The organism is Onishia taeanensis (assembly GCF_900100755.1).
GTDB classification, from domain to species: Bacteria; Pseudomonadota; Gammaproteobacteria; order Pseudomonadales; family Halomonadaceae; genus Onishia; species Onishia taeanensis.
Map to the genome: position 1 here is coordinate 425498 of NZ_FNCI01000002.1, position 57671 is coordinate 483168.

Genomic DNA, 57671 nt, shown 5'->3' on the forward strand with positions numbered 1-57671 from the left:
TCGACGAGGCGGGCCGTGGCGATTCGGCGGCCGCCGATAGCCAGGTCGATTCGGTCTGTCCCTACTGCGGGGTTGGCTGTCAGTTGACCTATCACATCAAGGACGACGAGATCCTTCACGTCTCCGGCCGCGATGGCCCGTCCAACCATAACCGGCTGTGCGTCAAGGGCCGCTTCGGGTTCGACTATCCGCGTCACGCCTCGCGGCTGACTCGCCCGCTGATCCGCAAGCCCGGCGCGCCCAAGGGCGTTGACCCCAGCTTCGATCCGGCTGACCCGAGCAGCCATTTCCGCGAGGCCAGCTGGGATGAGGCGCTCGAGGTCGCCGCTGAAGGCCTCAAGGGCCTCAAGGCCGCCCATGGCCCCAACGCCCTGGCCGGCTTCGGCAGCGCCAAGTGCTCCAATGAAGAGGCTTGGCTGTTCCAGAAGCTGGTGCGCACCGGCTTTGGTTCCAATCACGTCGATCACTGCACCCGTCTGTGTCATGCAAGCTCTGTCGCGGCGCTGATGGAATGCATCGGCTCAGGCGCCGTGACGGCGTCGTTCATGCAGGCCGCCGAGGCCGATGTGGTGATCCTTACCGGCTGCAACCCGGCCGTGAACCATCCGGTGGCCGCGACCTTCTTCAAGCAGGCGGCCAAGCGCGGCACCAAGATCATCATTCTCGATCCCAAGGGCCAGGCGTTGGGCGCCTATGCGCATCAAACCCTGAGTTTCACGCCGGGCAGCGACGTCTCGCTGTTCAACGCCATGCTCAACGTGATTGTCAGCGAAGAGCTCTATGACGCGGACTACATTCGCGAGCATACCGAGGGCTTCGAAGCGCTCAAGGAACACGTTCGCCACTTGACGCCGGAGGCCATGGCCGAGAGCTGCGGCGTGCCCGCCGAAGACATTCGCGCCGTGGCTCGCGAGTACGCTACCGCCGAGCGAGCGATGATCTTCTGGGGCATGGGGATCTCCCAACATGTGCATGGCACCGACAACGCGCGCTGTCTGATCTCGCTGGCCCTGGCCTGTGGCCACACCGGCCGGCCGGGCACCGGCCTGCATCCGCTACGCGGTCAGAACAACGTCCAGGGCGCCTCGGACGCCGGCCTGATTCCGATGGTGCTGCCCGACTATCAGCCAGTGGGCGATGCCCAGGTGCGGGCCGCCTTCGAGGAGCTGTGGAACACCGACCTCGACGATCAGCCCGGGCTCACCGTCGTCGAGATCATGGACGCCATCGCGGCGGGCACCATCAAGGGCATGTACATCCAGGGCGAGAACCCGGCGATGTCCGACCCGGATCTCGACCACGCGCGCGCGGCGCTGGCCAAGCTCGAGCATCTCGTCGTCCAGGATCTGTTCGTCACCGAGACCGCCCAGTTCGCCGACGTCATCCTGCCGGCTTCCGCCTGGCCGGAGAAGGACGGCAGCGTGACCAACACCAACCGCCAGGTGCAGCTGGGCCGTCAGGCCGTTCCGCTGCCCGGCGATGCCCGCCCCGACTGGTGGATCATTCAAGAGATCGCCAAGCGCTTCGGGCTGCCCTGGGACTACGCGCATCCCCGCGAGGTCTTCGCCGAGATGAAGCAAGGCATGGCATCGCTCGACCACATCTCCTGGGAACGGCTGGAGCGGGAGGCCTCGGTGACCTATCCCTGCCCGGCGGACGATGCCCCGGGGGCGGACGTGGTATTCGGCGATGCCTTCCCGACGGCCTCGGGCCGGGCTCGCTTCTCGCCGACGCTGCCGCTGCCGCCGGACGAGCAGATCGATCGCGACTACCCGACGGTGCTGACCACCGGCCGCCAGCTCGAACACTGGCATACCGGTTCGATGACCCGGCGCTCCCGGGTGCTGGATGCCCTCGAGCCCGAAGCGGCGGCCAGTGTCGCCCCTGGGGAGTTGCGCCGCCTTGGTCTCGAAGCCGGCGACTGGATGCAGATCACCACTCGCCGAGGCAGCATTACCTTGAAGGTGCGGGTCGATCCGCTGATGGCCGAAGGCATGGTCTTCATGCCTTTCTGCTACGCCGAGGCTGCTGCCAATATGTTGACTAACCCGGCGCTGGACCCGTTCGGCAAGATTCCCGAGTTCAAGTACGCCGCCTGTCGGCTGACGGCGGCCGAGGCACCGGCCGGGGCGGCGGCTGTGGAGCCGCTAGCGACGCCTTGAGTCGGCGGCTGACTGATAACAACGACATGACATGAGACTGGAGGAAACCGCCATGATGATCGTCGATCTGATCGATGGGGATGATTTCCGTAACAAGCTGGTGGGGCTTGGCGTGCTGATTCCGGAGGGCGCCTGTCCGGAGACCTGCGCGCGGATGGCCCGTCGCAAGTACCTCGAGACCGATGTACCCGACCTCGAGTCTACGGTCTCGGAACTGATGTCACACACCGATGTGATGCTGCCCTCGGTGCGTCGGGCGATCGAAGCCCATCTGCTGCCGGCATTCGAACTGCCACGCTCGTCCTGAGCGGGCCCTTGTCGTTGAACAGGCTGGCGGGTGCCTACTTTTCAGGCACCCGCTGCCGGCGCTTATAGCGAGGCCGCGCCGCCATCGCTGCGCGGGTCGTGGGCCCCTTCCAGTAGACCGTCGGGGTGACGAACGATGGCGCCAGCGTGCCCCATGGTGTCGCTGAACGCCTCATTCAATACCGTGACGTCGTGGCCGGCGGCCTTGAGCGCCTCTACCAGTGGTGCCGGGAAGCGGTTCTCGAGCTTGAGCCCGGTGCTGGCTTCGCCCCAGGTGCGGCCCAGCAGCCAGCGCGGTGCGCTGATCGCCTGTTGCAGATCCTCACCGAAGTGGGCATAGCGGCTGTAGATGGCTGCCTGAGTCTGGGGCTGGCCCTCGCCGCCCATGGTACCGAAGCTCATCACCCGGCCGTCGTCGAAGCGAGCGAGCGACGGGTTCAGGGTGTGGAAGGGCTGGCGATAGGGCTCCAGCGTCTGCAGCGCCTGCGGATCCAGCGAAAAGCTGATGCCGCGGTTCTGCCACATCACCCCGCTTTGCGGCAGGACTATGCCGCTGCCGAACTCCCAATAGACGCTTTGGATGAAGCTGACCATTCGCCCCTGATGATCGGCGGTGGCCATCCAGATGGTGTCGCCCTCGGCGGGTTCGTAGGGCCAGGGCAGGGCGCGCTCCGCGTCAACTCGTGCGGCTTCCCGATCCAGGGCCTCGGGGGTGAGCCAGCTCGTCGGATCCTTGGGCAGCCGGCCGGGATCGGTGACCGTAGTGTCGCGGGCCATGAAGGCTCGCTTGGTGGCTTCGACCAGGCCGTGCAGATGGGCAAAGCCTTCGCCCTCGCTGACGCCCAGGCGCTCGAAGACGCCCAGCGTCATCAGCGTGGCCAGGCCCTGGGTGGGCGGCGGCAGATTGAAAACGCGGGCATCCTTGAGCCTGACTTCGAGTGGGGTAACGGCCCGGGCATGATAGCGGTTGAAATCATCGCGGCGCAGCGGGCTGCCCAGCGCCTCGAGATCTGCGGCCATACTGGCGGCGAGTTCGCCACGGTAGGCGTCGTCGAGCCCGGCGCGGGTCAGGTGTTCGAGGGTGTCGGCAAGCCGTGACTGACGCAGCCGCGAGCCGGTGGCGGGTGGCTGGCCGGCGTCGAGATACGTCTCGGCGAAGCCTGGCGTCGCCCCGAGCGCCGCCAGATGCTTGGCGGTGAGCGTGGTCTGGCTGTCGCTCACCGCGACGCCTTCCCGACCATGGCCGATGGCCGCCTCGAGCAGGCGTGACAGCGGCAGGGTGGGGCCCCAGGCGGCGGCCTGATCGAGCGCCACCTGCCAGCCACCCAGGGTGCCGGCCACGGTCAGAGCGGCGAGCGGTCCACGAGTGGGTATGCCTTGCGCCGCGTCGTAGCCCTGCTCGGCGTAGAAGGTGCGGGTGGCAAGGCCTGCCGCCGGGCCACTGGCATCGATGGCCAGCGGCGGTTTGCCGGGTTCATGAATCAACCAGAAGCCGTCGCCACCGATACCGTTCATATGGGGGTAAGCAACGGCGATGGTCGACGCCATGGCGACCATCGCCTCGACGGCGTTGCCGCCCTCGCGGAGGATGTCGCGGCCGGCCTGGGCCGCCAGGTGATGAGGGGCGACGGTCATGCCGCCATAAGCACGGGTGGTGTGTTGCATGGGAGCGCCTCAGGAGAAAAGGTCGATATACATGCGCACCGCAGTGGCGAGCAGGAAGACAGCGAACAGCCGTTTGAGCAGGGCCGGATCAATGGCGTGGGCGAGCCTGGCCCCCAGCGGGGCGCAGAGCATGGTCATCGGCACGATGGCCGCGAAGCCCAGCAGATTGACGTAGCCGATCGAGCCCGGCAACCGGTCGGGCTCGCCCAGGCCGCTGAACATGAAACTCAGGGTGCCGGGAATGCTTATCACCAGGCCCAGGGCGGCACCGGTACCCACCGCGACACGGATCGGCGTGTTGAGCGCGCTCAGGGTCGGCACGCTCAGGGTGCCACCACCGATGCCCATCAGCGTCGAGATGCCGCCGATCACCGCGCCGATCAGACTGCTGCCCAGGGGGCCGGGCATGCCGTCACGAATGATGCGGGTGTTGCGACGGAACATGTTGGCGGCGACCAGCAGAGCGATGGTGGCAAAGAGACCGGTCAACGCCTCGCCGCTCAGGAATTGACTGGCGATACCGCCCAGCAGCACACCGACCACCACGCCGGGAATCAAGCGTTTGATCACGCTGGCATCCAGGCTGCCCTTCCGGTGGTGGGCGCGGGCCGACATGATCGAGGTGGGGATGATGGTGGCAAGCGAGGTGCCTACCGCTAGGTGCATGCGCACCCCTTCGTCGACGCCCAGCAGGCTGAACAGATGGAAGAGCACCGGCACGATGACGATGCCACCGCCGACCCCGAGCAATCCGGCCATTACTCCGGCAACGGCGCCTGTCGCGAGCAGGGCCGCGATCAGCCCGAGGATCCCGGTCAGCGATGACGAATCCAGCAGTTCCATGGCGTGGTTTCCTAATTCAGTGATTATCGATGTGTGATGGCGCGAGTAGACACGGCGCCCCGCGCTGGTGGATCAGGCCTACCAACCGATCGCCTGGGGTAGCCAGGTAGCAATGCCTGGGAACAAGAATACCAGCGCAACGGCAAGGACTTGCAGCCCGACGAAAGGCACAACCCCGACGTAGATATCCCGTGTCGAGACTTCTGGTGGCGCCACCCCCTTGAGGAAGAACAGCGCCCAGCCGAAGGGCGGGGTCAAGAAGGACATCTGCAGGTTCATGGCCACCAGAATCGCCAGCCACACCATATCGGTGCCATAACCGATGAATACCGGCAGGAACATTGGCAGAGCGATGTAGGAAATCTCGATCCATTCCAGGAAGAAGCCCAGCACGAACAGAATCAGCATCAGGAACAGCAGCGCCCCGATTTCGCCGCCGGGGAGCATGTTGAACAGGTCGTGCACCATCTGCTCGCCGCCGAGCCCGCGGAAAGATAGTGAGAATACCTGCGCGAACAGCAGAATGAAGTAGACCATGGCAGTGATGGTCAAGGTGCCGTGCAGGGTCGCCTTGAGGGTGGCGAGGTTCAGCTTGCGGCCCAGCAGCGCGATCAGCAGGCTGCCCAGGGCTCCCATGGCGGCGGCCTCGGTGGGGGCTGCCACGCCGCCGACGATGGAGCCGAGCACGGCCACCACCAGCCCCAGCGGCGGTAGTACCGTGGCCATCAGGTCGCGATAGAGCTGGCGCCGGGAGATGGTGGCGCGTTCGGCAGCGGGAACCGCCGGTACCCAGTCCGGCCGCACCCAGCCGAGGACGGCGAGATACAGCATGTAGGTCAGTGCGATCACCAGCCCGGGGATAAAAGCGGCCGCGAACAGTGCGCCCACCGATTCGCCGACGATCTGCGACAACAGAATCAGCACCAGGCTCGGCGGGATGATCTGGCCTAGGGTGCCCGAGGCGCAGATCGCTCCGCAGGCCACGCTTGGCGCATAGCCCCGGCGCAGCAGGGTCGGCAGGGTCAGCATGCCCACGGTCACGACGGTGGCGCCGACGATGCCGGTGGAGGCGCCCATCAGCACCCCGACCAGCACGATGGCGATTCCCATGCCGCCGTTGAGTCGGCCCATGGCGTAGCCGATGGTGTCGAGCATGGCCTCGGCGACCCGGGACTTTTCGAGCATCACGCCCATGAACACGAACAGTGGGATGGCCATCAGGGTGTAGTTGGACACTACACCATAGAGGCGTTGCGGCAGCAGGCCGAAGAGCATCGGCCCGAAGCCCAAAAGCCCAGCGACGAAGCCGGACACGGCCAGCGAAATGGCCACGGGGATGCCAATCAGCATCATGGCCAGGAAGCCGCCGATCATGCCGATCAGTAGCCATTCATTTGCCATTGCAAACATACTCCACAGAGAAAGGGGCCGAGTGAGCTCGGCGACAAGAAGGGTGGGGCAGCCGCTTGTCTGGCTGCTGCCCGCGTGCAGTGCCTGGGGTATCCCCAAAGCCGGCATTGGCCGTCTTCAGGGTTGGCCTGGCTCAGGCGTTGGGCTGATCCGGGGCGGTCGGCGAGGCCGGCACTGGGGTACCGCTCAGGGCCAGCACTGCTCGCAGCAGGTCAGCAAGCCCCTGCAGTGCCAGGGCCACGAAGCCCAGAGGAATGAAAGCCTTGAGCAGATAGCGGTAGGGCAGTCCGCCCGGGTCCGGCGAGCCCTCCGCTAAATGAAAGGACTGCATGACGTAGGGCCAGGACAGCCAGGTGATCGCCAGGGCGATCACCACGGTCAAGGTGCCGCTGATCAGGTCGATCAGTTGCTTACCACCGTCGGGCAGGCGGTCGTAGATCACGTCCACCCTCACGTCGGCGCGATGCTTGAGCGCGTAGGAAATCCCTAGCAGGGCAATTGGCGATAGCAGGTGCCACTCCAGCTCCTGCAACCCCACCGGGCTGATGGAAAAGAAGTAGCGCAGCAGTACATCGGTGGCGACCAGCCCGACCAGTGCCAATAGGCAGAGACGGGCGAAACCGCCGAGGATGCCGATACCGTATTCGATGCTTTCGATGAGCGATGCCATGGATAGGCCTCCGGTCAGCAATGCCGTCAGATTCAGCTCGGCAGATCGAGGAAAGCCTTCTCGCTGACGGCCTCCCACTCGCGATGCTTGGCGCGAAAGCCCATGAAGGAGTCGTAGACCCGTTGGGTGTCGGCATCCGCCGCCGCCATGGCGGACAAGGTATCGGCAGTGACTTCGCGCAGCCGGCTGATGATGTCGTCGGGCAGTGGCTGGGCGATGACTCCCTCGTTTTCCACCAGGTCGTTCAGGGCTTCGGCATTGACGGACTCACACCAGGCCTGGCTCTCGATGTTGCAGGCCATGGCCGCAGTCTTGACGATTGCCTGCAGGTCGCTGGGCAGTGCCTCCCAGGCCTGCTTGTTGATCATTAGTTCGGTAGCGTTGGTCGGCTCGCTCCAGCCGGTGGTGTAGTAGTACTTGGCGGCTTTGTGCAGGCCCAGGCGACGATCCTGATACGGCCCGACGAATTCGGCGGCGTCGATCACGCCTCGCTCCAGGGCCGGGAAGATCTCGCCGCCGGGCAGCAGCCGTACGGCCACGCCAAGCTCGCTGTAGACCTTGCCGCCTAGGCCCGGGATTCGCATCTTCAGGCCGTTCAGATCCTCGACGCTCTCCAGCGGTTCGCGGAACCAACCGGTCATCTGCACGCCGGTATTGCCCATTGGGAAGGCCACCAGCCCAACCTTGGCGTAGAGCTCGTGCCACAGTTCCAGGCCGCCGCCATGATATAGCCAGGCATTCATGCCCTGAGTGTTCATGCCGAAGGGCACGGTGGTGAAGAACTGGGCGGCGGGCAGGCTACCGGACCAGAAGTAGGCATTGCCGGCATTCATCTCGACCATGCCGGCCGACACGGCGTTGAAGCCCTCCAGTGCCGGTACCAGCTCGCCGGCGGCGAAGTGCTGAATCTTCATGCGGCCACCCGACATCTCCTCGACTTTCTTGCAGAAGTCGGTGGGGCTACCCGGGCCTTCGACATAGAAGGGCGAACCGGGGCCATAGGCGTTGGTCATTCGCCATTGGACGGTCTGGTTGGATTGGGCGCGGACGACGGCAGGGGCACCCATAACCAGGCCGGCGGTGGATGAGACTAGAGCGGTGCTCAGGAACTTGCGGCGATTGAAGCTCATGATGATGACTCCTGGTGAGACGATTAACGAATGTAAATCCTCTATAGGAGTAGTCAGCAAGCCATGTGCCAGTTCGCTTTTTTACTCTATTATTTTTTTAATATCAGTTAGATAAGATTATAAGAAGTTGGCTCGATGATTCGCTTGGTGACGACGGTGGCGGCCGATTTCGGATCACACGGCCCCACCTTGGAGTTAACAAAGGTGAGATTTAGGCGGTTAAGCGATCATTTGTATGCAGCCTTGCCGCGGCGATTCACCAAACGACTGTCTCTAAGCGGCCGAGGGGTAGCAAAAGTAAGATCGGCACCCTTGTGAGGCGCTTGCACTCTTTATGTGCGGTAGTAGTGAGGTGGCGATGTGCTGTGGCCGCAAAACGCCGGTCATGCGGGGAGAGGAGCTAGTGGTGGCGGACCGCATTGCCTCGAAAGGCGCTAGAGTCGCGCGCCGCCGCGGCGGTGTTTGACCCGTGACATCAGGCTCTTGCAGTCCACCGAGAGGATCTCGGGGCGGTTGAAGATACGTTCGCGCACGAAGGCATCGAAGCTGGTGTAGGTGTCGGTCAGGGTATGGATATGCAGGCTTTGCAGGTCGCTCATGATATAGAGGCTGACCACTTCGGGGCAGGCAGATAGCTCGTCGGCCACCTGCTGAAGTGCGGCGGGTGCCACCCTCAGATCCACGAAGGTGGAGATAGCCTTGCCGAGCTTCTCTGGATTGACCACTGCGGTGAACTGCTCGATGACCCCTTCCTCGACCAGGGCGTTGACCCGGGTGCGGGCATGCGCTCGGGAGATGCCCAACTGGCGGGCGATATCGGCATAGGACATGCGGCCATCTTTGATCAGCAGGTTCAGCAGTTCAGTATCGGTCGTGTTCATTGACTAGGGCCTTTGCCGGTGTGGGTCTCGATGATGCTTATCCAAAGAGCATCCTCGCCTATCATGCGATCGACCACCATCTCCGGGCGTTGCTGCAGGCCCTAGCATCCTGTTGGCGACCTCTCGTGATGCGAAGACGACAAGAACCACCGTCAGCGGCATGCCGGTTGGATGCCATGGATATGCCGGAGTCGCCGGCAGACAAGTTGGCAAGCCTGGTGGTGGCGCAAAATTCAGCCAAGGCTTCACGGCCTCATATCCTTATGCATGGGGCACCATCGCGGCGCCTGTCGGCACGTCCAAGCGAGAAACCATTATGATGTCAGACTTTCTCAATCCGGTAACCACGCAGACGTGGGTCAACGGGCGCCATCAGGTGCGCTGCGTGAAGGTCATCCAGGAGACCTGGGACGTGCGCACCTTCTGTTTCATGGCCGAGCAGCCGGTGCTGTACTTCTTCAAGCCGGGGCAGTTCGTGACCCTGGAGCTCGAGATCGCCGGCGAGCAGGTGATGCGTTCCTACACTATCTCGAGCTCCCCCTCGGTGCCCTACAGCTTCTCGATCAGCGTCAAGCGGCTGCCGGGCGGCGTGGTATCCAACTGGTTACACGATAACCTGAAGGCCGGCGATGAACTGGCGGTGCACGGGCCGGTCGGTAACTTCAATATCATCGATCATGCCGCCGACAAGGTGCTGATGCTCTCCGGTGGGGTCGGCATCACGCCGCTGATGTCGATGACACGCTGGCTGTTCGATACCAATGCCTCGGTGGATCTGGCCTTCGTGCACAGTGCCCGCTCGCCGAAGGACATCATCTTCCACCGTGAGCTGGCGCACATCTTCTCGCGGATTCCCGAATTCAAGTTGCATATCGTCTGTGAGCGCAGCGACGAACTCTGCGAGGCCTGGGCGGGATTTCGCGGTTACCTGAGCCAAGAGATGCTCGAGCTGATGGCACCGGATTTCATGGAGCGTGAGATCTTCTGCTGTGGTCCCACGCCTTACATGAATGCGGTCAAGCGTATCCTGCGCGACAACGGCTTCGACATGAGTCGCTATCATGAGGAGTCCTTCGGCGCCACGCCGCTGGACGTTCAGGAAGAGGTGCTGGAGCTGGCCGAGCAGGCCGAGGCGCAGGCCGAAGAACTCGACGTCGCCGACATGTACAGCGTCGAGTTCAGCGCCACCGGCAAGAGCGTGCGGGTGCAGCCCGGCGAAACGGTGCATGCGGCTGCCGCCAAGCTCGGCCTGCATATTCCCAAGGCCTGCGGCATGGGCATCTGCGGTACCTGCCGGGTGCCGCTTAGCTCAGGGCAGGTCGAGATGGACCACAACGGCGGCATTACCGACGAGGATATCGCCGAGGGCTATATTCTTTCCTGTTGCAGCAAGCCCACCGGCAACGTCGTCGTCGATTTCTGAAGTGGACCACCGCTAATCCACGCCTGAACGCCTGGCACCGGAAGACTAAACCGGTGCCTTGCGGACGGCCATTCAGCGTATGTCAGGCAGCAGGCGGAAGAGCCCGCCATTGGGCTGATCATTGAGCAGATAGATCAGTCCGTCCGGTCCCTGGCGCACGTCGCGTATGCGTCCGATCTGGCCGTCGAGCAGTACCTCGGCGCGAGACACCTTGCCGTTGTCGATCGTCAGTCGCGTCAGCGTTTCGCTGCTAAGCCCGCCTGCCAGCAGGTCGCCTTGCCAGCCCGGAAAATGCGGACTATCCACCCAGGCGAGTCCCGATGGGGCATAGCGCCCCTCGAACACGTAAGCGGGGTCGCGCATGCCCGGTGCATGATCGCGACCGATCGGCAGGTTGGTCGCATAGTCTCGCCCTAGCGTCACCTCCGGCCAGCCGTAGTTCACCCCCGCCTCGATGCGGTTGATCTCATCGCCAGTACGTGGCCCATGCTCGCTTGTCCACACGCTGCCGCTGCTCGTCACCGTCATGCCTTGGATATTGCGATTGCCCTGGGTATAGAGTTCGGCGGCCATTCCTGGCTCATCGACGAAAGGGTTGTCGGCAGGCGCCTCGCCGGTAGCCGTTAGGCGCAGCACGCTGCCGGCATGATCGGCGCCGTCCTGTGCCCGTTCGCCCTGGCCCCGGTCGCCGATGCTCAATAGCAGCGTGGTATCGGCAAGCCAGGCCAGGCGCCCACTGTAGTGGTGGTTGGGCATCGAGAAACGGTTTTGCGCAAAGATCGTCTCTACGCCCTCGAGTCGAGGGCCGCTTGGGGCATCCAGGGCCAATCGCGCCCGGGCAACCGCGGTGCCGCTGCCATCGGGGCCGGCCTTGGCGTAGCTGAAGTAGAGCCAGTCGTGCTCGCCGTCGTTGCCTTTGTCACTGCCGCTATCACCGAAGTCCGGGTGCAGGGCCAAGTCCAAGAGTCCACCCTGGCCGCGAGCCACCACGCGAGGTAGCCCCTCGATGTGCGTGATCGCGCCGTCGGGTTCGATCAGTGCCAGCCGCCCCGGTCGCTCACTGACCAGAAAACGGCCATCGGGCAGAAAGGCCAGCGACCAGGGGCGCTCGAGGCCTTCGGCCAGGCGCTCGAGCCGCATCGCATGCGGGGTGCCGGGCAATCCATCGGCGATGGTCGTCGCCCCCTGGGCCGATAGCGATGACAGCAAGGCGGCTGCCAGCAGCGCTGCGGGTAGGCGCATCGGTAGTCGCGAGTAGGCGGCGCGCCATATCGGTCGTTGCATGGGCAGAACTCCCTTTCTCGGTATGAGCTTTTTCACCCTAGCAGGCCTCTCAGCCATTGGCGCGACGACCTATGCTTTATTGGCGCCTAATAGCGGCAATGCCGCCTTGAACCTGGCGCCCATAAGGTAATTTGAATGATCAAATAAAATAGATGATAATCCTCTGCCTTGAATTCGATAATGCTGTGAAATAATAAAGGATCATGCCCATGATGATGCATTCGCGACGCACTTTGCTGGCGGTAGGACTGGCGCTAGGACTTGCCGGTCCCGCCCAGGCCGACGTCACCCTGACCCGGGGCGCCACCTCGATTCCTGACGGGGAGGCCACTGCCGACGAAGACCTGACCATCGCCAACGAACATCTGGCCTTTGCCCTGGCGGTAGAGTCCCGTCCGCCTTGGGGTGTGCCTCGCGGTACCCTCGTGGATCTGGCAGCGGTCAAGGACGGTGAACTGGATCTGGATCGCGTCGCCTTTGCTGACTTCATTCCCAACAACTGGTCGGCCTGGCCGAACAGCGAGAAGGAGGTCACGGTCCTCGAGGACAGCCCCGACAGAGCCGTGGTCCAGGTGCGCCGTAACTGGGGCGATGCCTGGGTGATCACCACCTACACGCTCAAGGCCGGCAGCGACCGCATCGAGCTCGAGACGGAGCTTGAGAACGCCAGCGACGAAGCCCTGACGGCCATCCGTTCCGGCTTCACCCTGTGGCCGGACACCGGCTTCCTGTTTGGCGTGCCGGGCCTTGGCGATGCCAAGGAAACCGTCGCCGACGAGGCGCTGACCGATCGCATGGTCGCCTATGACCGGGATTGGGTGATCGCGCTGCACGCGCCGTATTTCGACCGCGTCAACTATGAAGGCCAGGACATGTACCTCGAGCATAGTCTGGCGCCGGGCGAAAGCCGCACCTTCAAGGGCGCACTGCAGGTGGTGCCCACGGGCGATCTGGCGCCGGTGGTGGCCAACGAGATCGAACGCAAGGATCAGGACGCCGGGCGGATCAGCGGCACCCTGAGCAACGATGACGGTGAAGCTCCGCAGGATGGCCTGGTGATGGTCGAAAAGCAGGGCCACCCCTATGCCTGGACCCTGGCTGAAGACGGCCAGTTCGCGATGGACCTGCCGGTGGGGGACTACCAGGTCTATGCCACTGGGCTTGGCCATGCCAACAGCGCGCCCCGCGATATCAGCGTGACCGCCGACGGCGAACAGACCTTGACCTTCGAGGGGCTAAAGGGCCCGGGCACCCTGACGTTGGATATCGTCGAGACCGGCAGCGGTGTGGCACGAGATGCTCGCCTGACCATCCTCGAGGGCCAGCAGCCGCCGGTGGAGTTCCTCGGCAAGCAGACCTTCTTCACCTCGCTGGACCCGGCCGGCAGTGCCGAGCTGTCGCTGGCGCCGGGCGAGTACCGCCTGGCCGTGAACGCCGGCGCGGGCTTCACGGCCGAGGGCGAGACCCTCGACGTGAGCCTTGACTCCGGTGAGCAGGTGTCGCGTACCGTTGAGATCGATCGCCTGGCCGAGCCCAACGACCGTGGCTGGTACGGCGCCGACTTGCACCACCATGCCAACGTGCTCGAGGGCACCACACCCCCCGAGACGGTAGTCAGCGCCCAGCTCGCGACCGACCTGGATCTGACCTTCGTCAGCGACCATGACTCGACGACCAATCACCAGCGCTTCCAGGCGCTCTCCGATAGCCGCGGCGTGCCCTTCATTCCGTCGATCGAAATCTCGCCGTCCTGGGGTCACATGAATCCCTTTCCCATCGCCCTGGGCGGTGAGTTGATGGTCGATCCGGGCATCGACGAGGTGCAGGACATCATCCAGGATGCCCGCCGTCTGGGCGCCGAGGTGATTCCGATGAACCATCCGTACAACGACTATGGCTATCTGAACAATCTCGCCAACGACAAGGTGCCGGGTGGCTTTACGCCGAACTTCGACCTGCTCGAGCTCAACGCCGAGGTCGATAACGCCAAGACCCTCGAGACCGCTCATGCGCTGTGGGATGACGGTACGGCGATCTACTTTACCGCCGGTACCGATACCCATGACGCCTGGAACGACCTGACCGGCCGCATCCGCATGATGGCGCGGGTTCCCGGCGAGCTGTCGCCGCGTGCTTTTGCTCGCGCCCTCAAGGACGGTCACGGCTATGCCACCCAGGGCCCGCTGCTATATCCGCAGAACGTGCTGTTCGGCGATACCCTGCGCCTGGCAGGTGACAAGTCGGCCACCTGGCATGTCGATGTCGCGGCGGTGGACGGTCTGGCCGAGGCACGCCTGATTGGCCGCGGTGGTGAGGTCATCGCTACCCGTGAGCTCGACGGCAAGGAGGCCAGTCTGGCGTTCCCGCTGGATGGCGAGATCGACGGCTGGGTTGCCCTGGAAGTCGAGGACGCCGATGGCGATCAAGCCTGGAGCAATCCGGTATGGGTCAAGCGTCAGGACAGCACGGCTTATCTGTCGGCTGCCGGCGAATGATCGCCAGCGCCTGATATAAAAGCCGGGATACTCGTCAAGCAAGAGGCCGCGCTCAGGCGCGGCCTCTTGCTGTCTGGCCTTAGCGCTTCAGGGGCTTAGCCTGATGGGACAGAAGGGATACGCAATCTTGCGCTAGTCTACTGATTTGACGATTCCCAGTGCTTCATTCACCGAATCTCGGATTTCACGGTAGCGGTCGGCATCGTGGATCAGCGTTTCCAGGTTGTCTTCCTGGAAGATCTCCTTCTTGCGTTTGTCGCCATCGCCTTTGGTGAAAATCGACGGAATGAGTTGCTCCAGGCACCTCAGCATGACTTCCGGGGAGACCGACGCGCCCGGTGACGCTCCCAACAAGGTGCCGTAGGTCTTGTCCTCAGACACGACAATCTCGGTACCCATCTGCAGATCCCCATCCTTGATGATCTGAACACGCTGGCCAGCATGGATGGGTTCCCAGTCGAATTTTGTGCTCAGGCCGGGCGCAAATGCTTCCAGCTGTGCCAGCATGCTTTTTTTGCCGGTAAAGGTCTCTGAGACCAGATATTTGACCAGGGGAAAGTTCTCAAGCGCGACGTCTAGCAGGTTGGGAATATCATGCAGACGGATCGCCTTGATGTAGTCGAACACGCCCCGGCCTCTCTCGAGCACAGGATTGAACGAGGCGAATGGCCCGAATAATAGATAGTGCTGACCATTGACCACCCGCAAGTCCAGGTGTGGCACGGACATGGGGGGAGCGCCTACTTTGGCTTTACCATAGGTCTTGGCGTGATAGTTCTCTGCCTCTTCCGGGCTGATCGACGCCTTTAGAAAACGGCCGCCAACGGGGAAGCCGGCGTACCGGGTACGGAACGGCAGGTGACTTTTCTTGAGCAATGGGAAAGCACCGCCACCGGCACCGACAAACAGCACATCTGCCCGGTGCTGAGTAGCCCCCTCTTTATTTTCGGTTTCAATTATCCATTGGCCCGATGGGCTTTTATGCACGCGTTTTACATGCGTGCCGTATTCGATGTTCACACCCAGATCATTCTCTGCGTGAGCGGCCATCTGCTCCGTCAAGGCGCCAAAGTTGACGTCGGTTCCGGTTTCAATGACGGTCGCGGCCATTTTTTCATCCCGCGAACGCCCTTCCATGGTGTAGGGAATCCAACGTTTGATTTGGTCGAAATCGTCCGAGAACTGCATGTTTTCGAAGAAGTGGTGGGCGGACATCTCGCGGAATCGAAGCTTCAGTTCTTCGATCGACGGTTCGGCAACGATCGTGCAATGCTTGGTCTGGTTAATGAAGCTTTTCGGGTCTTTGATGACGCCTTTCTTGATCAGGTACGCCCAGAACTGCTTGGCAACATTGAACTGCGCGTGGATTTTCAGTGCTTTCTCAACGGCAATGACCTCTCCATCCACTGGCGTGTAGTTGAGCTCACAGTTCGCCTCATGGCCGGTGCCGGCGTTCCAGAACGCGGAGGAGTTGCCGGCTCCGGCACGTTCCAGCCTTTCTATGATGGTGATTTCCAGCTCGGGAGCGATCTCTTTGGCCAGCGTCGCGAAGGTGGTCCCCATGATGCCCGCCCCGATGATAAACACTTTCATTACGTTTTCCCGTCTGTTTGAGTGGTTTTATGTCGGCAAAAAGAGTGAATGACTCAGAAAATACCATGATTCGCGCCGGCGCTGGAAATGCGTAAAGTCGGCATGAATAGAATAAATTATTGATTAATAAGTATTTGTGGTGTTTTCGGACAGTTTTTGTGCACCGGAAGGGCTGGCGGTCAATGTCATTCTTTACGAGCAGAATTGGGCTCTGACTTATCCATGCAACCACACATGGGTCGGCCTTTCTGCGTTTTTGTGGGAGATAAAAACCACGCTGCGCCACTAAGCCGTTATGACCGGTGGCGCTTGAGCTCGCTGTCGGAGAATGGCGGTTATCAACGAAACGTGACGAGAACCCCTGATGTTGAGGAATACGCATCTCGAAACCGGCTTTTAGCGTCCTAGGTTCATAGAATAACGGCAGCACCTTGGAGCGCAAGGTGGCGGCAGCCGGGGCGGCGCCTGTTCAAAAGCCTTAGCATCGGGACAGTAAGAGGAGAGGCCGCGCTCAGGCGCGGCCTCTTGCTGTCTGGCGGTGCCCCTCTTGGGTCGCCTTGCCAGCGATCAAGCCGGCATCAGTACCTTGGAATAGAGCGCCTCGCCCTGGATATCCTTGAGCGTGACGGTCAGCGCCTCGCTCTGTGGGTCGAGATCCACCTGACCGAAGAACTGGAAGCCTTCCCTGGGCGACATGTTGGCGCGACCTTGCGGCGGCGCTTTCACGAACTCGAGCCTGGGACCGAAGGTGTTGTCCAGCTCGCCCGGCCCATAGGTGCCGGCATGAATCGGGCCGCTGACGAACTCCCAGAACGGCGTGAATTCCTTGAACACGGCGCGCTGCGGCGAGTAGTGATGCGCGGCGGTGTAGTGCACATCGGCGGTTAGCCACACCAGGTTCTCGATCCCTTCGTCACGTACGTACTTGAGTAGTGCGGCGATATCCTGCTCCCGGCCCAGCACAGGGCCGTCGCCGTTCGACGAGTTCTCGAAGTTATCCCCATCGCGCACCATGATGCCCAATGGCATATCAGAGGCGATCACTTTCCAGGTGGCATTGCTGGCCTTGAGGGACTGCTTTAGCCAGGTCAACTGATCCCGGCCGAGAAAGTCGGTCTCTGGGCCTCGCTGTGACTGGCGGTTGGCGGAGTTGGGGCCCCGGAAGCTGCGCATGTCGAGCATGAACATCTCCAGGCTCGGCCCGAAGCTGAACTTGCGATAAACGCGCTCTGGTGCCGCCAGTGAGGTGCGCAGCGGCATGTACTCGAGGAAGGCCTGGCGGGCATTGGCCGACAGCACATCGACGTTTTTCTCGGCATAGCGCGCGTCGTCGAGAATCTCTCCCGGATACCAGTTGTTCAGCGTCTCGTGGTCGTCCCACTGGGCGAACATCGGTACCTCGGCATTGAAGCGGCGCAGCTTGTTGTCCATCAGGTTATAGGCGTACTGGCCGCGGTATTCGTCGAGGGTCTCGGCGACCTTGGACTTGGCCGGGGTGACGATGTTGCGCCAGATGCTGCCGTCATGTTCGGTCACAGTCTCCTGCAGGGGGCCATCGGCATAAATGGTGTCGCCGGAGTGGAGGAAGAAATCCGGCTGCACGCGCCGCATGGTGTCGTACAGGCGCAGGCCGCCGAAATCGGGATTGATCCCCCAGCCTTGCCCCACGGTGTCGCCGGACCAGACGAAACGCAGCGCCCGAGGCTTCTGCGCACTGGGTGGCAGTACCAGGCGCCCATCCAGAGGCTCGCCGATGGCGCGGTGGTCGCTTAGATCGGCAAAGCGGACGCGGTAGAAGACTTCACCCCCTGTGTTGGCATGGCGGCCGATGCCGGCCAAGTCTAGGCGTGCCGTCAGATCATCAGTGGGCAAGGCGGTCGGGCCGCGCACGGCGAAAGCGCCGCGCATCTCAGGGTTATCGGCCAGTTCGATCATCATGCGCGACGGACGATCCGTCTGGCTCCACAGCATGGCTCGGTCGGCGGTGACATCGCCGCTCATCACGCCGGAGGGCATGCTTGGGCGACGGCCTTCGGCCATGACGATCGCCGGTGCGCCGAGCAGGCCGCTAGTCGCAAGTAGTCCGGCCCCTGCGCCTTGCAGGCTTCGCGAGAGCAACTGACGGCGGCTTAGGTTAAAGGGCGAAGCCGACGCTGCTTTTACTGCCGGCTCAGGGTGAGGTTCACCCGTTGAGCGGCCGTTGCCTGCAAGGGGGTGGCGACGGAGTAAATGGAATAGACGCGTGGACATGGACAGGCTCCTGGGTCGTTGCTCGGGGCGAATGCCGGGAACAGCCACTGTCCGCAGTGATGATGACCGAACCATGTCCATTTGTTGAAGAGTGCATATTGCCGGGATGCATGCGCCTCGTTAGGCCTCATCGGCTGCAGCCCTCGGCATGATGCTACTAAAGCAGAAAGGCCAGCAGCATTGGCAGATAGATAAAGGCCAGCAGCGTCGAGCAGAACACCAGGCTCGCCACGTATTCAGGCTCTCGGCCCGAGCGTTGGGCGAACAGATAGTTGAACACCGCGACGGGCATGCTCATCTGCACGACCAGAATGCTCTGTGCGAGCGGCGGCAGGCCGAGCAGGTGTCCGACGACGAAGGCCAACAGGGCGGCGAGCGGGATGCGTATCACGCTGAAGCCGACGCCAGCGGAGAGGTTCCTGGCGCGGATATTCGCCAGCGATACACCCAGGGTGATCAGCATCAGCGGCACGGTGAAGCCCGAGATCAGCTCCAGGGTGTTGTCGAGCCACAGCGGCAGCTCGGTTTCGGTGAGCAGCAGGGTCAGTGCGACGGCGATCGCATAGAGGGCGGGAGTGCGGGCCAGGGTGCGCAGCGGACGGCCGCTGCGGCTCGACATGGCAATGCCGAAGGTGAACTGCACCAGCGATACCGTGACCATCACCGCAATCGCGAAAGCGAAGGCCGACTGGCCGAACGCGTAGAGCACCACAGGTAGGCCCATGTTACCGGTGTTGGGGTACATCATCGGCGCCAGCATCACCTGCCAGGGCTTGCCGAGCAGCGGGGCCACCAGAAAGGTCGCCAGGGCCATGACAGCAAGCACTAACAGCGTGCCGAGCATGGTCATGGTGAAACTCTGGGCATCGACTTCGGCACCTGCCAGCGAGGCCAGAATCAGCGCCGGCGTCCCAATGTTGAAGACCAGCTTGGTGACGAAGGGGACCGGGAAGTCGTGGCCGAGCCTGACCCAAGTAAAGCCGAGACCGGCACCGATCAATACAGGGGCCATCACGGCGAAGAGTTGGGCAAACATCGGCAATCCTTGTCGGCGGTGGACGGTATCCGTGCATTGTCATGATGTTGTGCACAGCCATGCAACTTTCGTCTTTGCACGAAAACCCCTTGCGCCCCGCAAAACGGCGATCAAAAACGGCTTGACCACCGGGTGGTCGGGTCTCAGCCCTCGGTCTTAAACCAGGCGCAGGGTGGGCTCGACAGCACCTTGGAAGCCGGGAAGGTGGTCGGCGAGGTCGATGACGAAGAGGGCGCCGTCATGGGCTCGTGGGTCGGCCATGCCCTCGCGGGCCGTGGTCACATAGAGCTTGGTGAGGTCGTGACCGCCGAAGACGGGACAGGAGGGCTGGCTTGCCGGCAGCGCCACATGGGCGATTTCCTTACCGCTCTGGTTGAGCCTGGCCACGCGGCCGGCGCCCCAGAGGGCGATCCACATGCAGCCCTCGGCATCCATCACCGCGCCATCCGGTCCACCGCCAGACTGACGCAGGTCGGCCCAGGGCTCGGGCTCGATGAAGGCGCCGTCGCGGTTGCGCTTGGGGAAACCCACGGCATCCAGCGCCCAGCGCATCACCCAGCCGGTCGCGGTATCGCTGAAGTAGGCGTGTTTGCCATCCGCCGAGAAGCACAGCGCATTGGGGATGGTGAGCCCCTGACGCAGGCAGGTGAGCTCGCCGCGGTGCAGGCGATAGAGGCTGCCGACGCCTTTCTCGGCGCCAAGGCCCATGGTGGATAGCCACAGGCTGCCATGCGTATCGACCCGGGCATCATTGCTGCGGGTGACGAGGTTGTCGGCCTCGAAGGGCAGGTAGGGGCGCGTTTCGCCGCTTTGTGGGTCGAAGCTCGACAAGTGGTTTTCTGCCACCAGCAGGTAGTCACCGTCCTCGGTCAGCGCCGCGTAAGAGGTTCGCCGGTCGAGCGGTGTAACACGGTGATCGAGCCCCTCGGGCCCGGCGCGATGCAGCTCGCCGGCCAGAATATTCAGCCAGCGCAGCTCGCCGCGCTCGGCATCCCAGCCCGGCCCTTCGCCTAGCTCGCAGCGGCTATCGACGCAGACCCTGGCATCACCGAGGCAAGGGGATGACGGTGTCGGGACATCACTCATGCGGGGGCTCCTTGTTTAGATGCGTGTTTAGGTGCGAGTCAGGTGCGAGATGTGCCAGGTCGGTTTGAGTGAATCAGTCGGCCGCCTGCCAGGCGGCGACCAGTGCGCGAGCCCGTTCGCCGACCTGCTCGGCGTTCAGCCCCGGGGTGTAAATGGCGGTGCCGAGCCCGGCTCCATGCACGCCGGCCGCCCGCCACTCGGCGAAGTTGTCGGTGCCGATGCCGCCGACGGCATAGAGCTCGGTGCCCGCAGGCAGCACGGTCTGCATGGCCTTCATGTTGGCGATGCCGACCTGAGTGGCGGGGAACAGCTTGAGCCCAGAGGCGCCGGCTTCAAGCGCTGCGAACGCCTCGGATGGGGTGACGATGCCGGGCATGGAGACCATGTCCAGCCGGCGGCTTTCGCGAATCACCTCGACGTTGCAGTTGGGCGAGACGACCAGTCGGCCTCCCACGGCATGCACGTCGCGAACCTGCTCAGGCGTCAGCACGGTACCGGCCCCGACGAGAATGCGGTCGCCATGATGCTCGGCGCAGTGGCGTACCAGCTTCTCCACGCTCTCGAGGGGCTGGGGCGAATTGAGAGGGATCTCGATACGTGTGATGCCGGCGGCGATGATGGCCTCGGCGATATCGATGATCTCGGCGGGGGTGACGCCGCGCAGAATGGCGACCAGTGGCAGGCTCATGGGCTTTCCTTAGGTAGCATGATGTGCATCGCGTGAGGTGACTCTTGCGTCTTGGCTCGCTTTGGCAGCCGCGACGTGCTCTCTGGGTGATCGTTGATGCATCACAAGGTGACGCATCATGGGTCGAGGCTGACTCAGTCGCTGGCGGCGAGCCTTGCTTGATGGATGCGTCCGAGACCGGCCAGGATCATGTCGGCATTGGCCTCGATCCCGACCGAGAAGCCCCGGTGCTCAAGCGCAAGCCGGTAACGCTGGCACAGCGCTGTATCGCCGATCAGCACCACACGGCTGTCAGGCGCCAGGTTTGCCGTGGCGCCCGCCAGTTCCAGGCCCAACACCAGGCCTGACAGGCGGGCGCTCAAGCGAGTGCCTCGGGCCTCGCCTGCGGGCAGCCGGCTGTCGAGCAGGTCCCGGGCGCGGATGCCGAACAGCTCGGCGCTGAGGCGTTGCGGGGCCGCCATGGCGGTATCGATGCCGTCCAGATAGGCCAGCCGCTGTCCCTCGTCGCTGAGGCTTCCGGCACCTTCATCCGTTGCCAGTGAATGCTTGAGCACCGAGTTCTGGCTCAGCAGCTTGAAGAGCTCGCCGCTCATGAAGGTCGTGAAGCCGGTGATGCGTCCGTTCTCGAGCCGGGCCCATTTGGCATGGGTGCCCGGCAGACAGACGGCGCCATCGAAGGCGGGGTGACGGTGCATCAGCCCGGCGAGCTGGGTCTCTTCGCCGCGCATCACATCGAAACCTCCCGCCTCGAGACGCTCGGGCGCCTCGGCGTTCGGGCGCTGACACAGGCCTGGCACGATCCGCACCTGCAAGCGCGGGTCCTGGGTGGGTACCGGCGTCAAGCGACTGCCGAGCTCGGCGAGCACATCGCTTTCCTCGGCCAGCGGCAGATAGGCCGCTTCTACCCAGCCCTGACGAGCGCCGGCCATGCCACAGATCAGCACCTCGATGGCCTCGTCGCGGGCCATTGAGGCCAGCCAGTCGCCGATCGTCTCGAGCAGGGCGCCCTCGAACTCATCTGGGGCGAGGCCCAGCATGCCCCTTGGGCCGCTGGCGTCGGCAATGATCGCGTTTTGGTCGTCCAGGGCCCAGGCGCGCAGGTTGCTGGAACCCCAGTCGACGGCGACCCAGGCCAGACGGTCGGCGAGAGGGGCGGCTTGATCAGCGGACATCGTGGCGTTCTCCATTCCGGGCGCCTCTTACAAGGCGCCTGCTTCATCGGGAAGTGCGTCAAGGCGAGTCGTTAACGACGCCTTTACCACTCGGCGACCGAGCCGTCCTCGTGCTGCCATACCGGGTTGCGCCAGCGATGGCCGACCTTGGCGCGCTCCTCGACGAAGGCCTCGTCGATCTCCACGCCGAGCCCCGGCCCCTGAGGGATGGCGCAGAAGCCGTCCTTGATCTCCAGAGCCGACTTGTCGGTGAGGTAGTCGAGGACGTCGTTGTCCTTGTTGTAGTGGATGCCCATGCTTTGTTCCTGGATGAAGGCGTTGTGACAGACGGCATCCAGCTGCAGCGAGGCGGCCAGCGTCAGCGGCCCCAGCGGGCAGTGAGGGGCCAGCGCCACATCGTAGGCGGAGGCCAGGGTGGCGATTTTCAGCCCTTCGCTGATGCCGCCGCAGTGGGAAATATCCGGTTGGATGATGTCGACCATGCCGTCGGCCAGCAGGTCGCGGAACTGGAAGCGGGTGTGCAGGCGCTCGCCGGTGGCGATCGGCGTGGCGATACCTTCGGCGATGTGCTTGAGGGCCGGCAGATGTTCAGGGGCCACCGGCTCTTCGATGAACATCGGGTGGAATTGCTCGAGCTCGCGGATCAGTGCCTTGGCCATTGGCCGGTGTACGCGGCCATGGAAGTCGATGCCGATGCCGACATCCGGGCCTACGGCTTCGCGAGCCTCGGCGACTCGAGCCACGGCGTCGTCGATCTTCTTATGGGAGTCGACGATCTGCATTTCCGGCGTGCCGTTCATCTTGAAGGCGGTGAAGCCCTGATCGACCAGGGCACGGGCGCCGGTGCCGACGTCGCTGGGGCGGTCGCCGCCGGTCCAGGCGTACATGCGCATCTTGTCGCGCACCGGGCCGCCCAGCAGCTGGTGTACGGGCACGCCCAGCTCGCGGCCCTTGAGGTCCCACAGCGCCTGGTCGATGCCGGCGATGGCCGACATCAGAATCGGGCCGCCGCGATAGAAACCGGCCCGATACATGACGTTCCACAGGTGCTCGATATGGCGCGGGTCCTGGCCGACCAAGTAATCGGACAGCTCGTGCACGGCCGCTTCGACGGTGGCCGCCCGGCCTTCGACCACCGGTTCGCCCCAGCCGTAGCAGCCCTCGTCGGTCTCGATCTTGAGAAACAGCCAGCGCGGCGGTACCTGCCAGGTCTTGAGTCGGGTGATTTTCATGCGATGCATCCTTTGTGTTGGGCCTGAAGTAGGTCTTGGTAGCGGGCCTGGCATCGAGCTTGACGTCGGGGGTGGCGCAGCAGCGGTCGGGCGCCACAGCCCGTCGTCAGCCAGTGTTCAGCCATCTGAAAATGCGGCTGGGCGCCCGAGCCGGCGGTCACCGTTGTCGACGCCCAGGTCGGCGGCGGTGCGCGCCAGTACCTGCTCGGTAGCCTCGCGGGCCGCGTCAGGCTGGCGCAGGCGGATTGCCTCCAGCACCCGGCGGTGACGCGCCAGGCTGTCGTCGAGCGAGTCGGCCTGATGGTGGGAGTGCTGGATCAGCGCGACGATCGAGGGACGCAACAGCAGCCCCATCTGGCGCCAGACCAGGTTGTGACTGGCGCGGTAGATGGCGTCATGGAAGGCCACGTCGTGTTCGGCATGTTCCTCGCGGCGAGTCGGATCATCGGCGCTTGCGCACATACCGTCGAAGGCGGTCTCGATGCGGGCCAGGTCATGGGCCGTGGCCGCAAGGGCGGCGAGCTCCGCGACGAAGGGCTCGGCGGAAAGCCGGAAGGCGAAGACCTCGCGCACCAGTTGTGGATGCGGCGATTCGAGGCCTGCCATCCATTCGCTCATCTGCGGGTCGAGCAGGTGCCACTCGGCGATGTCGCGAACCAGGGTGCCGCGGCCGGCGGTGCGCTCGATCAGCCCGCTGGCGCTAAGCGCGCCCAGGGCGTTGCGTATGCGATTACGGCTGACCGCGAAGTGCTGGCACAGGTCCAGCTCGCGGGGAAAGGTGTCGCCGCTCGCCCAGTGCCCGGACAGAATGGCATGCGCCAGCACCGTGGCCAGCGCATTGGCGCCACCGGCCTCGGCGGGCTGGGGCAGCTGCGCAAGTTGCGAGGGCTTGGCCTGTGGTGAAAATGCGGTCACGGCAGTCTCCAAAATATCTGATGTAAATATATTAATGTCAGACATTTTTGGCAATGACGTTGCCGTCCGCCTCGCTTAGACATTGGTCGCGATGGGGCCGAGGGATTTGGCGGGACCTGAGAGACACATCGCCGTCAGGCCAACAGAGATGCCTAGAGGGGTGGCAGGCGGCGACCTAGAGCCGGGTGATACGGGCCTGCGAGGTGCTGCTGGTCTCGGGCCACATTGGCCAGACGCAGCGCGGCCCGGTCGATGACCGGGCCGCCTGTCTTGGCACTATTCCATGGAGCCGGCGTCGCGCCGGCGCAGAATAGGCTTATTAATTGCCGTCGACGGCTTCCTGAGCCTTGTCGCCGGCCGATTCGAGAGCGTTACCGGCGCTGGTCAGCGCATCGGCGGTAGCGGACTTGGTGGTTTCCCAAGCACTGCTGGCGCCTTCCTTGGTGTTGGCCCAGGCCTTGCTAGTGGCCTCTTTGGTTTCAGCCCACCAGGTGCTGGTGTATTCCGGCTGCTGGCTGAGCTCGTCACTGGTCATGTCGAGATGCACGACATAGGTGACCGCGTCGAGATTGTTGCCATTGAGTGTTTCAACAGTGAAGTCGCCGGTGTTGACCACGTAGGCCTTTTCGGCAAGACCAAACTGGTTGTCGGTCTCGACGACCAAGCCGCGAACCGTCATGTCGTCATCGAGCAGGATATCCTCGACTTCGCCGACTTGCTGGCTGGGGGTCGCCTTCAGGACGACGTCGGCATCGTTGAGTTCATCGGCAGAATAGAGTCCCTGAGGGGCGGCGAGGGCGGAGCCCGCGACCGTCATGCCACCGATGAGCATGGCGCCAAACAGAGCACCTTTGAGGTTGTTCGTGCGATCAGTTTTGAGCGAATTCCGTGCTGTCATGAATAAGTACTCCTGGTTGAGATTCCTTTTTCGATGGCCGGATGCTGCGCCACACCCCTAAACCTTGAGGGCGTTGGCAGAATTTCAAGGGGGCTTTCGCCATATAGGGTTGATCGCCCTTCGCTGTGGTCCGGGTGACCGCGCCACTACCGGCGTCATGGTGTGTCGGCAGGACTTTGATCGCCAGGGCGGGGCTCGCAGTGACCAACCGTCGATGGAGTGGCGTTATGCGGGCAGCAGGGCATGGCATTGTGACGACGCAGGCTTTCGGTAGAATAAAAATGCAATTAATAATACTTTTCATTTTTGTATCAGAGGCCTCGCCATCCGTAAGCTGGATGGCCCGCCGACCCAGCACAAGGACCCGTCGTGGATCTGCTTCGCGTTATCTTTCGTCACTATCGCTGGCACTTCATTGCCGTCATGTTGCTGAGCCTGGCCAGTGCCGGGCTCGGCATTGGGGCCATCGCCTTTATCAACTGTCGGCTGATCGAGGTGGTGGGTGATCCGACCAGCGTATTGCCGGCCTTTCTCGGCGTTATCGTCGCACTGCTGGTGGTGACCCTGGCCTCTCAGTTGGCGTTGACCACGCTTGGGCACCACTTCGTCTATGGACTCCGAGGCCGCCTGGTCAAACAGATTCTGGACACCGATGTAGAGCGGCTCGAGCGGCTGGGTAGCGCCGAGTTGCTGGCAAGCCTGTCCAGCGATGTGCGAAACGTCACCATCGCCTTCGTGCGCTTGCCCGAGCTGGTACAAGGCGTGGTGCTGACCCTGGGTTCGGCGATCTATCTGGGCTGGCTGTCGCCCAGCCTTCTGCTGGTAACGGCCCTGTGGCTGGCGGTCACGATTGCCGTTGGTTCCTGGCTGGTGGAGCGGGTATATCGCCATCTGGCCAAGGTGCGCGAAAGCGAGGACAGGCTGTATCGGGACTACGAGGCCGTCATCCACGGGTGCAAGGAGCTGGCGCTCAACCGCAGCCGAGCGCGGCGCCTTTACGAGGGCCCCTATAGCGAAGATGCAAGCGCCTATCGGGGCCATATCATCCGGGCGGACACCTACCACCTAAGCGCCGTTAACTGGTCGAACATCATGATGCTCGGCGCGATTGGCGTGGTGTTCTATCTGGCTAACGGCCTGGGCTGGGCGAGCACCTCTGTCGCCGCGACCTACTCGCTGACGCTGCTATTTCTGCGCACGCCACTGATCCAGGCGGTGGGGGCGTTGCCAACCCTGCTGAGCGCCCAGGTCGCCTTCGACAAGATCGCCGCACTGGAGCTGGCCGAGCCGCAAGCGGATTTCGCGGTGGCCGAGCCGGCAACGGCAGATTGGCACACCCTGACGCTGCGTGGGGTGAGCTTTACCTATACCGGCAGCGAAGCTCTCCCGGGCTTTCGGATCGGCCCCCTGGATTTGACCCTAAAGCGCGGCGAGCTGGTGTTTCTGATCGGTGGCAATGGCAGCGGCAAGTCGACCCTGGCCAAGCTGCTGACGGGCCTCTATCAGCCTCAGGAAGGGGAGCTGCTGCTGGACGATAAGCCACTGAACGATGCTCTGAGACCGGCCTATCGGCAGCGCTTCTCTGCCGTCTTCACCGACTTTCACCAGTTCACCGACCTGCTCGGCCCAGCGGGTGAAAAGGCCGATCCGGCGCTCGTCGAGGCGTGGCTCGACTATCTGGCGATGCGTGACAAGCTGGTGTTCGAGGAGCAGCGGGTGGCCAATCCCGAGCTCTCCCAGGGGCAGCGCAAGCGGCTGGCGCTGCTGATGGCGATCGCCGAGGAGCGCGACTTGCTGCTGCTGGACGAGTGGGCCGCCGACCAAGACCCGCAGTTTCGTCGGGTCTTCTACCGCGATCTGCTGCCTCAGTTGAAGGCGATGGGCAAGACGGTGTTCGCCATCAGCCACGACGACCACTACTTCGACCATGCCGACCGGCTGCTGGAGATGCATGGCGGGCAACTCAGCGAGCTGACCGGCGAACAGCGGCAACGAGTCAGTCGCGATGCGGTGGCGAGATTGGATCAAGCGGAGGGCTGAGCGGGATCAGGGGGTATTGTTGTTAAACTAAATGAAAAAAATTATCATTTAGTTTCTTTGTGTTTAGTACGCGAGATCCCCTGATCCATCCCGCCTCCCATTATCAAGGCTAGATCCATGCACTCACCTCTTCACCACTCAGCTCATCACCTCTCGCCGCTCGACGCGCCGCTATCACCCTTGACTGCCGCCATTCGCTGCAGTCTGACGCTATCGCTGCTCTGTGCATCACCGCTGGCGCTGGCTCAGGATGAGCAGACCGCCGGCACCCAGGCTGACACGATGGTCGTCACCGCCACCGCGTTGAAGGTCAACGCCCCGACGATAGAGACACCGCGGGCGGTATCCACGGTCGGGCGCGAAGAGCTCGACGAGCGCAATGTCCAGAGCCTTGATGAGGCCTTCCGCTACCGTTCAGGTGTGCTGTCCGGCCATTATGGCGCCGACAACGACACCGATTGGTTCAAGGTGCGGGGCTTCGATCAGGCCACCTACCAGGACGGGCTGCGAATTTATCGCACCGGTTACTATCAATGGTTGCCCGAGCCTTACGGCCTGCAGAGCGTCGATGTATTCAAGGGGCCGGCATCGATTCTCTATGGCGAGGCGCCGGCCGGTGGCCTGATCAATGCCGTCAGCAAACGACCGACCGCCGAGCGGCGGGGTGAGATCAATCTCCAGGTCGGGAATCGGCATCATCGCCAGTTGGGCATCGATACCTCCGGTCCGCTGACCGAGAATGGCGATGTACGCTATCGCATGGTCGGCATGGCCAAGCAGCGCGATGGTGATCTCGACAACACCGAAAACGAGCGCTATTACTTCGCGCCGAGTCTCGAAGTGGATGTCAGCGACGATACCAGCATCACCTTCCTGGCCAGCGTCCAGAAAGACGATGCGATCCCCACCAACCCTTTCAAACTGACCTATGGCACCGTCGAGGACACCCCTTTTGGCAAGGTTGACCCTCAGACCAGCTACGGTGAGCCGGACTACGACACCAACGAGCGTACCCAGGTCTCTCTGGGCTATGAGCTTCGTCATCGGTTGAACGACACCTGGCGCTTCGAACAGAACCTGCGCTATAGCCAGCTGGATCTGAAACTTCGCAGCACCTACATTTTAGCGCGTCAGTCTGGCAGCGATCGCAAGGCATACCGCGGGCTGGTGTATCGCGACGGCGATATCGAGAGCTGGATGTTGGACAACCGCTTGATCGGGACCTGGTATGGCGATCGCACCGAAAATACCCTGATGATCGGCCTTGGCTATCAGGATCTCGGCCTGGAGGGTCAGGAGGCCGACATTTCCGGCTTCGGCGATCCCATCGATATCTTCGATCCTCAATATGGCAACTACATGCCGGTGAGTGGCGATCAGTTGGCCGAGCGTGAGATCGACAAACGACAGACCGGCCTGTATCTGCAGGATCAACTGCGGATCGATGATCGCTGGGTGTTGTTGGGCAGCGTGCGCTACGACCAGGCGAAAACCGATAATTTCAACCGCACCGACGATACGACCCAGCGGGCCGATGATGACCAGATCTCCTGGTCCGGTGGGGTGATGTATCTAGGCGATCATGGCATCAACCCTTACCTCAGCTACACCGAGTCGTTCGAGCCGCAAGCCAGCGCCGATAGCAATGGGCGACTCTACGAGCCTCTCGAAGGGGAACAGTGGGAAGCCGGCGTCAAGGTGGCGCCCCGTGGTTGGGATGGGTATTTCACCGCGGCGGTCTTCGACCTCGAGCAGCGCAACAGCCTGGTCACGACGGGGGGCGGGCGTCAGGAGCAGGTGGGCGAGCAGCGCTCTCGTGGCCTGGAGCTCGAAAGCGTTGGCTACCTCACCGATCAGCTGCAGCTCACCACCGCCTACACCTATACGGATGCCGAGAGTGAAGGCGACGAGCGCAAGACCTTGATTCCGCGCCACCAGGCATCGGCCTGGCTGGATTACGACTTCCAGGAAGGCGCCATGGCGGGGCTCAAGCTGGGTGGCGGCGTGCGCTATGTCGGCGAGAGCGTCTACGACCAGATCACCGTGCCGGACTATACCCTAGTGGATGCCATGGCCAGCTACGACTTCGCCGACAGTTGGCGGGCGCAGGTCAACGTCAACAACCTGACCGACAAGGAGTACGTCGCTAGCTGTAACTACTGGTGCTACTACGGCGAGTCGCGCAGCGTGATCGGCAGCCTGAGCTATCGCTTCTGAGCCGATTCCAGAGGAGCAGCATTCATCGACCGCGCCCGGCGTCACGCCGAGCGCGGTTTTTTGATGGCGCTGCGAGGTCTTCTCAATGGCGAGGTGAGGGCTTGTCGATGGCTTTGATGGCTTGATGTTGCATCGTCGAGCATCGCCGCCCTGATCTGGCTGGCCAGGCGCGGCGTCTCGTTAACGTCAACGGCGGCCAAGCCCCCACATGAAGTAGACGCCGCCCAGCAGCGAAGCCACCAGGCCGGCGGGAATCTCCTGTGGGAACAGCAGTTGGCGACCCAGCCAGTCGGCCAGCACCATCAGCAGTGCGCCGGTAAGTGCCGCACCGGCAAGATGTGCGCCAGCGCGGCTAAAGCCCATCAGTCTCGCCATATGGGGCGCCAGCAGACCGACGAATGAAAGCGGCCCTACCACCAGCGTGGCGCTAGCGGTCAGCAGGGCGACCAGCGCCAGCAGGACAAGCCGGGCCCGGACTACCGGCAAACCAAGCGCTGCGGCAGAGGGCGCGCCTAACGGCAGAATATCCAGCCAGCGGGTCAGCGGTGCCGCGGCCAGCGCCAGCAGCAGAGCCGCGCCGGTTACCGTCAGGGCGCTGGTCATGTCGACATAGTAGGTGGAGCCTGATAACCAGGCGATGATCTGCTGGCCTCTAGGGTCGCCGCCGGCCAGCACCAGGGACTTGATCGCCTCGAACAGGGCGGTGATGGCCACCCCGGTGAGCAGTAGCCGCTGAGGCTGGAAGCCGCTTTTGCGGTTGATGAGCACCAGTGTCGCCAGCGAGACCAGCGCTCCCAGCACGCCGGCGCCAACCAGTGTCAGGTTGCTCGGTGCCGGCAGGAGAAATATCGCCCCGATCAGGGCGATGGCGCTGCCGCCGCTGATACCGAGAATCTCGGGGCTGGCCATGGGGTTGGCGGTTAGGCGCTGAATCAGCGTGCCGGCAATCGCCAGCATCACGCCGCTGCCGGCGGCGGCCAGCAGCCGCGGTAGCCGCCACTGCAGCAGGTTTCCATCGCCGATCGAGGCCCATTGCCAGCCGCCGGCGCTCTGGCCGGCCAGCAGCGCAACCACGGCCAGCGCCATCAGCGCAACGGCAAGCCGGGTGGCAAGCCGGCGCGGGGCGGGATGCCGGCTGCCGAGCGCTCTGGCCTCTTGGGGCGGCGCGTTGCCGCCGAAGCGCAGGCGGGGGATCAGCCACAGCAGTAGCGGTGCGCCCAGCGCTGCCGTAAAGGCCCCGGTGGGAATCATAGTGGGCAGCAGCCCGCTGAAGCGCTGCAGCAGCAGGTCGGTAACGGCCAGCAGCAGTGCGCCGAGCAGCGTCGACCAGACCAGCCTGGGCCCGAGCCGGCGGGCACCGGCCAGGCGCACGATGTTGGGGGCGGCCAGGCCGATGAAGCCTATGATGCCCACCACGCTGACCACGCAACCGGTGATGAAGACCGCCAGGCCCAGCCCCGCCAGGCGCAGATGCTTGAGCGAGATGCCGAGGCTTCGGGCGCCGGCTTCATCCAGCTCCAGCAGGGTTAGTGGACGCAGTAGCCAGGCAGCCAATAGGGCGGCCAGTGCCAGGCGCGGCGCTAGAAAGGCGGCGTCATGCCAGCCATTCTGTGCCAGCGACCCGGCTCCCCAGATCAGCAGTCCCTTAAGGGCCTCCTGATGGAAAAGCAGCAACACCATGCCCAGTGCCCCCAGGTAGAGGTTGATCACCAGGCCAGCAAGCACGACCACAATCGGCGACAGCCCGCGTCGCCAGGCGAGCAGGAAGACCAGGCCCATGGCAAGGCCGCCTCCGGCCAGTGCCACCCATTCACGACCCAGCACCAGCAGGCCCGGAGCCATCAGGCTCGTGGCCATCAGCGCCAGGTTGGCGCCGCTGGTGACGCCCAGGGTGGTGGGGGCGGCGAGTGGGTTCCTGAGCACCTGCTGCATCAGCACTCCGGCCAATGCCAGGCCGCCACCGGCCAATAGCGCCATGGCCAGCCGAGGCCACCAGGCAACGTGCAGCACCAGGTTGGCCGCCCTAGCGTCCGGCACGCTGAACAGTGCCTGCAGACCGCCTGTCAGTCCCACGCTTGCTTGCAGGTGAATCACGCTAAGCGTTACTGCCAGCAGGCCAAGCAGCAGGCAGGCCTGGCCGGGGGTCAACCGAAACCGTGGTAGAGGCAGGCGAGGCAAGGACTCAGCGGGCATCAGTATTCTCCATGGCGGTCACCAGCAGGTTGGCGAAGCGCTGGGCGGAAGGCAGGGCGCCGAAGCTCCACACGGGCTCCAGGATCAAGGGGGCTCCCTGACGACGCACGACCTCCTGCCAAAGGCCGCTGTCGGCGAGCGATGCGCGCACACCGGCGGGGTAGGGTTTTACGACCACCAGCCGGGCATCGATACCCACCAGCGCTTCGAGAGGTACCAGCGAGAACCCCCAGGCGTTGGTCTTGCCGGTCCAGGCATTGGTCAGCCCCAGGCGTTCGAGTACCGCCTGATAAAGGCCGTTTTCACCGAATACCCGCACGTGGCGGGCATCCATGAATTGCACGATCAGAAGCGGGGGAGCGTCATCGTTTAGCCGCGACTTAAGATCAGAAAGTTCTGCCTGCGTTGCCTCGATCAGTCGTGTGGCCGCCTGGGGGCGGTCGATCATAGCGGCTACCGAGCGCGTCAATTCGCATAGCTCGTCCCAGGTGTCGCGACCGGGGCTGTAGAGCGCCAGGGTATCGACAGGGGCGATACGTTCGAGCCGGGGCACCAGGTTGGCAAACATCGGGGAAATCAGAATGCGGTCCGGGTCGATGCTTGCCAGCAGTTCGAGGTTGGGCTGGGTGCGCAACCCAAGGTCACTGACCGAGCTTGGCATCGCGGGTTCACGCACCCAAGCGTGATAGGCATCGACTTGAGCGGCCGCCACCGGCGGCTGATCCAGGGCGATGAGGGTCTCAGCGATCGTCCAGTCGAGTGTGGCCAGGCGCGATGGCGCCGCTGTCGCCGTTGTTGCCGCTGTGGTGAAGGCGAACAGCACGGCCAATGGGCCGATGAGCCTGACAAGCAGGCGGCTTGGATGAAACATGGCGGGTCCTGCGGTTAGTGAGCGACGGCGACGCGATGCTCACCGCTTGGGTGTGAGATGACATGCATGGGGATGCCGTAGATGGCCTTGAGCGTGTCGCCGGTCATGATGTCCTCCGGCGTGCCTTCGGCCAGTAGTCGACCCTCATGCAAGGCCACGAGTCGGTCGCAATAGCGGGCGGCCAGGTTGATGTCATGCAGCACGATGACGACCCCAAGCTCTAGCTCCTGGCACAGCCGGCGCACTAGCTCCAGTACCTCGATCTGATGGGCGATGTCTAGCGCCGCCAGCGGCTCGTCCAGCATCAGGTATTGGCTGCCTTGGGCCAGCAGCATGGCCAACCAGACCCGCTGGCGCTCGCCGCCCGACAGGGTGTCGACCATGCGGTTGGCGAAGGCCTCAGTGCCGGTCAGGGTCATGGCGCGAGCGACCTGCGCCTTGTCTTCGCGACTTGGCCGGCCGAGCAACCCCTGCCAGGGGTAGCGCCCGAAACCCACCAGCTCGCGGCCGGTAAGATCTTCGGCGGGCGGCAACTGCTGGGGCAGGTAGGCCACCCGGCGGGCGAAGGCACGGCCGTTCCATTCGCCAAGTGGCGTGCCGTCGAGGCGGAGCTCTCCGCCACTCGGTGCCTGCTGGTGAGCCAGCAGCTTGAGCAGGGTCGACTTGCCGGAACCGTTGTGGCCGATCAGTCCCACTACTTGGCCCGGGGCTAGCGCGAGATCGATGGGGTGTAGCAAGGGCGTGTCATTGACCTCGAAAGTGGCAGCGCTGACATCAAACATGGTGGGTCCAGAGATGAGTGATATGGTTGGATATTAAAGCAAATTATTCTTGTTCGTAATGTATTTTGCTGCCGCAGCGTCTGCCGCCTACCCGCTTGCATCGGCAGGCTCATGGGCGCGTTCGCGGCAATAGAGAAAGCGCCCACCGGGAAGGTGGGCGCAGCACGATCAATAGCGTGGCGTCGTGCGATCAGCCGCGAGGAGATCAGTAGCTCATCGACCAGTTCATGGTGTAGGTGCGACCGCGTCCCTGGTAGTCGTAGAGGTATTCCGGCCCGTAGTAGGGGGAATAGAACATCGCGGCGCGTTGGCCCCATACGGTGGAATACTGCTCGTCCAGCAGATTGGCGACGCCAAGGCTAAGTTCCCCGACCGGCAGGGCCTGGCTGACGTTCAGGTCCAGGGTGGTGAAACCATCGATCTGGCGATCGTCGTCGTCTTTCAGGTCGAAGGCGTGGTTGGCCTGCAGTCGAGCCGAGCGCTCGCCTAGAGGGTCTTTCCAGCCAAGGAAGGCGGTGGCGGAGGACAGCGAGGCGTAGCGAGCATCGCGTTTCTCCCATTCGCCGTTGTCGTTTTGCTGTTCGGAGCGCACCAGGTGCAGGGTCGTGCCGGCCTCGAAGCCGCTGTCGAAGTAGTGGGTCACGGCGCCTTCGAAGCCGTAGTCGCGCTTCTTCTCATCGACGACGCTTACGCTGAGGTCGTCGGCGTTCTCCACGGCCTTGTCGGACCAGGCGTAATAGAGTGCCGCCTGAGTCATCCAGGCGGCGCTGTTGTAGCGCCAGCCGAGCTCGACCTGGTCGGTCTTGATGGCGGACAGCGGGTTCTGGTCGACGCTGACCTGGGCGCTCTTGCCGTAGTACTTGGCCGGGTCAGGCAGCTCGAACCCTTGGCTGAACTGCAGCCAGTTCTGATGGCCATTGCCGTAGTCGTAAAGGGCGCCGGCGTTGAGCAGGGTGGCGTCATAGTCGTTCTCGCCGCCAGGAATGCCCTTGAAGTCCTCGACCTCGACGTCCATGTGTTGGCGGCGCACGCCGGTGGACAGTCGCAGCCCTTCGGTGGCCTGCCATTCCCCCTGGGCGAAGGCTGAGATGCCGTCGACCTGATAGCTGGGATAGCGTGGATCGAGGCTTGCCGCTTCCTGGGCTAGGCCGCCGCTGGCATCCGAGACGGCCTTGTCGAAGGTCATCTGATTGGCATCGAAGGACTCGTGATCCAGGTCCAGGCCGTAGGTCAGCGACAGGGTGTTGGTGAGGTCGGCATCGAACAGCGCCTTGAGGCCCGTGAGGTCGGTGTTCTGCTGGGAAGCGCGGAACTCTGAGCCGCCGGATACCGGATAGGGGAAGGCCTGAAAGTTGGCTTCCTCCTCGCGGTGGAAGGCCTGCAGATAGAAGTCCTGGCCGAGCAGGTTGGCGTGATGATACTGCGCATTGATCATCTTGCGGTCGGTGGCCGGGTCGCGATCGGAATGGTAGCCGTCGCGGATCTCGGCATCGTCCAGGTCGGGGCTTGGGGCATCCAGGTTCGGGAAGTAGACCCCACGCTCGCCCTCATAGCCGGAGCGGTACAGCTGAGCGCCGAGCTGCAGACTCTGTTGCCCGGTCAGTTGGATATCCAGGCTGCCCATGACGTCGATACTGCGGTTGTCCTGGAGGTCTGTCTGGGCGATATCGGGGAATATCTCACCGCCATTGGCATCGAAATGGCGGCCGTTGTCCTGGTAGGCCACGGCGAGCCGCCCCTTGACGAACTCGTTGCCGCCGCTCACCGACTGGGCCAGGCGGTAGTCCAGGTCGTCGCCATCGCTGAAACCGGTGGTCATCCCGACCTCGCTGGAAAGCGCAAGGTCGCCCCCTTCGGGCCGCTTGGTAATGATGTTGATGAGACCGCCGGTGGCACCCCCGCCATAGAGGCTGGTGGCGCCTGAGAGTACCTCGACGCGTTCGATGTTGAAGGGGTCGATGGCGTCGAACTGACGAGATAGGCCGCGAGAGCTGTTCAGGGAAACACCATCGATGAGCACCTGGACACTGCGGCCTCGCATGTTCTGGCCATAATTGGTTCGTCCTTGGGGTGCCAGGTCCATGGATGGGACCAGCTTGCCCAGCGCGGTCTTCAAATCGGCACCGGTATGGAGTTGCTCCTGCAACTGCTCGCGATCAATGACCCAAACCGCGCCGGGAATCTGGCTGATCTCGGTGGGGGTTCGGGAGCCGACCACGACCATGGTGTCCTGGGTCTCCGGCGCTTCCTGGGCGAGTACCGGACTGGCGAGGGTGCCGGCCAGCATCGAGAGGCTGATGGTCAGATAGCGTGAGTGCATGAGTTCCCTCGGTGAATGAGGCGTTATGGAAGCACTGCATAAATGCCTGCGCGAGCGAATCGCTTCGTTGCGTGGTACTCGAAAACTCGCCTAACTCAATGTTATGTCTCGTTTTCTGCGTTCCAGGCGCCTTGCGCTTCATCTCGCTCGTCGATTGATTCAGCGCTTCCTTATTGGGGGTATCGGTGACCGATTATAGTGAATGCTTTTAGTAATGATAAGTATTGTCATTTATATTTTTTCTAATGTATGGGCAGGCCTTGGACCTGCCCCGGCCACCCTTCAGGGCATCGATAGGGGATACCGAGCCGCCGGGGCCGGGGAGAGGTGAGACTGGGTCAGAAGTCGTAGCTGACGGTGGCCTTCACGCTGCGCTCGGCCCCGAAGTAGCAGTACTGCAGTGAGTTACAGGACGCCACGTATGCCTTGTCGAGCAGGTTGTTGACGTTGAGCCGCCCGGTGACGCCGTTCATGCCGAGCTGGCCGAAGTCATAGCTCAGAGCGGCATCGACCAGGGTGTAGTCCGGTACCTGTTCGGTGTTGGCCCGGTCGGCCTGGATATCGGCGTTGTAGCGCACGCCAAGGCCGGCACCGAGGCCTGCCAGAGCGCCGTCTCTTAGCGCATAGGAACCCCATACCGATGCCATGTGACGGGGCGCATAGATGGCGCGATTGCCTTCTTCATCGCTGTTGTCGCTCTTGGCGTAGGTGATGTCCGTGAAGCTATAGCTGGCCTGCAGACGCAGGTTGTCGGTGAGCTGGGTACGGGCTTCGAGCTCGACGCCTTCCGACTCGATCTCGCCGATCGCGCGGTAAGGGTCGGTGGGCTGCTCCTTGGTGGCGACGTTTGTCTGCTCGATGTGGTAAAGCGCCAGGCTGTAGCGATCCTGAGTGCCGTTCGGCTGAAATTTCAGGCCGGTCTCGATCTGCTCGCCTTCCATCGGCTCGAGCAGGTCGCCGTTGGCGTCGACGAAGCTGGTCGGCGTGAAGGCCGTGGAATAGCTGACATAGGGGGCCAGGCCGTTATCGAACAAATAAAGGGCGCCGGCACGACCGCTGAACTGGGTATCGTTCAGCTCGCTCGAGCTGCCGGTGCCTTCATTGGTGTTCTCGATATCGACCCAGTCATAGCGCCCGCCCAGCGAGAGACGCCACCGGCCCAGTGCCAGCTGGTCCTGGGCATAGACCCCGGTCTGGTGAATGTCGTGTTGCTCTTCGCTGGCCGCATACATCGCGGTGGGCTCGGCGCCATACTCGGGGTCGAAGGCATCGATATTGGGGAAGGCGCCTGACGGCCAACTGACCTCGTTCTCGCGGCGTTGATAGTCGGCACCGAACAGCAGGGTATGGTCCACGCGGCCGGTGCTCAGTTGTGCCTCGAGCTGGTTGTCGACGGTCCAGGCCTGCATCGACTCCTCGCCGCCTGAATAGTAGCGGTTGAGCTCGGTATCGTTGGCCCAGCCATAGCCGTAAACCTGGTTGAGAGTCACGTCGGTGTCGAGATAGAGCAGCTTCTGACGTGCCGTCCAGGCGTCGTTGACGCGGTGCTCGAGATCGTAGCCGACCAGGCGCTGGGTGCGCTCGAACTTGTCGTAGTCCGCTTCGCCATCGAAGAAGGTGTTGGCGATCTTGCGGCCATTATGGCGCTCGACGGCGCCTTCATAAGGCACGCCGGAGTGGTAGCCACCCTCTGGGTCCTTCTGTAGGTAGGCATGTAGCGTCAGGCTGGTGTCATCGGTCATGTCCCAGGTCAGTTGGGGCGCGAAGGCGTAGCGCTTGTCCTCCACGGGGCCGAACTGGGTGTCGGCGCGCTCAGCCAGGCCGGTCAAGCGGAAGGCAAGGCGGCGTTCGTCATCCAGCGGCCCGGTCAGGTCGAAGGCGGCGCTGCGCTGGGCGTTGTTGCCGACGCCGAGGCGCACCTGCCCCGAAGACTCGAACTCGGGGCGCTTGCTGGTCAGCGATACCAGGCCGCCCGGCGAGGCGCGGCCATAGAGCACCGAGGCCGGGCCCTTGACCACTTCGATGCTCTCGAGAAAGTAAGGATCGATGACCAGCGAACTGTAGGAGTTGGCATCACCCATCAGCTTCAGGCCATCGAGGAAGGTATTGCTCAGGCTGCCATCAGAGAAGCCGCGCAGCACGATGTAGTCATAGCGGCTGGAAGCACCGACCTGGTTGGTGTAGGCGCCGGCCGAGTAGTTGAGGGCGCGCTGCACGGACGCCGCGCCTTTTTCTTCCCAATCCTCGCGTTCGACCCGCGTGGTGGCCTGCGGCGTTTCATTGAACGGCGTCTCGGTCTTGGTGGCGGCGCTGGTGACGGTGAGCGTGTCGAGTGTGCTGGCGCTTTCTGGCGAGGCAGCGTCTTGTGCCCAGGCCGGGGATAGAGCGGCGGCGCTGGCGATAGCAACGGCGAGGGTGAGGGGGTGTCGAGCAGTCATGGCAGTCTTTCCTTGGATAGGAGATCAACTCTCTTTCGGTAATGAGAATTATTCCATTCAAGGCCCCGGCGGATGTATGCGCAACGCCAGCACTGCTTTGCTCAGCGACAGAACCATTGTGAAAATTGCCAGAATGCCTAAACAAAGCGTTCAAGCGGTGAACCTGTGGTACAGCGGGCTGTCTCAGGCGGTTTTTTGGGGTGGCCTTGGCAGAACGGGGTCAGACGGCGTTGCGGTACGCGCGAGGGCTGATGCCGAAGTGGCGACGGAAGGCGGTCGTGAAGTTGCTGGCATGGCCGTAGCCCACCGCGTGGGCCGTCTGCTGTACATCCAGGCCCTGCTCGAGTAGTTGGGCGGCCTTGGCCAAGCGGCGCTGGCGTAGGTAGGCGAACACCGACTGGCCATGGGCGGCGGCAAACTTGGCGCGCAGACTGCTTGGGCTCATCGCGGCCAGGCGAGCCAGATCGGCCAGCCGGTGGTCGGCCTCGGGATGAGCATCCAGCGCCTGGCGGACGCGTGCCAGGCGATCACGCTCGCCGCTAGAGAGGCGAGGGATGACGGTGGTCTGCGCTTGATAAGCGTCACTCGATGTCGCTTCACCGATGCCCGCGAGCACCCGGGACAAGAGCTGCAGCACCAAGGCATCGAGCAACAGTCGCGGGTCGCCGCTATCGCTGCCTGACGCCAGCGCCTCCTCGAGAGTGTCGAGCAGATGCCTTGGCAGTCTGTGCTGACGCAGCATCGGCGGGCTCTGCTCCAGGGCCTTGAGCGTGGGGTACTGGTAAACCAGCGCGGCGAGGGCATCGTCGTGAAAGGCCAGATTCATGGTGCGCAGGCGCTGGCCGGCATCCTGCCAGGCATGCAGGGTTTGGCGGTCACCGAAGCGCAAGCACAGGGCCTGGCCTGGGGACAGCCACAGACTCTCCTCGCCCAGGCGCAGGTGCGCTTTGCCCTCCAGCATCACGGTGATGAACAGCGGCGCGGCGGTCAGCGAGCGCGAGGCGTAGGGCTCGAGCACCGTCAGGTCCGAGCGCGTCACGAAGATGCCACGGCGCAGCTCGAGCTCATCGACGCGACCGCGCAATATCGGGGTCTGGGAGGGCGTTGCCTCGTCGGCAAGGGCCGGAAAGCGGTAGGCGATCCCGTGGCGGGCACCGAGTCTTTCCAGGTCGCCGGCCGTAAGCTGGTGGGGCAGCCTTGTGCTGACGGGGCTCGTCATGGGGCTAACCGGCCGCTCTGTTCGACAGGGGGCAGTTGCCGCAGTAGCCAAGCTCGGGCAGCAGGTAGCGCAGGCAGCATAGACGGCGCACGCGCTGGGTGGCAGGCGCGTCGGTCTCGTCTTGGCATTCAGGCTGGAAGTAGCGCACCGGCTGATAAAGCGGGTTGCGGCGCCCATCGGGCAGGGTACGGGTGGCAAGCAGCCGGTGGCCTTCCTCGGCCATGCCCGGTTGCGCCATGGGGTGCATGTCTACGCCGCCCAAGAAATGCTCGAAGGTGTTGCCGACATTGCTCCAGAAGACCTTCGCCGAAGCCCCCGAGTAGCGTGCCAGCTGGTTGATCAGCGGCGTCAGGTGATCGTCGATCAGCGTCGAGAAGCGCGTGAAGCCGTCCAATGACGCCAGTGGGCGACCGGTGTGGGCAAGCTGCAGGCATTCGGCGTGGCCCGCAGCGGTGAGGTGCACGCCGACCTCATCAAGTCCTACCGGCAGGTCGCGCTCGAGTAGCAGGTTGGCGGCCATGTAGGGGGCCAGCAGCGCACCGAAATGCCATTTGGACCATAGCGAGATCAGCGCGCGACGGTCGCCTTGCCCATGATGATAGCCATAGCCCGCCGCGAAGCGCACAAGCTCGGCCTCGAATCGCGCCGGCGCCAGCAGCTCACGCATCGACAACGCCGGGGCTTGGACCGGCCCGACCTGCGGAGGCGTAAGGCCATCCAGCGGGCCCGTATAGAGCGCCTTGAGCAGCAGGGGCATGGGATCCTCTCATCATGGCGGAGTCATTCGATAATACTATGATGAATGAAAATCATTATCAAATAAGAGGCGGATGTCAGGCGATGTGGGTGGCTCGCCATACCCGGCTGGGCTGGGCGCCGTCGCGCTCGTAGTCGGCACAGGTGTCGTGGCGGATCAGCTCACTCTCGAGGCAGCTCACCGTCAGTCGCCCCACCTGCTCTCCGGCCTGCCAGCGAACCGGCAGCGTCAGGCGTGGACCGCCGCTTTGTTCGAGGGCGTCATCGACTTGCACCCGGGCGTGGAGACCGCGGGCCGCGAGCCATTCGAGGGCGGCGACCTGGGCGCATTGTGCGACCGGCGTCAGCCGCGAGTCGCCCCGGTAGCAGGGCAGGTAAGGGCGGCCGTCCTGCTCGGCCTCGAGCAACCCTGGTACGTCATCCGGGTTGAGACGGCCGTATTTGCGCAGGGCGGGCAGTACCAGGGCGCTGGTCGCCAGCCGGCAGCCACCGAGGTGAGTGCTTTCCCAGACATCGAAGGGCAGGTCATCGCGTGCCACGGCGTCGGCGAGGGCGCGATAGCTTTGATAGCCGAACTTGGCGCAGCACTTGTCCTTCTTGCCGTGGGTGCAGCACAGGATCATCGGCATGGCGATGGCGTCGCCGCCCCAGGCGGCCAGCGAGTCGCCGCGGGAGAAGGCGGCAAGAAAGGCCGCCAGCTCGTCTCGCGCTACCCGGTATTCGCGCTGCTCCGGCATCAAGAACAGCCGATGAAGCTCGGCGTCCTCGCCACGGCGGTGAATCAGGTTGACCCGCCGCCCCGCCTCGGCAATGGCCTCGAGCTGTGTTGCCACGTCATCGGGCATGTCGCTGGCGCGGCGCAGGCTGCGCTGCCACTTGGGCCGGGGCCAACTGATCAGCAGGTTGCGCTCGGCGTGGGCGGCGCTGCCCACCAGCGGATCGCCCATCGCCAGGCTATCCACCGCGCAGAAGCGCCGGGCCGGGCGAGTCTCGGCGGCTGCTTGGTGATCCTTGTCGGGCCGATTCTTGGTGATAAAAGTCGAGGTGATGCGCGTCGCGGTCATGGCAGCTGTCCTTCCGGCGTGCGCCGCGTTGTTCTCGCCGTGTTCAGGCGTGGCACGCAGACCGGCTGCCCGCTGTGCGGGTCGCGAATCACATGGGCGTCGAGGTCGAATACTGCCTTCAGGTTGGCGGCGGTGAAGACCTCGGCCGGGGCACCGGAGTATTCGATGCGGCCATCGCGCATCATGACCAGTTGGTCCGCATAGGCCGCCGCCAGGTTCAGGTCGTGCAGCACCAACAGCAGGGTGCGGCCGTGCTCATGCGCCAGCCGCGAGAGCAGGTCCAGCAGATCCACCTGCACCTTGAGATCCAGAAAGGTCGTGGGCTCATCAAGCAGGATCAGGTCCGTCTCCTGCGCCAGCACCATGGCGATCCAGCAGCGCTGTCGCTGACCGCCAGAAAGCGCGTCGACGCTACGTTCGGCGAAGTCGGTGACATCGGCGTAGGCCATCGCCTCGCGGATGGCGCGGGCATCCTGCTCGGCATCCTGTCGCCACAGCCGCTGGTGAGGGAAGCGCCCCATGCCCACCAGTTGCCGAACCGTCAGCCCCTCCGGGGCGGAAGGGCCCTGGGGCAGAATGCCCAGGCGCTGTGCCACCTGCCGCGTATTGCGGTGGTGAATGTCCTCGCCGTCGAGGCAGACACGGCCCGCACTTGGCGTATGCGTGCGCGCCAGCGTCTTCAACAGCGTCGACTTGCCACTACCGTTCGGACCCAGCAGCACCGTCAGCTTGCCCTCGGCCACCGCCAGATCAACGCCGTCCAACACGCGTCGGGTGTCATACCCGGCGTGCAGGCGTTCGCCTGTCAGGCGAGACGGCTTGGCGGGTGTTGAGGGCATGGGATGACTCGGTGGCGTGATGATTGACGCAAGACCGTAATACAAAAAATTCTCATTTTCAAATCAAGAGCCCCGTCAGACGGGCGGTTCAACGGCGTGTCGATAGACGATGGCCAACGAATCCAACGCTGCGTATGGACATGTCATCATCCAATCTATATGTTAACCATTCTCATTCGCATATGTGTTGCGGCATCGAATGAGCCTGACGATGGCAGGCAGCGGTTACCCATCGACGTGATACGCATAACCCGGATAACGACGTCACCAAGAACGGCGTCATCAAGAACAATGTCACCAATAACAACGTCGCGAAGTGATGAGAAGTGATGAGAAGTGACTAGCGAGGGATACGCGGATTCACCGGGCAACAACGACCAGCCGGTAGTGGTGCCAAGTCTCCAGGTGAAAGAGGCCGCGTGCTTGGTACCCGGCAGGTGAATCTTTACAGGACGCATTTTCGCGGAGGCACCATGAGCGATGCTCATCCCTCTCGTCTAGCCGACGAGGTCAGCCGACATGCATCCATGCATGCGTTGCTGAACTGCATCATCAAGGAAGTGGCAATACCCCAGGACACGCTATCCTATCGTTTCCCCACGCGGCGGGACGGCCTGCCCAACTCGCGGCACGGCGTGCCGCTGCTGATCGATTGGTCGGCGTCGCTGACGCTATTCGTGCTGGTGGACCGTCACTCGGTCATCGGTAGCCATTTCTATCTTTCCGAGCTTTATCTCTTCGAGACCGGAGATACGGCGTGGCGGGCTCCCTCATTGGCCGAGTTGATTGCCGCGCTGCTGGCACACTGCCGTTGGCATGACGGCCGGCTCAATCAGGAACTGTGCGATCAGGTGGTGCAGAGCCAGGACGTCATGACCACGATCGCCGCCCATGCCGCCCAGCGGCCCCGGCTGCATCCGCTGACGGATTATCGGAGCAGTGAACAGGGGCTTTGGTTTGGCCACCCGAATCATCCCACCCCCAAGGCTAGGCATTGGCCGTCGCACCTGCTGCAGGACAGGCCCGCCTACGCGCCGGAATTCGGTGCCACCACGGCGCTGCATCAGTTCTCCTTTCCCGTGGCAGGGCTGAGTGTCCAGACCAATCGCTTGCATGCGCCGGATGTGCTGGCGCAGGTGGCGGACCAGCGCCATGCCGAAGACGGTGAACGCGTCGTGCTCAGCATGCACCCGGTGCAGGCCGATCTATTTCGCCGGGATGCCCGGGTAGCGCAGCGGATCGAGGAAGGCGTCATCGGTGATCTCGGGCCGAGCGGCTGGCAGGCCGCCCCAACGGCCTCAATGCGCACCTGGTACCTCGAAGATCACCCCTGGGTCCTCAAGGGATCGCTGAATGTGCGCATCACCAACTGCGTGCGCAAGAACGCCTGGTACGAACTGGAAAGCACCCTGGTGATCGACCGCATCATGCATCGGCTGACCCAGCAGCAAGATAGCGCGCTGCAGGCACTGTGCGTGGCGCAGGAACCGGCCACGGTGCACTGGACGCCGGCCGAGGGCGACGAGGCCGACCGACGCTGGTTCCGCGAGCAGACCGGCATGATCCTGCGCGAGAACTTCTGTCGGCGCTTCACGCCGCAACGCTGCCTGCTCAGCGCCACCCTGTTCGCCCGCGATGCCCAGTTGGTGCCGATGGTGCTGTCCTTCCTCGATGGCGCTGAAGAGACACAACATGCATTGCCCGCAGAGCGCCAGGTAAGAGACTGGTTCCAGGCCTATCTGAAGACGCTGATAGCCCCGGTGATGGGGCTGTTCTTTCGCCACGGCATCGTCATGGAGCCTCATCTGCAGAACTGCGTACTGATCCACGAGGCGGGCATGCCCCGGCAGATGCTGTTGCGCGACTTCGAAGGGGTCAAGCTGACGAAGGACAAGGGCGTCGATTGGCTCGCGGGGGAATCCCTGTCTCCCCGTGTCCGGGAGTCGATGACCTACAGCCGCGAGCAGGGCTGGAACCGCATCGCCTATTGCCTGTTGGTCAATCATCTCGCCGAGGCGATTCTGGCGCTGAGCTGGCAGCGTCCGGCCCTTGGCGACGCGCTATGGCAAGACACCCTGGACGAGCTTCGCCGGGTGCGAGAGACCCTGGGCGTCGCGGCACCCGAGCTGGATGTGCTGCTGGCGGGGGGCGAGCTGCCCTGCAAGACCAACTTCACGCTGCGGTTGATGGCCAAGGCGGATCGCGAGGCCCAGTACGTGGCCTTGCCCAATCCCTGGTATCCACACCGGGTGGTGAGCCGGGAGGCGGCCTATGGCTGAGTCGCTCTCGATTCCCGACCGCATACGCGATGCCATCAATGCCCACCGGCAGGCCTGCGATGAGCCCATGGCGGCCTTCTTCTATGACCTGCCGGCGCTTGCCGCCCAGGGCCGAGCCTTGAAGGCGGCCTTGCCGCCAGGCGTCGAGCTCTACTATGCGATCAAGGCCAACAGCGAGGCGGCCATCATCGACACCCTGGCGCCTATCGTCGATGGGCTGGAGTTGTCGTCCGGTGGCGAGATCGAGCGGGCCTGCGCCTGTTCGACACCGCGCCCTTGGGTGCTCTCCGGACCGGGCAAGCTGGATAGCGATATGCGAGAGGCCATGATGCGAGGCGTCGAGGCCTTTCATGTCGAAAGCCTCGGCGAGGTGGAGCGCCTGCAGGCGATCGCGGCCTCGCTGGATAGCCACCAGCCTGTGCTGCTGCGCATCAATCCGGCCTTGCCTGAGGCGTTCTCCAGCCGTCTGCGCATGGCCGGCACCGCCACGCCGTTCGGCATCGACGAGACGCAGCTAAGTGAGGCGGTGCAAGCCGTGGACGCCGCCCCGAACCTGAGGCTGGTGGGCTTTCATATCCACGCCATGTCGCATCAGGCCTGCGAGCGGCGACACCAGAGGTTGCTGGCTACCTATCTGGAGCGCTGGCCCCACTGGCGTGCGCTGGCATCTGACCCCGAACGGGTCACCCAGCTCAACGTCGGGGGCGGCATCGGCGTCAACTATCTCCGGCCGTCCGAGCAGTTCGACTGGCCCGGCCTGTGTCAGGCCCTGGGGCAGCAACTGGCGGCGATGCCCGAGCCTCCGCGGGTGCGCTTCGAGATCGGCCGCTTCCTGTCAGCCTTCTGCGGCTACTACGCGATCGAGGTGCTGGATACCAAGATCAGCCATGGCGAGGGCTTTCTGGTCTGTCGTGGCGGCACGCATCAGTTTCGCCTGCCCGCGGCGCAGGGGCACGACCATCCGGTTATTCACCTGCCGCGCGATTCCCAGCGGGCCGGTGAGGGCGAGCGCCGCCCATGGACAGTGGTCGGCCAGCTGTGCACCCCCAAGGACGTGCTGAGTCGTAAGCAGGAGCTGTCCGGTGTGGCGGTCGGCGACCTGTTGGTGCTGCCGCTGGCGGGTGCCTATGGCTACAACATCTCGCATGCGGACTTCCTGTGTCACCCGCGCCCCGAGCAGCGCTTCGTTGGCGATCCTCTTCAAGAGGCGCCCGATGGCATCGGCTTATGTCACGCCCGCGATGCCCGCGAGCGCCATGAAGGCGAGTCGAAAGGCCAGCGACCCGCCGAGCCGCTGAGGTGAGCCCATGCGTGCGCCGATCCATTTTCCCGGTATTGAAGGTATTTCCATGTCATCCCATGAAGGTATCAGGCCGCTGGTCGCGGCCGGCGACGATAACGCCGATGCACTATCGCCCATCGCTATGCCCATCAGTATGCCCATCACCACGCCTTTTGCGCATGCCTCGGCCTGGCGTCATCACTCCCGTATCGAGCAACGTGTGGTCGGCCAGCTATTGCAGACCCTGCTCTACGAGGAGGTGCTGCCCTATGAGGCCGTCGCCGAGCCGGAGGCGGACGCCAGCGGCGCTAGGGTCTTTTCCCTGACGCTTGGCGAGCGTCGCTATCGGGTCAGCGGCTGGCAATGTCACAGCTTTCGGCTGATTCGCCTCGCGCACGCCTCCCTGGTCGTCGAGGGCCAGGCAGGCATGCCGGAATCGGTGAGCCTGCAGCGGTTCCTCGCCGACCTGGAGATGGCGCTGGGGGATGTGGCGATCCAGCCCGGCTTCGTCGACGAGCTCACCCAGACCCTGATCAAGGACCTGCAGTCATCGGCCTGGCCACTGTCGCTCAACGAGTCCCCTCAGGCCTTGAGTGCCGATGCCCTGGAGCAATACTTCACCGACGCGCACAGCTATCACCCCTGCTACAAGTCACGGCTCGGTTTCTCACTGCGCGACAACCAGCGCTACGGACCGGAATTCGCCCAGCCGGTGAGGGTCGCCTGGCTGGCGGTGCCGAGGCGCTTGGCACATCGTGGCGCTGTCGGCGGCGAGGCACTCGCCGAGCGGCTCGCCGAAGAGGCCGGTCCGCGCGTGCTGGCAAGCCTCGATGACTACCTGGCCCGGCGACAGCTAACGCCAGATCAGGTGGTGTTGATGCCGGTGCACCCCTGGCAATGGGAGAACGCGCTAGTGGCAGCGCTTTATCCCGAGCTAGCCAGCGGTGAGATCGCCTGGCTCGGCGAGGGCGAGACGGTCTACACCGCCCAACAGTCGATTCGCACTCTGGCCCCACAGGACACCCAGCGCCCCTATCTCAAGTTGGCGATGAACATCACCAACACCTCGAGCACGCGAATCCTCGCGCGTCATACGGTCGCCAATGGGCCAATCATCACCGCATGGCTGCAGCGGCTCATCGCCACCGACGAGGTAGCCAGCGCCGCGGGCTTCGTGATCCTTGGCGAGGTAGCCGGCGTGGCGCTGGACGAGCGCGCTTTTCCGGATACGCGTTATCACGCGGTGTACGGCAAGGTCGGTGCCATCTGGCGTCAGAACATCGGCGCTTTCCTCGATGACGGCGAACGGGCCGTGCCCTTCAACGGGTTGAGCCAGTTCACTCGCGACGCTGATGGGTTGCCCGCCAGTCCCTTCATCGCGCCCTGGATCGAGCGTTACGGGCTGGATGCCTGGACCCGGCAACTGGTGCATGTCGCCACCTGGCCGATCATCCACCTGCTGTTCGCCGAAGGCGTGGGAATGGAGTCTCATGGCCAGAACATCTTGGTCATTCATCGCGACGGCTGGCCGCTGCGAGTGGCGCTGAAGGATCTGCACGATGGCGTGCGTTTCAGTCCCGCACACTTGGCCCGCCCCGAGCTGGCGCCAAACCTAGAGCCCATACCCGAGCGTCATGCCGCCCTCAATCGCAACTCCTTCATCGTGACCGATGACCCCGTGGCGGTGCGCGACTATTCCTGCGATGCCTTCTTCTTCATTGCCCTGGCGGAAATGGCGATCTTCTTGCAGCGATATTTCGGACTGGACGAGTCTCACTTCTGGGCCATGGCGGCGGACGAGATCAAGGCCTATCAGCGCGCCCATCCCGAGCATGCGCAGCGCTACCGCTGTTTCGATGTTTTCACCCCCCGCTGGGAGGTGGAAGCCCTGACCCGGCGTCGCCTCTTTGGTGACGATGACCCCCAGGTCGAATATGTCCCCAATCCGTTGGCGGCCTTCGCGCCGGACGAGGAGGCCGCATGCTGAGGACCAACCGACTCAAGCGTGCACTGGCCGAGGGGAGAGCCGTCCACGGCATCATGGCCTCGATGCCGACCGCCGCCTCCATAGAGCTGATCGCCGAGGCGGGTTTCGATTTCGTGGTGATCGACACCGAACACGTGCTGATCAACCCGGAGACCGTCGAGCACATGATCCGTACCGCCGAGAGCTACCGGCTGACGCCCCTGGTGCGGGTGGCGGATGCCGACCCCAAGACCCTGTTGCGTCTTCTCGACGGCGGCGCTCAAGGCATCGTGCTGCCCCAGGTGGAAGACCCCGCGACCCTCGAGCGCGCCGTGGCCGCCTGCAAGTACGCCCCGGAAGGTGGGCGCAGCCTCAATGCCGGACGGCCTGGCGCCTTCGGCAAGGCCTCGCTAGCCGAGTACGTGGTAAAGGCCAACCGGGAGGTCATGGTGGTTGCCATGATCGAAAGCCGCCGTGGCGTGGAAGACATCGAGGCGATCTGCGCGGTGCCGGGGCTCGATATGGTGCTGGAAGGAGCGGCGGACCTGTCCCAGTCACTGGGCGTGACCTGGCAGCCCGAACACCCTGAGGTCATCCAGGAGCTGGAGCGGGTCCAACGCGTGGCAAGTGAACAGACAGTGCCCTATTGCGCCTTCCTGCGTCACGCGGCGGCCAAGGCCCGATGGCAGGCGCGAGGCGTCAACTCCTTCATGCTCGGCGACGAGCGTGGCATCGCCTTTCGCGCCCTGCAGCGAGCGCTCGGCGATGCTATGGCGCCGGTGAAGAGCGACGCTAAGGCCCCACTGGAACGCGAGGGCGCCCATTGATGAGTTATTCACTTGAAAAGGCGCCCGCGGCGTCTCGATCCAATACCGCTCACTCCGATACGTCTGCCGAGACGTCTGTTTCCGTGACCCCGATGGAGCGTACGACCATGAAATCTCCTGATGCCAAGCGCCATGCCCAGGCGCAGATCATGCAATCGTTGGTGGATGGCCTGCTGGTCGAAGGCCTACTGGATGACCTGGGGGCAAGCCAGCAGGACGCACAAACAGCCGACTCCAGGCTTGCACACCTGGCGGCCTTCCGCCCCTACCTCGGCGATAGTGCGGCGTGCTTCTGGCAACTGCCGCAGGGTCGGCAGCACGACATCGTCATGCTGCTAAGACCCGGCATCGTTCAGGCCTGGCAAAAGGTGCCTCACAGCCCGGTGATCGTGCTGGATCACGATAGTGGAGATTGGACGTCTCTCGACCCCGTCGCCTTCATGCAATACGTCTTCGGCGTCGTCACCGAAGGCGACCAGCCGGCCCTGAATCAGGGGCAGCGGGTATTCCTCCAGGCCTTGGCTGACAGCCTCTGGCAGGCGGAGAGCTCGGTGAATCACCGGGTAGAGACTCACGATCTTCCCTCGCGGGATACGGCTAGCCACTTCGCGATCATGGAGCAGTGGGCCTCGCTGCTCGACCGGCCCTTTCATCCCACAGCGAAGGCCAAACAGGGCCTCGATGAGGCGGAATATCGCGCCTACATGGCCGAGTTCAATGTCCCGGTCAACCTGCGCTGGGTGGCGATGGCCCGCGACCGCGTGATGAGCGGGGCCGGCGTCGATGAGGCCTGCCCCGCGCCGGTGCAGTGGCTTACTGCTGAGCAGGAGCGTCGCGCGCTCGATGAGGAGATGGCCACGCGCGGCCTGGCCCACACCCACATCGCTATTCCCGTGCATCCCTGGCAGCACGACCATGCGCTTCCCCAGTGGCTGGATGCGGCCTTCGATTCGGGGGACTGTGTCTCCCTGGATGCGGCCACCACGCCCTGGCTTGCGACCTCCTCGCTGCGCTCGCTGGCGCCGACCACGGCGAGCCCGCACTTCCTGAAGCTGCCCATGGCCATCCATTCGCTGGGCGCCTCGCGCTACCTGCCGGCGGTCAAGATGTTCAATGGCGATCTCAGCGCTCGCCTGCTGCACCAGGCAAAGCAACAGGATGCCCGGCTCGCCGAGGGGCTCTACCTGTGCGATGAGGCCAAGTGGTGGGCCTATATGCCGGAGGGTGCGACTCTGTTCGATGAGGCGCCCAGGCATTTGTCGGCCATGGTGCGCACCTACCCCCGGGCGCTGCTGGATGACCCGAACGTGCGGCTGGTGCCCATGGCCACCTTGGGCACGCCGTTGCCGGGGGGCGAGCATCATGTGTTCGATGATTGGCTCGCGCAGCGTGGCCTGGCGGCGAGTGCAGGCGCGGTGACGGCGCTGTTCGGCGAGCTCTGCGAGACGTTCTTCGACATCAACCTGCGCATGTTCCGGCTCGGCATGCTGGCGGAGGTGCATGGCCAGAATGCGGTGCTGGTGTTCAGAGGCGGCCGCTGCCAGGGGCTACTGTTGCGCGACCATGACTCGCTGCGCATCAACGTCGCACGCCTCGAACGGCACGGCATGCAGGATCCGCGTTACTGCATCAAGCCCGGCCACGCCAACACCCTGTATCACGATAGCCTCGAGGCGCTGCTGTTCTGGCTGCAGACGCTGGCCATCCAGGTCAATCTGCGCGCGATCATCGACAGCCTGGCGGCGCATTACGCCTTGTCGCCGCACACGCTGTGGCGGGAGGTGGCGGCGCGCCTCGAGGCCTGCATCGATGCCGTACCTTTCGATGCGTCTGATCGTGGCATGCTCAAGGTGGAGCTCTTCGAGCGGGAGCAGTGGCCCTACAAGCGGCTGATCGCCCCGATCATCGAGCGTGCCGGTGGGCCTGGCAGCATGCCCTTCGGCACCAGCGAGACCTGCAACCCCTTCGTCAGGGCCAGGCAGCCGGCCGACATCGCTCCAGTTGAGACGCTTGCCGATGAGCTATCTGAAGGGCTATCCGAAGGACTCTCTGAAGGGCGATCCGCCGAAGCCTTGTCTTAGGGAATGATCCTGGACTGATTCAATCCACACCCCAGGCCTGAGACCCACACAAGAACACCGCCCGACACTTCATCGGGCGGTGTTCTTTTTGGGGGAATTTGTGGGGGGATGTCAGTGCGGCGGCACCCTCAGCGGAACCACTCGTGGAACTCGGCGGCCAGGGCGCGGCGCTTCTCTTGCTCCTTGGCCTGCTTGGCCTCGGCGGCATCGGCCAGGGCGTCGGCGCGATGCGGCGGGACAACGAAGAGACCATCATCGTCGCCAAGCACCAGGTCGCCGGGGCTGATCACGGTGCCGTCGATGGCAACCGGGACGTTGATCTCGCCTTCCAGCTCCAGCGCCCGGGTGGTCAGGGGGCTGGTGCTCCGCGCATAGGTCGGCAGGGTAAGGCGTGACAGGGCGTCGTGGTCGGTGATGGCGCCGTTGGTGATGATGCCGGCGAGCTGCTTGCGCAGGGCCGCATAGGCACGAAACTCGCCCCAGCAGGCCCGATGGTGGTCGCCCGACACGTCGATGACCAGCACATCGCCGGGGCAGGCCAGCTTCAGCGCCTCTTTGATGATGCTGCCGTCCAGGTGGGGAATCCTGACCGTCAGGGCCGTGCCAAGCAGCCGCGTGGGGCGCACGAGAGGAGAAAGCGAAGTGATGGCGCCGAAATCGGTGAAGTGTCCCAGGGTGGAGGTGGCGAGGGCCTGATAGCGCTGGCGTTGTTGCGCTGTGACGGTTTCCTGACGGGGCTCGATATGAAACATGGGCTCTCCAACAAGCGCCTAGTGACGGTGATAACGCGTTCGGTGCAGCAGATAGACGAAGAAGGGCGCGCCCACCCCAGAGACGAAGATGCCGGCGGGCAGGTCCTTGGGCAGGAAGGCCACCCGGCCGAGCAGATCGGCGTAGAGCACGATCAAGGCCCCCACCAGACCAGCGATGGGCGCCAGCCGGGTGAAGCTTCGCCCTACCAGGCGGGCGGCGATATGGGGCGCGATCAGGCCCACGAAGCTGAGCCCGCCGGCAAAGGCGACGGCCGCACCGGCCAGGGCCACGCTGCAAGCCATCAGCAAAAGCCGGCTGCGCAGGACGTTGACGCCGAGCCCCTGGGCCACCTGATCGCCGAGCGCCATGGCATCCATCTGCCGTGCCTGGGTAAGACACAGCGGAACGGCGACCAGCAGCCAGGGCAAGATGCCGAGCACGTCCTGCCACTGGGCGGCGTAGAGGCTGCCGGTCAGCCACACATAGGCGACCATGGCGGAGGAATCGTCGCTGATCACGATCACTAGCGTGGTCACGGCGCTCATCGCCGCGGAGAGCCCGATGCCGACCAGCACCATGCGCGTGGGCGTGATGCCGTGCCGCCAGGCCAGCAGGAAGACCAGCAGGGCCGACAGCAGCGCCCCGAGCAGTGCCGCGGCCGGCAGCCAATGGATGCTCAGGCTGGCGGTAAACAGCGCCAGAAATACCACTGCGGCCATGGCCGCGCCGCTGGTGATGCCGATCACGTCCGGCGAGGCCAGCGGGTTGCGCACGATGCCCTGCAGGATGGCGCCGGCGATGGCCAGTGCCGCGCCGACCAGCACGGCCAGCAGGATACGCGGCAGGCGCAGTTCCCAGACGATGAAGGCGATGTCGCTGTTTTGCGGCGCGACCAGCGCTTTGGTGACGTCTGCGAACGAGGTCGGAAAGCTGCCGAGCGTGAGCGACAAAGCGATGCTTGCCAGCAGCACGAGCGCGAGCAAGGCAGCGATGATCGCCGAGCGGGTCATCAGCCCTGCGGTGCTGTCGCGGCCGGTTCGTCTCAGGGAGGCGGGCAGGGAAGGTGAGTCGCTCATGGTCAGGCCTGTTTCCTGCGTGCCAGATAGATGAAGAAGGGCGTGCCGATCAGGGCGGTCATCACGCCCACCGGCACATCCTGCGGCGCCATCAGAAAGCGCGAGGCCACATCGGCCAGCAGCAACAGGCTTGCCCCCAGCAGGGCCGAGGCCGGCAGCAGCCAGCGGTGGTCGACGCCGAAGAGGCCCCGCGCCATGTGCGGCACGATCAGCCCGACGAAGCCGATCATGCCGGCAAGCGCCACCGAACTGCCGGCGAGCAGGATCACCGCCAGGCCAAGCAGCAGCTTGATGGTGCCGGCGCGCATGCCCAGGCCCTTGACCATGTCATCGCCGAGCATCAGGGCATTGGCGTGGCGCACCAGCAGCGCGCACAGCACCAGGGCGATGGCAAAGAACGGCAGCAGCGGCACTACCAGCGACAGCTCGCGCCCCGACACGGAGCCGGCCAGCCAGTAGAGCACGCTCTCGAAGCTCTGTTGGTCGATGATCAGCAGGCCCTGGCTAAATGACACGAACATGGCGGTGATGGCCACGCCGGCGAGCACCACTCGCAGCGGCGATAGTTCACCCTGGCGACCGCGACTCAGCGCCACCACCAGCCCTGCCGCCACCAGCGCGCCCAGCAGAGCCGCCCAGATATATTGACCCGGCGTATGCAGAGGCAGCAGCGAGATCGCGACCACCACGAAGAACATGGCGCCGGCGTTGATGCCCAGAAGGCTCGGTGAGGCCAAGGGGTTGCGGGTCATGGTCTGCATCAGGGCTCCGGCGATGGCTAGGCTCGCACCGACCAACGCGGCGATCACCGCCCGCGGCAGTCTCTCCCTCAGGATGATGATGTGCGCGACCTGGGAGGGATCGTAATGCAGCAGTGCCCCCAGGAAGGTCGAAGGGGCGATGTCGGTGCTGCCCAGCATGAGGCTGGCGGCAAAGGCCGCTGCGACCACCGCGAGGCCCAGCAGCAGGCCGGCGCTGCGTGAAAAACGGCTGGTCAGCATGCGGCGGGTGCCTCGGTCGGGGAAAGGGCCGCCGCATCAGCGTTGCCGGTGCAGGCCCTGGCTGGGGTCGTCTGTGCCGATGTCGGTGAAGCGGGGATTGCCTGCGTATCGCCGGAGCTCGGCTCGAGCCCATAGTGGGCGTAGAGGTCATCCAGCATGGCATTGGCGGCCAGGATGCCGCCGCCCATGATCCAGTCGACCGGGTCCACCTCGTAGATCCGGCCGTGCTGCACGGCGTCGAGTCGCTGCCAGAGCGGGTGGGAGCGCCAGTGCCGGTAGTTCTCGGCAATCGCCGGGTCGTCCGGCTCCAGGAGCACGAAGATCACGTCGGCATTCATGACCGGGATGTTTTCCTCGCTGGTCAGCTTCATGCCCCAGCCCTGGTCCTGTACCGAGGAGGGCTGCTCGAAGCCCAGCTCATCCAGAATGGACCCGGCGAATCCGGTGGAGTAGATACGCACATGGTCGCTCTTGAAGCGCACCACGGCGGCTTTTTGGGGCCAGGCATCGCCTAGCGCCGCGGCGATTTGCCGGCGAAAGTCCGTCACCCGCGCGTCCCAGTCCTCGAGCAGGGCACGCGCCTTGGACTCTCGGCCGGTGGCCTTGGCCACTAGCATCAGGCTTTCCTTGAAGTCGAAGACGCTCTCGGTGGCGACGGTCGGGGCGATCTTCTCGAGGAGTGGCCGAACCCGCTCATGGCGAAAGTGTGTGGCGACGATCAGGTCCGGGTCCAGCCAGGCGATCTTCTCCAGGTTGGGCTGGGTCTCCAGGCCGACGTGCTCTACGCCTGAGAGTGCCTCACGCAGATAGCGGTACATGGGCTTTTCGAGCCAGGAGTCGACGACACCGACCGGCGTGATACCCAGTGCCACCGCGCTATCGGTGGCGCCCTGATAAAGGGTGACCACACGTTGCGCATCGGCGGGGAGCTGAGTGTCGCCGAACGCATTGGCCAGGCTGCGCCCGTCGCCGGCAGCGCTCTCGCTGACGGCCAACGCCGTGGCAAAGGCCAGTAGCGCCGCAAGCCAGCGGCATCGGGTCCGGGCACGAGTCTTCATTGCGGCCTCCTGGGGGATGCGGTCTGTAGTGGTGGGGGTACTGGTTCCGTGGCGGTTGTTGATGCCGCATCCCGCGAGGCGCGACCGAGACGCCAGGCCAGTGGCAGGCAGAGCACGGCGATGGCCGCCAGGGCGAGGAAGGCATGATGGAGCGCGGTGGCGCTCGCCTCGCCATAAGAAAGCCCCTGTTCCAGCGCGGCCTTGACGGCCATGTCGTAGTAGAGGGAAAGCGCTACGATTCCCAGCGAGGAGACCAGGCGCCTGGCCATGTTGTTCATGGCCGAGGCCTGGGCGACATGCTGCTCGGGCAGCTCCTTGATGCCTACCGTGGTGGAGGGCAGATAGGCGCAGCCCAGGCCCAGGCCTCGCAGGCCCATCCAGGCCGCGATCATCCATACCGGGGTGGCCTCGGTCAGGGTGGCGAGCCCCGCCAGGCTGGCCATGGTGACCATGAGCCCGGCCCCGATGCACCACTGGGGCGGGTAGCGGTCGATCAAGCGTCCCGCTATCGGCGAGCAGCAGGCGGCGGCAACTGCCGTGGCCAAGAACACCAGGCCTGTTTCCAGCGGGCCGAAACCGAGCGCATTCTGCATCCACAGCGGTATCAGCAGGATGCAGCCGAACAGGATGACCGCCTGCAAACAGGCCAGAGCGACGCTGAGCCGGTAGCCGCGATGGGCAAACAGGCCGAGATCGAGCAGGGGCGCCTCGGCACCTCGCTCGACGCGCACGAAGGCCGCCAGTGCCAAAAGCCCGCCGGCAAGTGGCAGCAGAGACGCGGCGTGGAGCAGGTCCGTGGGCGTTTCCACTCGGCTGAGCGAGAACAGCACCGCACCCATCCCGATGGTGATCAGTACGAAGCCGGGCAGGTCGAAGCGGCGCCGATGGTTGGCGGGTTCCGCCATGAGATAGCGATAGCCGCAGGCAAGCCCCAGCACCGCGAACGGCATGTTCATCAGGAACAGCACCCGCCAGTGGCTGATCTCGAGCAACAGGCCGCCGACGCTTGGGCCGATGGCCGGGGCGATCATCACCGCGAAGCCCCAGATGCCGCTGGCCCGGCCTCGCTGATCGCTTGGATAGGCGGAGAAGATCAGCGACAGGGAAAGCGGAATCATCAGGCCCGCCGCTACACCCTGGAGCCCACGTGCGACGATGATGATGGCCAGGCTCGGGGCCATGGCACCGAGCGCCGAGCCTGCCAGAAAACCCCACAGCCCCAGCAGATAGATGCGCTTGCGACCGACGCGATCGGCCAGATAGCCGGTCAGGGGCATGGTCATGCCCATGGCGATCATGAACAGCGTCACCACCCAGCTCACCTGGGTGGCGCGGGCATCGAAGGTCGCCATCAGCTCGGCCACGGCCAGGTTCAGGGCGCTGTTATTGAGGCTGACGGTAAAGGTCCCCAGCAGCACACTGAACAGCACCTTCCCGCCGTGAGCTGAAGCATTCGGCATGGTCATTCGCGTCGTGGAACGTCATGGAAAACAGGGGTATGCGGCCAATAGCAGGAGGCCACTGCGTGAGGTAAAGAAGGGGAAAATGATGTCACGATGCAAAAATAAATGCAAAGCGTTATCAAATGAGAACTGGGTGTAAAAAGCTGTCGACGTAACGCCTATCTCGCCGACAGGTCACGGCAAAGCGGCGCCGAAAGGGCGCCGCTTTGTCGCTAGACCATCTGTCTGGCCGTTAGGCCGTGCGGTCGTTTGGCCTTAGAAATCGACCTGGTAGCCCAGGGTCAGCGTGCGACCGCGGCCCTTGAAGTAGTAGTCGTCGCTGACGCGGGCGGCTTGGGAATAGTAGGTGAAGTAGTCCTCGTCGGTGACGTTCTCAATGCCCAGGCTGGCGCGGCCCACCGGCAGGCGATACGCCATGGAGGCATCGAGCAGGCCGTAGCCGTCGAATTCGAGTTCCGGGTCGTCGACGCTGCGATCGAAGAAGTGGCTGTATTGCAGGTGCGAGGAGAGCTTGTCGTTCCAGGCCGCGCTCCAGCCAAGCTTCAGGGTATCCGGGGCGATGTTGATGCCGGTCAGGTCGGTGTCGACGCTGCCGTCGCCGTCGGTGTCGGATTCACCCTCGGCGTGGGTGTAGGAGAGCCGCAGCTGGTGGGCATCGCTGACCTGTGCCTCGCCGGTGATTTCGATACCTTGAATCTCGGTCTTCTCGCGGTTGCCGACCCAGGTGCCGTTCTCCTCGGTGAGGCGCTCGCCATAGTCGGAGTTCGACTCGTAGTAGCTCACTTCGAGGCCGTAGCGATCCCAGTCGAAGCGGGCGCCGATCTCGCGGTTATCGGTGACGATGGGCTGCAGCGTCAGCAGGCTGTCGACGTCCTGACCGCTGGTATCGATGCCGCGCAGTACCCGGCCGACGTCCGGCATGCCGAAGCCTTCCGAGTAGTTGGCATACAGCTGGGCCCAGGAGGTGGCCTGATAGACCAGCCCGGCATTGAACAGCGTCTCATCAAAATCCGGGCTGCCGCCGTCGACGCTGACATTGTCCTGGGTAACGTTGCTGCGATCGATGGTCTGGTAGCTATCGACGTCCAGGGTGGCCAGTTCGTGGCGCACGCCGCCTTGCACGGTTAGGCGATCGGTGAGGTGGAGATCCCCCTGCAGGAAGGCCGCGTAATTGCGGAACTGGCTCTCGGGAACATAAGTACGGCCAGTTTCGACCAACACCTGGCTGGTCTCGTCTTGCAGGATATCGACGCCGGTGGTGACGTCGAGGTAGTCGTTGAAGAGGCCGCGACGGTTCAGGGTGATCTGGGCGCCGATCTTGTCGGATTCGTTGCGGGTCTGGTCGTACAGGGTGTTTCCGGCCGCGTCCTCATAGGGGAAGTAGGGCGTGGTGCCGAACTGGGCGCGGAAGCGTTGCGTATAGACCTGGGCATCCAGCTCGTTGCCCAGCCAGTTACTGTTCGAGTAGGACAGCCGGGCGGTGGTGACCTTGTTGTAACCCGGCTCACCATCCGGGTCGCCTTTTTCCGCGGTGGTGGCTACGCCGTTTTCACGGTCCCCGGCGACCGGCACATAGTCGCCTTCGCCTTCGAGCTCGAAGTGATTGACGGAGAGTTCGACGTTCTGGTCGTCATCGATCCAGTAGCCGAGCTTGCCGAAGACGTCATAGCTCTTGGAGTTCTGGATTTCCCCCGGGTAGGCCGTGCCGACGGGCTGGTCGTTGCCATCGTAGAAAACGCCCCGCTGCTGCTGGGTCACGCCGCCCAGGAAATCCCAGTCGCCGTGCTGGCCACTGACCTGATAGTCCAGCTTGTGGCCCAGGCCATCGGAACTGACGTCATCATCGCTGGTGAGGCTTACGCCGACATGCTGATTCAGCTCACCCGGCTCTGCGCGCTTGGTCACATAGTTGATGATCCCGCCGGTGGCGCCCAGGCCATGTTCGGCGCTGGCGCCATGAATCACCTCGATGCGCTCGACCATGGAAAGATCGATGGTATAGCTGTC

General features: G+C 63.9%; 42 protein-coding genes (2 of these 42 running past the window's edge). 11 read left to right on the plus strand and 31 right to left on the minus strand.

What is annotated here, in order from left to right:
• Window positions 1–2162, plus strand: partial view of a formate dehydrogenase subunit alpha gene (gene fdhF / locus BLR71_RS04405; RefSeq protein WP_092523480.1) — the 3' portion only. The gene continues 730 nt to the left of window position 1, outside the view; the window shows 2162 of its 2892 coding nt (coding positions 731–2892); the start codon falls outside the window, past its left edge; it ends in the stop codon at window positions 2160–2162.
• 31 nt (window positions 2163–2193) lie between these two features.
• Entirely contained in the window at window positions 2194–2469 is a 276-nt protein-coding gene (locus tag BLR71_RS04410; RefSeq protein WP_340147955.1) for a hypothetical protein, read from the plus strand.
• Window positions 2470–2531: 62 nt separating this feature from the next.
• Here BLR71_RS04410 and BLR71_RS04415 read toward each other — a convergent pair whose 3' ends face one another.
• The 6 genes from BLR71_RS04415 to BLR71_RS04440 all read right to left on the minus strand — a co-directional run bounded on the left by BLR71_RS04415 (window position 2532) and on the right by BLR71_RS04440 (window position 9067).
• A complete protein-coding gene (locus tag BLR71_RS04415) occupies window positions 2532–4133 on the minus strand; it encodes a gamma-glutamyltransferase family protein (RefSeq protein WP_092523484.1) in 1602 nt (533 codons plus the stop codon).
• A gap of 9 nt (window positions 4134–4142) precedes the next feature.
• On the minus strand, window positions 4143–4976 hold the full coding sequence (locus BLR71_RS04420) for a sulfite exporter TauE/SafE family protein (RefSeq protein WP_092523486.1): 834 nt from the start codon (window positions 4974–4976) through the stop codon (window positions 4143–4145).
• A 78-nt stretch (window positions 4977–5054) separates the two neighbouring features.
• Window positions 5055–6377, minus strand: coding sequence for a TRAP transporter large permease (locus tag BLR71_RS04425; protein ID WP_092523488.1), 1323 nt, complete (start codon window positions 6375–6377; stop codon window positions 5055–5057).
• Window positions 6378–6519: 142 nt separating this feature from the next.
• Window positions 6520–7056, minus strand: coding sequence for a TRAP transporter small permease subunit (locus BLR71_RS04430; protein ID WP_092523490.1), 537 nt, complete (start codon window positions 7054–7056; stop codon window positions 6520–6522).
• A gap of 32 nt (window positions 7057–7088) precedes the next feature.
• Complete coding sequence (locus BLR71_RS04435) at window positions 7089–8186, minus strand: TRAP transporter substrate-binding protein (protein WP_092523492.1); 1098 nt, start codon at window positions 8184–8186, stop codon at window positions 7089–7091.
• 434 nt (window positions 8187–8620) lie between these two features.
• Window positions 8621–9067 carry an Lrp/AsnC family transcriptional regulator gene (locus tag BLR71_RS04440; RefSeq protein WP_092523494.1) on the minus strand — a complete coding sequence of 149 codons (447 nt, stop codon included), beginning with the start codon at window positions 9065–9067 and terminating at the stop codon, window positions 8621–8623.
• Between the two features lie 316 nt (window positions 9068–9383).
• Here BLR71_RS04440 and BLR71_RS04445 point away from each other — a divergent pair, with 316 nt between their 5' ends.
• Window positions 9384–10490 carry an FAD-binding oxidoreductase gene (locus tag BLR71_RS04445; protein ID WP_092523496.1) on the plus strand — a complete coding sequence of 369 codons (1107 nt, stop codon included), beginning with the start codon at window positions 9384–9386 and terminating at the stop codon, window positions 10488–10490.
• A gap of 72 nt (window positions 10491–10562) precedes the next feature.
• Here the strand turns inward: BLR71_RS04445 and BLR71_RS04450 are convergent, their stop codons facing one another.
• Complete coding sequence (locus BLR71_RS04450; protein WP_245696332.1) at window positions 10563–11774, minus strand: PQQ-dependent sugar dehydrogenase; 1212 nt, start codon at window positions 11772–11774, stop codon at window positions 10563–10565.
• Between the two features lie 209 nt (window positions 11775–11983).
• Here BLR71_RS04450 and BLR71_RS04455 point away from each other — a divergent pair, with 209 nt between their 5' ends.
• On the plus strand, window positions 11984–14269 hold the full coding sequence (locus BLR71_RS04455; protein WP_245696333.1) for a CehA/McbA family metallohydrolase: 2286 nt from the start codon (window positions 11984–11986) through the stop codon (window positions 14267–14269).
• Window positions 14270–14401: 132 nt separating this feature from the next.
• Here BLR71_RS04455 and BLR71_RS04460 read toward each other — a convergent pair whose 3' ends face one another.
• The 9 genes from BLR71_RS04460 to BLR71_RS04500 form a co-directional block, all read right to left on the minus strand.
• Window positions 14402–15862 carry a malate:quinone oxidoreductase gene (locus tag BLR71_RS04460; RefSeq protein ID WP_092523498.1) on the minus strand — a complete coding sequence of 487 codons (1461 nt, stop codon included), beginning with the start codon at window positions 15860–15862 and terminating at the stop codon, window positions 14402–14404.
• A gap of 567 nt (window positions 15863–16429) precedes the next feature.
• On the minus strand, window positions 16430–17902 hold the full coding sequence (locus BLR71_RS04465; RefSeq protein WP_245696334.1) for an alkaline phosphatase D family protein: 1473 nt from the start codon (window positions 17900–17902) through the stop codon (window positions 16430–16432).
• 367 nt (window positions 17903–18269) lie between these two features.
• Window positions 18270–19148: an AEC family transporter gene (locus tag BLR71_RS04470; RefSeq protein WP_092523502.1), complete on the minus strand. Its 879-nt coding sequence runs from the start codon at window positions 19146–19148 to the stop codon at window positions 18270–18272.
• A 156-nt stretch (window positions 19149–19304) separates the two neighbouring features.
• Window positions 19305–20234, minus strand: coding sequence for an SMP-30/gluconolactonase/LRE family protein (locus BLR71_RS04475; RefSeq protein ID WP_092523504.1), 930 nt, complete (start codon window positions 20232–20234; stop codon window positions 19305–19307).
• 73 nt (window positions 20235–20307) lie between these two features.
• The gene (locus tag BLR71_RS04480) at window positions 20308–20922 is read right to left on the minus strand and encodes a 2-dehydro-3-deoxy-6-phosphogalactonate aldolase (RefSeq protein ID WP_092523506.1); all 615 of its coding nucleotides are present in this window, start codon (window positions 20920–20922) and stop codon (window positions 20308–20310) included.
• A 134-nt stretch (window positions 20923–21056) separates the two neighbouring features.
• The gene (locus BLR71_RS04485; RefSeq protein ID WP_092523508.1) at window positions 21057–22094 is read right to left on the minus strand and encodes a 2-dehydro-3-deoxygalactonokinase; all 1038 of its coding nucleotides are present in this window, start codon (window positions 22092–22094) and stop codon (window positions 21057–21059) included.
• An 83-nt stretch (window positions 22095–22177) separates the two neighbouring features.
• The gene (gene dgoD, locus BLR71_RS04490; protein WP_092523510.1) at window positions 22178–23326 is read right to left on the minus strand and encodes a galactonate dehydratase; all 1149 of its coding nucleotides are present in this window, start codon (window positions 23324–23326) and stop codon (window positions 22178–22180) included.
• 117 nt (window positions 23327–23443) lie between these two features.
• Window positions 23444–24241: a FadR/GntR family transcriptional regulator gene (locus BLR71_RS04495; RefSeq protein ID WP_245696335.1), complete on the minus strand. Its 798-nt coding sequence runs from the start codon at window positions 24239–24241 to the stop codon at window positions 23444–23446.
• A 319-nt stretch (window positions 24242–24560) separates the two neighbouring features.
• The gene (locus BLR71_RS04500; RefSeq protein WP_092523513.1) at window positions 24561–25139 is read right to left on the minus strand and encodes a hypothetical protein; all 579 of its coding nucleotides are present in this window, start codon (window positions 25137–25139) and stop codon (window positions 24561–24563) included.
• Window positions 25140–25508: 369 nt separating this feature from the next.
• Here BLR71_RS04500 and BLR71_RS04505 point away from each other — a divergent pair, with 369 nt between their 5' ends.
• A complete protein-coding gene (locus BLR71_RS04505) occupies window positions 25509–27179 on the plus strand; it encodes a multidrug ABC transporter permease/ATP-binding protein (protein WP_092523515.1) in 1671 nt (556 codons plus the stop codon).
• 117 nt (window positions 27180–27296) lie between these two features.
• Entirely contained in the window at window positions 27297–29396 is a 2100-nt protein-coding gene (locus BLR71_RS04510; protein ID WP_092523517.1) for a TonB-dependent siderophore receptor, read from the plus strand.
• Between the two features lie 186 nt (window positions 29397–29582).
• Here the strand turns inward: BLR71_RS04510 and fhuB are convergent, their stop codons facing one another.
• From fhuB to BLR71_RS04555, 9 genes are all read right to left on the minus strand, one after another.
• Window positions 29583–31589, minus strand: a complete 2007-nt coding sequence (fhuB, locus tag BLR71_RS04515) for a Fe(3+)-hydroxamate ABC transporter permease FhuB (RefSeq protein WP_092523519.1) — start codon at window positions 31587–31589, stop codon at window positions 29583–29585.
• Window positions 31579–32460: an iron-siderophore ABC transporter substrate-binding protein gene (locus BLR71_RS04520; protein WP_092523521.1), complete on the minus strand. Its 882-nt coding sequence runs from the start codon at window positions 32458–32460 to the stop codon at window positions 31579–31581. The genes fhuB and BLR71_RS04520 overlap by 11 nt, the downstream gene beginning before the upstream one ends.
• 14 nt (window positions 32461–32474) lie before the next feature.
• A complete protein-coding gene (locus tag BLR71_RS04525; RefSeq protein WP_092523523.1) occupies window positions 32475–33242 on the minus strand; it encodes an ABC transporter ATP-binding protein in 768 nt (255 codons plus the stop codon).
• Between the two features lie 205 nt (window positions 33243–33447).
• Window positions 33448–35562: a TonB-dependent receptor gene (locus BLR71_RS04530; protein ID WP_092523525.1), complete on the minus strand. Its 2115-nt coding sequence runs from the start codon at window positions 35560–35562 to the stop codon at window positions 33448–33450.
• Between the two features lie 338 nt (window positions 35563–35900).
• Window positions 35901–38000 carry a TonB-dependent siderophore receptor gene (locus BLR71_RS04535; RefSeq protein ID WP_092523527.1) on the minus strand — a complete coding sequence of 700 codons (2100 nt, stop codon included), beginning with the start codon at window positions 37998–38000 and terminating at the stop codon, window positions 35901–35903.
• A 220-nt stretch (window positions 38001–38220) separates the two neighbouring features.
• Window positions 38221–39219, minus strand: coding sequence for an AraC family transcriptional regulator (locus BLR71_RS04540; protein ID WP_092523529.1), 999 nt, complete (start codon window positions 39217–39219; stop codon window positions 38221–38223).
• Window positions 39220–39223: 4 nt separating this feature from the next.
• Window positions 39224–39976, minus strand: coding sequence for a siderophore-iron reductase FhuF (fhuF, locus tag BLR71_RS04545; RefSeq protein WP_092523531.1), 753 nt, complete (start codon window positions 39974–39976; stop codon window positions 39224–39226).
• A gap of 76 nt (window positions 39977–40052) precedes the next feature.
• On the minus strand, window positions 40053–41039 hold the full coding sequence (locus BLR71_RS04550; RefSeq protein WP_092523532.1) for a sucrase ferredoxin: 987 nt from the start codon (window positions 41037–41039) through the stop codon (window positions 40053–40055).
• The gene (locus BLR71_RS04555) at window positions 41036–41878 is read right to left on the minus strand and encodes an ABC transporter ATP-binding protein (protein WP_092523533.1); all 843 of its coding nucleotides are present in this window, start codon (window positions 41876–41878) and stop codon (window positions 41036–41038) included. The genes BLR71_RS04550 and BLR71_RS04555 overlap by 4 nt, the downstream gene beginning before the upstream one ends.
• A 473-nt stretch (window positions 41879–42351) precedes the next feature.
• On the opposite strand from BLR71_RS04555, the gene BLR71_RS04560 reads away from it, so the two are divergent.
• The 5 genes from BLR71_RS04560 to BLR71_RS04580 all read left to right on the plus strand — a co-directional run bounded on the left by BLR71_RS04560 (window position 42352) and on the right by BLR71_RS04580 (window position 50313).
• A complete protein-coding gene (locus tag BLR71_RS04560; protein ID WP_092523534.1) occupies window positions 42352–44157 on the plus strand; it encodes an IucA/IucC family protein in 1806 nt (601 codons plus the stop codon).
• A complete protein-coding gene (locus BLR71_RS04565; protein ID WP_092523535.1) occupies window positions 44150–45460 on the plus strand; it encodes a type III PLP-dependent enzyme in 1311 nt (436 codons plus the stop codon). The genes BLR71_RS04560 and BLR71_RS04565 overlap by 8 nt, the downstream gene beginning before the upstream one ends.
• A 46-nt stretch (window positions 45461–45506) precedes the next feature.
• Entirely contained in the window at window positions 45507–47426 is a 1920-nt protein-coding gene (locus tag BLR71_RS04570) for an IucA/IucC family protein (RefSeq protein WP_092523595.1), read from the plus strand.
• Window positions 47420–48232, plus strand: a complete 813-nt coding sequence (locus BLR71_RS04575) for an HpcH/HpaI aldolase family protein (RefSeq protein ID WP_092523536.1) — start codon at window positions 47420–47422, stop codon at window positions 48230–48232. Before BLR71_RS04570 ends, BLR71_RS04575 begins: the two co-directional genes overlap by 7 nt.
• A gap of 107 nt (window positions 48233–48339) precedes the next feature.
• Window positions 48340–50313, plus strand: a complete 1974-nt coding sequence (locus BLR71_RS04580; protein WP_245696336.1) for an IucA/IucC family protein — start codon at window positions 48340–48342, stop codon at window positions 50311–50313.
• A 128-nt stretch (window positions 50314–50441) separates the two neighbouring features.
• Here the strand turns inward: BLR71_RS04580 and BLR71_RS04585 are convergent, their stop codons facing one another.
• From BLR71_RS04585 to BLR71_RS04610, 6 genes are all read right to left on the minus strand, one after another.
• Entirely contained in the window at window positions 50442–51065 is a 624-nt protein-coding gene (locus tag BLR71_RS04585) for an RraA family protein (RefSeq protein ID WP_092523538.1), read from the minus strand.
• Between the two features lie 18 nt (window positions 51066–51083).
• Window positions 51084–52076: a FecCD family ABC transporter permease gene (locus tag BLR71_RS04590; RefSeq protein WP_245696345.1), complete on the minus strand. Its 993-nt coding sequence runs from the start codon at window positions 52074–52076 to the stop codon at window positions 51084–51086.
• Window positions 52077–52144: 68 nt separating this feature from the next.
• Window positions 52145–53143 carry a FecCD family ABC transporter permease gene (locus BLR71_RS04595; RefSeq protein WP_092523540.1) on the minus strand — a complete coding sequence of 333 codons (999 nt, stop codon included), beginning with the start codon at window positions 53141–53143 and terminating at the stop codon, window positions 52145–52147.
• The gene (locus BLR71_RS04600; RefSeq protein WP_092523541.1) at window positions 53137–54201 is read right to left on the minus strand and encodes an ABC transporter substrate-binding protein; all 1065 of its coding nucleotides are present in this window, start codon (window positions 54199–54201) and stop codon (window positions 53137–53139) included. The genes BLR71_RS04595 and BLR71_RS04600 overlap by 7 nt, the downstream gene beginning before the upstream one ends.
• On the minus strand, window positions 54198–55661 hold the full coding sequence (locus BLR71_RS04605) for an MDR family MFS transporter (protein WP_092523597.1): 1464 nt from the start codon (window positions 55659–55661) through the stop codon (window positions 54198–54200). The genes BLR71_RS04600 and BLR71_RS04605 overlap by 4 nt, the downstream gene beginning before the upstream one ends.
• Before the next feature lie 258 nt (window positions 55662–55919).
• Window positions 55920–57671, minus strand: partial view of a TonB-dependent receptor gene (locus BLR71_RS04610; RefSeq protein WP_422730755.1) — the 3' portion only. 321 nt of this gene lie beyond the right edge of the window; the window shows 1752 of its 2073 coding nt (coding positions 322–2073); the start codon falls outside the window, past its right edge; its stop codon occupies window positions 55920–55922.

Bases quoted from the DNA above. Each gene is read 5' to 3' on its own strand.
- BLR71_RS04540 (WP_092523529.1), bottom strand. From the start codon at position 39,219: ATGACGAGCCCCGTCAGCACAAGGCTGCCCCACCAGCTTACGGCCGGC.
- fhuB (WP_092523519.1), bottom strand. From the start codon at position 31,589: ATGCCCGCTGAGTCCTTGCCTCGCCTGCCTCTACCACGGTTTCGGTTG.
- fhuF (WP_092523531.1), bottom strand. From the start codon at position 39,976: ATGCCCCTGCTGCTCAAGGCGCTCTATACGGGCCCGCTGGATGGCCTT.
- BLR71_RS04470 (WP_092523502.1), bottom strand. From the start codon at position 19,148: ATGTTTGCCCAACTCTTCGCCGTGATGGCCCCTGTATTGATCGGTGCC.
- BLR71_RS04550 (WP_092523532.1), bottom strand. From the start codon at position 41,039: ATGACCGCGACGCGCATCACCTCGACTTTTATCACCAAGAATCGGCCC.
- BLR71_RS04460 (WP_092523498.1), bottom strand. From the start codon at position 15,862: ATGAAAGTGTTTATCATCGGGGCGGGCATCATGGGGACCACCTTCGCG.
- BLR71_RS04580 (WP_245696336.1), top strand. From the start codon at position 48,340: ATGAAATCTCCTGATGCCAAGCGCCATGCCCAGGCGCAGATCATGCAA.
- BLR71_RS04475 (WP_092523504.1), bottom strand. From the start codon at position 20,234: ATGAGTGATGTCCCGACACCGTCATCCCCTTGCCTCGGTGATGCCAGG.
- BLR71_RS04445 (WP_092523496.1), top strand. From the start codon at position 9,384: ATGATGTCAGACTTTCTCAATCCGGTAACCACGCAGACGTGGGTCAAC.
- BLR71_RS04570 (WP_092523595.1), top strand. From the start codon at position 45,507: ATGTCATCCCATGAAGGTATCAGGCCGCTGGTCGCGGCCGGCGACGAT.
- BLR71_RS04530 (WP_092523525.1), bottom strand. From the start codon at position 35,562: ATGCACTCACGCTATCTGACCATCAGCCTCTCGATGCTGGCCGGCACC.
- BLR71_RS04465 (WP_245696334.1), bottom strand. From the start codon at position 17,902: ATGGCCGAAGGCCGTCGCCCAAGCATGCCCTCCGGCGTGATGAGCGGC.
- BLR71_RS04575 (WP_092523536.1), top strand. From the start codon at position 47,420: ATGCTGAGGACCAACCGACTCAAGCGTGCACTGGCCGAGGGGAGAGCC.
- BLR71_RS04455 (WP_245696333.1), top strand. From the start codon at position 11,984: ATGATGATGCATTCGCGACGCACTTTGCTGGCGGTAGGACTGGCGCTA.
- BLR71_RS04440 (WP_092523494.1), bottom strand. From the start codon at position 9,067: ATGAACACGACCGATACTGAACTGCTGAACCTGCTGATCAAAGATGGC.
- BLR71_RS04415 (WP_092523484.1), bottom strand. From the start codon at position 4,133: ATGCAACACACCACCCGTGCTTATGGCGGCATGACCGTCGCCCCTCAT.
- BLR71_RS04525 (WP_092523523.1), bottom strand. From the start codon at position 33,242: ATGTTTGATGTCAGCGCTGCCACTTTCGAGGTCAATGACACGCCCTTG.
- BLR71_RS04450 (WP_245696332.1), bottom strand. From the start codon at position 11,774: ATGCAACGACCGATATGGCGCGCCGCCTACTCGCGACTACCGATGCGC.
- BLR71_RS04565 (WP_092523535.1), top strand. From the start codon at position 44,150: ATGGCTGAGTCGCTCTCGATTCCCGACCGCATACGCGATGCCATCAAT.
- BLR71_RS04410 (WP_340147955.1), top strand. From the start codon at position 2,194: ATGAGACTGGAGGAAACCGCCATGATGATCGTCGATCTGATCGATGGG.
- BLR71_RS04420 (WP_092523486.1), bottom strand. From the start codon at position 4,976: ATGGAACTGCTGGATTCGTCATCGCTGACCGGGATCCTCGGGCTGATC.
- BLR71_RS04520 (WP_092523521.1), bottom strand. From the start codon at position 32,460: ATGTTTCATCCAAGCCGCCTGCTTGTCAGGCTCATCGGCCCATTGGCC.
- BLR71_RS04585 (WP_092523538.1), bottom strand. From the start codon at position 51,065: ATGTTTCATATCGAGCCCCGTCAGGAAACCGTCACAGCGCAACAACGC.
- BLR71_RS04500 (WP_092523513.1), bottom strand. From the start codon at position 25,139: ATGACAGCACGGAATTCGCTCAAAACTGATCGCACGAACAACCTCAAA.
- BLR71_RS04590 (WP_245696345.1), bottom strand. From the start codon at position 52,076: ATGACCCGCTCGGCGATCATCGCTGCCTTGCTCGCGCTCGTGCTGCTG.
- BLR71_RS04430 (WP_092523490.1), bottom strand. From the start codon at position 7,056: ATGGCATCGCTCATCGAAAGCATCGAATACGGTATCGGCATCCTCGGC.
- BLR71_RS04535 (WP_092523527.1), bottom strand. From the start codon at position 38,000: ATGACTGCTCGACACCCCCTCACCCTCGCCGTTGCTATCGCCAGCGCC.
- BLR71_RS04425 (WP_092523488.1), bottom strand. From the start codon at position 6,377: ATGGCAAATGAATGGCTACTGATCGGCATGATCGGCGGCTTCCTGGCC.
- BLR71_RS04600 (WP_092523541.1), bottom strand. From the start codon at position 54,201: ATGAAGACTCGTGCCCGGACCCGATGCCGCTGGCTTGCGGCGCTACTG.
- BLR71_RS04560 (WP_092523534.1), top strand. From the start codon at position 42,352: ATGAGCGATGCTCATCCCTCTCGTCTAGCCGACGAGGTCAGCCGACAT.
- BLR71_RS04510 (WP_092523517.1), top strand. From the start codon at position 27,297: ATGCACTCACCTCTTCACCACTCAGCTCATCACCTCTCGCCGCTCGAC.
- BLR71_RS04595 (WP_092523540.1), bottom strand. From the start codon at position 53,143: ATGCTGACCAGCCGTTTTTCACGCAGCGCCGGCCTGCTGCTGGGCCTC.
- BLR71_RS04435 (WP_092523492.1), bottom strand. From the start codon at position 8,186: ATGAGCTTCAATCGCCGCAAGTTCCTGAGCACCGCTCTAGTCTCATCC.
- BLR71_RS04485 (WP_092523508.1), bottom strand. From the start codon at position 22,094: ATGTCCGCTGATCAAGCCGCCCCTCTCGCCGACCGTCTGGCCTGGGTC.
- BLR71_RS04605 (WP_092523597.1), bottom strand. From the start codon at position 55,661: ATGCCGAATGCTTCAGCTCACGGCGGGAAGGTGCTGTTCAGTGTGCTG.
- BLR71_RS04555 (WP_092523533.1), bottom strand. From the start codon at position 41,878: ATGCCCTCAACACCCGCCAAGCCGTCTCGCCTGACAGGCGAACGCCTG.
- dgoD (WP_092523510.1), bottom strand. From the start codon at position 23,326: ATGAAAATCACCCGACTCAAGACCTGGCAGGTACCGCCGCGCTGGCTG.
- BLR71_RS04480 (WP_092523506.1), bottom strand. From the start codon at position 20,922: ATGAGCCTGCCACTGGTCGCCATTCTGCGCGGCGTCACCCCCGCCGAG.